At 59.8% G+C, this 55,259-nt stretch carries 56 protein-coding genes, 1 tRNA gene and 1 pseudogene (2 of these 58 cut by a window edge); 37 read left to right on the forward strand and 21 right to left on the reverse strand.

Going from position 1 to position 55,259, the window contains the following annotated elements; translation table 11 throughout:
- The 17 genes from OH705_RS15355 to OH705_RS15435 form a co-directional block, all read left to right on the forward strand.
- Positions 1-407: the 3' end of a nucleotidyltransferase family protein gene (locus tag OH705_RS15355; RefSeq protein WP_267302471.1), read on the forward strand. It extends 640 nt beyond the left edge of the window; 407 of the gene's 1,047 nt are visible here — the last part of the coding sequence; the start codon falls outside the window, past its left edge; it ends in the stop codon at positions 405-407.
- Positions 404-1,417 (forward strand): Gfo/Idh/MocA family protein, encoded by a 1,014-nt coding sequence (locus OH705_RS15360; RefSeq protein WP_267302472.1) that lies wholly within the window; start codon positions 404-406, stop codon positions 1,415-1,417. Before OH705_RS15355 ends, OH705_RS15360 begins: the two co-directional genes overlap by 4 nt.
- Positions 1,414-2,115, forward strand: coding sequence for a cytidylyltransferase domain-containing protein (locus tag OH705_RS15365; RefSeq protein ID WP_139672831.1), 702 nt, complete (start codon positions 1,414-1,416; stop codon positions 2,113-2,115). Before OH705_RS15360 ends, OH705_RS15365 begins: the two co-directional genes overlap by 4 nt.
- The gene (locus OH705_RS15370) at positions 2,105-2,863 is read left to right on the forward strand and encodes an oxidoreductase (RefSeq protein WP_267302473.1); all 759 of its coding nucleotides are present in this window, start codon (positions 2,105-2,107) and stop codon (positions 2,861-2,863) included. Before OH705_RS15365 ends, OH705_RS15370 begins: the two co-directional genes overlap by 11 nt.
- 255 nt (positions 2,864-3,118) lie before the next feature.
- Positions 3,119-4,192, forward strand: coding sequence for a hypothetical protein (locus OH705_RS15375; protein WP_267302474.1), 1,074 nt, complete (start codon positions 3,119-3,121; stop codon positions 4,190-4,192).
- Positions 4,193-4,373: 181 nt separating this feature from the next.
- Positions 4,374-5,600, forward strand: a complete 1,227-nt coding sequence (locus tag OH705_RS15380) for a lipopolysaccharide biosynthesis protein (RefSeq protein WP_267302475.1) — start codon at positions 4,374-4,376, stop codon at positions 5,598-5,600.
- A gap of 50 nt (positions 5,601-5,650) precedes the next feature.
- A complete protein-coding gene (locus tag OH705_RS15385) occupies positions 5,651-6,910 on the forward strand; it encodes a hypothetical protein (protein ID WP_267302476.1) in 1,260 nt (419 codons plus the stop codon).
- Positions 6,911-6,949: 39 nt separating this feature from the next.
- On the forward strand, positions 6,950-8,089 hold the full coding sequence (locus OH705_RS15390) for an N-acetyl sugar amidotransferase (protein WP_267302477.1): 1,140 nt from the start codon (positions 6,950-6,952) through the stop codon (positions 8,087-8,089).
- The gene (gene hisH / locus OH705_RS15395) at positions 8,086-8,700 is read left to right on the forward strand and encodes an imidazole glycerol phosphate synthase subunit HisH (protein ID WP_267302478.1); all 615 of its coding nucleotides are present in this window, start codon (positions 8,086-8,088) and stop codon (positions 8,698-8,700) included. Before OH705_RS15390 ends, hisH begins: the two co-directional genes overlap by 4 nt.
- Before the next feature lies 1 nt (position 8,701).
- A complete protein-coding gene (locus OH705_RS15400; protein ID WP_139672813.1) occupies positions 8,702-9,484 on the forward strand; it encodes an AglZ/HisF2 family acetamidino modification protein in 783 nt (260 codons plus the stop codon).
- Between the two features lie 35 nt (positions 9,485-9,519).
- Positions 9,520-10,554, forward strand: coding sequence for a polysaccharide biosynthesis protein (locus OH705_RS15405; protein WP_139672811.1), 1,035 nt, complete (start codon positions 9,520-9,522; stop codon positions 10,552-10,554).
- 3 nt (positions 10,555-10,557) lie between these two features.
- Positions 10,558-11,664, forward strand: coding sequence for a UDP-2-acetamido-2,6-beta-L-arabino-hexul-4-ose reductase (gene wbjC / locus OH705_RS15410; protein ID WP_267302479.1), 1,107 nt, complete (start codon positions 10,558-10,560; stop codon positions 11,662-11,664).
- A 28-nt stretch (positions 11,665-11,692) separates the two neighbouring features.
- Complete coding sequence (gene wecB / locus OH705_RS15415; RefSeq protein WP_139672805.1) at positions 11,693-12,823, forward strand: non-hydrolyzing UDP-N-acetylglucosamine 2-epimerase; 1,131 nt, start codon at positions 11,693-11,695, stop codon at positions 12,821-12,823.
- A gap of 14 nt (positions 12,824-12,837) precedes the next feature.
- Positions 12,838-14,091 carry a glycosyltransferase family 4 protein gene (locus OH705_RS15420; RefSeq protein WP_267302480.1) on the forward strand — a complete coding sequence of 418 codons (1,254 nt, stop codon included), beginning with the start codon at positions 12,838-12,840 and terminating at the stop codon, positions 14,089-14,091.
- Positions 14,091-15,056 (forward strand): UDP-glucose 4-epimerase family protein, encoded by a 966-nt coding sequence (locus OH705_RS15425; protein ID WP_267302536.1) that lies wholly within the window; start codon positions 14,091-14,093, stop codon positions 15,054-15,056. The genes OH705_RS15420 and OH705_RS15425 overlap by 1 nt, the downstream gene beginning before the upstream one ends.
- Positions 15,053-16,063, forward strand: a complete 1,011-nt coding sequence (locus OH705_RS15430) for an MraY family glycosyltransferase (RefSeq protein ID WP_267302481.1) — start codon at positions 15,053-15,055, stop codon at positions 16,061-16,063. Before OH705_RS15425 ends, OH705_RS15430 begins: the two co-directional genes overlap by 4 nt.
- A gap of 57 nt (positions 16,064-16,120) precedes the next feature.
- Positions 16,121-18,145, forward strand: coding sequence for a polysaccharide biosynthesis protein (locus tag OH705_RS15435; RefSeq protein WP_267302482.1), 2,025 nt, complete (start codon positions 16,121-16,123; stop codon positions 18,143-18,145).
- A 43-nt stretch (positions 18,146-18,188) separates the two neighbouring features.
- Here the strand turns inward: OH705_RS15435 and OH705_RS15440 are convergent, their stop codons facing one another.
- Both OH705_RS15440 and OH705_RS15445 read right to left on the reverse strand, forming a co-directional pair.
- A complete protein-coding gene (locus tag OH705_RS15440; protein WP_267302483.1) occupies positions 18,189-19,235 on the reverse strand; it encodes an acyltransferase family protein in 1,047 nt (348 codons plus the stop codon).
- Positions 19,236-19,287: 52 nt separating this feature from the next.
- A complete protein-coding gene (locus OH705_RS15445; RefSeq protein ID WP_139672791.1) occupies positions 19,288-20,028 on the reverse strand; it encodes a metallophosphoesterase in 741 nt (246 codons plus the stop codon).
- Between the two features lie 228 nt (positions 20,029-20,256).
- Here OH705_RS15445 and OH705_RS15450 point away from each other — a divergent pair, with 228 nt between their 5' ends.
- Positions 20,257-20,583: a ComEA family DNA-binding protein gene (locus tag OH705_RS15450; RefSeq protein WP_267302484.1), complete on the forward strand. Its 327-nt coding sequence runs from the start codon at positions 20,257-20,259 to the stop codon at positions 20,581-20,583.
- A 187-nt stretch (positions 20,584-20,770) separates the two neighbouring features.
- Here the strand turns inward: OH705_RS15450 and OH705_RS15455 are convergent, their stop codons facing one another.
- Positions 20,771-20,938, reverse strand: coding sequence for a DUF2897 family protein (locus OH705_RS15455; RefSeq protein WP_267302485.1), 168 nt, complete (start codon positions 20,936-20,938; stop codon positions 20,771-20,773).
- A 182-nt stretch (positions 20,939-21,120) separates the two neighbouring features.
- Between OH705_RS15455 and pyrF the strand changes: the two genes are divergently transcribed.
- On the forward strand, positions 21,121-21,822 hold the full coding sequence (gene pyrF / locus OH705_RS15460) for an orotidine-5'-phosphate decarboxylase (RefSeq protein WP_094010694.1): 702 nt from the start codon (positions 21,121-21,123) through the stop codon (positions 21,820-21,822).
- Between the two features lie 48 nt (positions 21,823-21,870).
- Here pyrF and OH705_RS15465 read toward each other — a convergent pair whose 3' ends face one another.
- A complete protein-coding gene (locus OH705_RS15465; RefSeq protein WP_104444273.1) occupies positions 21,871-22,872 on the reverse strand; it encodes an NADP-dependent oxidoreductase in 1,002 nt (333 codons plus the stop codon).
- A 175-nt stretch (positions 22,873-23,047) separates the two neighbouring features.
- On the opposite strand from OH705_RS15465, the gene OH705_RS15470 reads away from it, so the two are divergent.
- A complete protein-coding gene (locus OH705_RS15470; RefSeq protein WP_094010692.1) occupies positions 23,048-23,809 on the forward strand; it encodes an SDR family oxidoreductase in 762 nt (253 codons plus the stop codon).
- On the opposite strand, the gene OH705_RS15475 is transcribed toward OH705_RS15470, so the two are convergent.
- A complete protein-coding gene (locus OH705_RS15475; protein ID WP_267302486.1) occupies positions 23,760-24,941 on the reverse strand; it encodes an MFS transporter in 1,182 nt (393 codons plus the stop codon). The genes OH705_RS15470 and OH705_RS15475 overlap by 50 nt on opposite strands.
- A 115-nt stretch (positions 24,942-25,056) precedes the next feature.
- Between OH705_RS15475 and OH705_RS15480 the strand changes: the two genes are divergently transcribed.
- From OH705_RS15480 to OH705_RS29325, 3 genes and pseudogenes are all read left to right on the forward strand, one after another.
- Positions 25,057-26,454 carry a PLP-dependent aminotransferase family protein gene (locus OH705_RS15480; protein ID WP_267302487.1) on the forward strand — a complete coding sequence of 466 codons (1,398 nt, stop codon included), beginning with the start codon at positions 25,057-25,059 and terminating at the stop codon, positions 26,452-26,454.
- Between the two features lie 969 nt (positions 26,455-27,423).
- Positions 27,424-27,651, forward strand: a pseudogene (locus OH705_RS29320) (HAMP domain-containing protein); the annotation flags it as partial.
- Positions 27,646-28,509, forward strand: a complete 864-nt coding sequence (locus OH705_RS29325) for a methyl-accepting chemotaxis protein (protein ID WP_371041576.1) — start codon at positions 27,646-27,648, stop codon at positions 28,507-28,509. The pseudogene OH705_RS29320 and the gene OH705_RS29325, both read left to right, overlap by 6 nt.
- Before the next feature lie 15 nt (positions 28,510-28,524).
- Here the strand turns inward: OH705_RS29325 and OH705_RS15490 are convergent, their stop codons facing one another.
- Positions 28,525-29,715 carry a benzoate/H(+) symporter BenE family transporter gene (locus OH705_RS15490; protein ID WP_267302489.1) on the reverse strand — a complete coding sequence of 397 codons (1,191 nt, stop codon included), beginning with the start codon at positions 29,713-29,715 and terminating at the stop codon, positions 28,525-28,527.
- 144 nt (positions 29,716-29,859) lie between these two features.
- Here OH705_RS15490 and OH705_RS15495 point away from each other — a divergent pair, with 144 nt between their 5' ends.
- The gene (locus OH705_RS15495) at positions 29,860-30,462 is read left to right on the forward strand and encodes a glutathione S-transferase family protein (RefSeq protein WP_094010689.1); all 603 of its coding nucleotides are present in this window, start codon (positions 29,860-29,862) and stop codon (positions 30,460-30,462) included.
- Positions 30,463-30,541: 79 nt separating this feature from the next.
- On the opposite strand, the gene OH705_RS15500 is transcribed toward OH705_RS15495, so the two are convergent.
- The 5 genes from OH705_RS15500 to OH705_RS15520 all read right to left on the reverse strand — a co-directional run bounded on the left by OH705_RS15500 (position 30,542) and on the right by OH705_RS15520 (position 33,219).
- On the reverse strand, positions 30,542-30,913 hold the full coding sequence (locus tag OH705_RS15500) for a glutaredoxin family protein (RefSeq protein WP_023631545.1): 372 nt from the start codon (positions 30,911-30,913) through the stop codon (positions 30,542-30,544).
- A gap of 58 nt (positions 30,914-30,971) precedes the next feature.
- A complete protein-coding gene (gene folE, locus OH705_RS15505; protein WP_023631546.1) occupies positions 30,972-31,517 on the reverse strand; it encodes a GTP cyclohydrolase I FolE in 546 nt (181 codons plus the stop codon).
- 69 nt (positions 31,518-31,586) lie between these two features.
- Positions 31,587-32,147 carry a Smr/MutS family protein gene (locus OH705_RS15510; protein ID WP_094010688.1) on the reverse strand — a complete coding sequence of 187 codons (561 nt, stop codon included), beginning with the start codon at positions 32,145-32,147 and terminating at the stop codon, positions 31,587-31,589.
- Positions 32,148-32,219: 72 nt separating this feature from the next.
- The gene (locus OH705_RS15515) at positions 32,220-32,540 is read right to left on the reverse strand and encodes a hypothetical protein (protein WP_023631548.1); all 321 of its coding nucleotides are present in this window, start codon (positions 32,538-32,540) and stop codon (positions 32,220-32,222) included.
- 88 nt (positions 32,541-32,628) lie between these two features.
- Complete coding sequence (locus OH705_RS15520; protein ID WP_031315653.1) at positions 32,629-33,219, reverse strand: cysteine hydrolase family protein; 591 nt, start codon at positions 33,217-33,219, stop codon at positions 32,629-32,631.
- Between the two features lie 179 nt (positions 33,220-33,398).
- Between OH705_RS15520 and prmB the strand changes: the two genes are divergently transcribed.
- Complete coding sequence (gene prmB, locus OH705_RS15525) at positions 33,399-34,307, forward strand: 50S ribosomal protein L3 N(5)-glutamine methyltransferase (protein ID WP_023631550.1); 909 nt, start codon at positions 33,399-33,401, stop codon at positions 34,305-34,307.
- 67 nt (positions 34,308-34,374) lie between these two features.
- Here prmB and OH705_RS15530 read toward each other — a convergent pair whose 3' ends face one another.
- The gene (locus OH705_RS15530) at positions 34,375-35,157 is read right to left on the reverse strand and encodes a hypothetical protein (RefSeq protein WP_267302490.1); all 783 of its coding nucleotides are present in this window, start codon (positions 35,155-35,157) and stop codon (positions 34,375-34,377) included.
- Between the two features lie 151 nt (positions 35,158-35,308).
- On the reverse strand, positions 35,309-36,268 hold the full coding sequence (locus OH705_RS15535; RefSeq protein ID WP_267302491.1) for an alpha/beta hydrolase: 960 nt from the start codon (positions 36,266-36,268) through the stop codon (positions 35,309-35,311).
- A 143-nt stretch (positions 36,269-36,411) separates the two neighbouring features.
- Here OH705_RS15535 and aroC point away from each other — a divergent pair, with 143 nt between their 5' ends.
- From aroC to OH705_RS15550, 3 genes are all read left to right on the forward strand, one after another.
- The gene (gene aroC / locus OH705_RS15540; RefSeq protein ID WP_110604947.1) at positions 36,412-37,503 is read left to right on the forward strand and encodes a chorismate synthase; all 1,092 of its coding nucleotides are present in this window, start codon (positions 36,412-36,414) and stop codon (positions 37,501-37,503) included.
- Between the two features lie 133 nt (positions 37,504-37,636).
- On the forward strand, positions 37,637-38,791 hold the full coding sequence (locus OH705_RS15545; RefSeq protein WP_094010683.1) for an MFS transporter: 1,155 nt from the start codon (positions 37,637-37,639) through the stop codon (positions 38,789-38,791).
- Positions 38,791-39,327 carry an oxidase gene (locus OH705_RS15550; protein WP_104444269.1) on the forward strand — a complete coding sequence of 179 codons (537 nt, stop codon included), beginning with the start codon at positions 38,791-38,793 and terminating at the stop codon, positions 39,325-39,327. Before OH705_RS15545 ends, OH705_RS15550 begins: the two co-directional genes overlap by 1 nt.
- A gap of 74 nt (positions 39,328-39,401) precedes the next feature.
- Here the strand turns inward: OH705_RS15550 and OH705_RS15555 are convergent, their stop codons facing one another.
- Entirely contained in the window at positions 39,402-39,674 is a 273-nt protein-coding gene (locus OH705_RS15555) for a DUF3509 domain-containing protein (RefSeq protein ID WP_023632146.1), read from the reverse strand.
- A gap of 269 nt (positions 39,675-39,943) precedes the next feature.
- Here OH705_RS15555 and OH705_RS15560 point away from each other — a divergent pair, with 269 nt between their 5' ends.
- Together OH705_RS15560 and OH705_RS15565 are read left to right on the forward strand one after the other, a co-directional pair.
- Positions 39,944-40,465, forward strand: coding sequence for an ankyrin repeat domain-containing protein (locus tag OH705_RS15560; RefSeq protein WP_023632147.1), 522 nt, complete (start codon positions 39,944-39,946; stop codon positions 40,463-40,465).
- A 59-nt stretch (positions 40,466-40,524) separates the two neighbouring features.
- Entirely contained in the window at positions 40,525-41,055 is a 531-nt protein-coding gene (locus OH705_RS15565; protein WP_267302493.1) for a hypothetical protein, read from the forward strand.
- Positions 41,056-41,103: 48 nt separating this feature from the next.
- Here OH705_RS15565 and OH705_RS15570 read toward each other — a convergent pair whose 3' ends face one another.
- Entirely contained in the window at positions 41,104-42,042 is a 939-nt protein-coding gene (locus tag OH705_RS15570; RefSeq protein ID WP_094010680.1) for a ZIP family metal transporter, read from the reverse strand.
- A gap of 127 nt (positions 42,043-42,169) precedes the next feature.
- Between OH705_RS15570 and OH705_RS15575 the strand changes: the two genes are divergently transcribed.
- The 4 genes from OH705_RS15575 to OH705_RS15590 all read left to right on the forward strand — a co-directional run bounded on the left by OH705_RS15575 (position 42,170) and on the right by OH705_RS15590 (position 45,524).
- Positions 42,170-42,361, forward strand: a complete 192-nt coding sequence (locus tag OH705_RS15575) for a PLDc N-terminal domain-containing protein (RefSeq protein WP_023629733.1) — start codon at positions 42,170-42,172, stop codon at positions 42,359-42,361.
- A 186-nt stretch (positions 42,362-42,547) separates the two neighbouring features.
- Positions 42,548-44,623, forward strand: a complete 2,076-nt coding sequence (locus OH705_RS15580; protein ID WP_267302494.1) for an LTA synthase family protein — start codon at positions 42,548-42,550, stop codon at positions 44,621-44,623.
- 146 nt (positions 44,624-44,769) lie between these two features.
- Positions 44,770-45,006 (forward strand): hypothetical protein, encoded by a 237-nt coding sequence (locus OH705_RS15585; RefSeq protein ID WP_023629732.1) that lies wholly within the window; start codon positions 44,770-44,772, stop codon positions 45,004-45,006.
- A 185-nt stretch (positions 45,007-45,191) separates the two neighbouring features.
- Positions 45,192-45,524 carry a ribonuclease E inhibitor RraB gene (locus OH705_RS15590; RefSeq protein ID WP_038705647.1) on the forward strand — a complete coding sequence of 111 codons (333 nt, stop codon included), beginning with the start codon at positions 45,192-45,194 and terminating at the stop codon, positions 45,522-45,524.
- Between the two features lie 20 nt (positions 45,525-45,544).
- On the opposite strand, the gene OH705_RS15595 is transcribed toward OH705_RS15590, so the two are convergent.
- The gene (locus tag OH705_RS15595) at positions 45,545-46,348 is read right to left on the reverse strand and encodes a c-type cytochrome (protein WP_104444268.1); all 804 of its coding nucleotides are present in this window, start codon (positions 46,346-46,348) and stop codon (positions 45,545-45,547) included.
- Between the two features lie 527 nt (positions 46,349-46,875).
- On the opposite strand from OH705_RS15595, the gene OH705_RS15600 reads away from it, so the two are divergent.
- Positions 46,876-47,601: an amidotransferase gene (locus OH705_RS15600; RefSeq protein ID WP_094010677.1), complete on the forward strand. Its 726-nt coding sequence runs from the start codon at positions 46,876-46,878 to the stop codon at positions 47,599-47,601.
- 99 nt (positions 47,602-47,700) lie between these two features.
- Here OH705_RS15600 and OH705_RS15605 read toward each other — a convergent pair whose 3' ends face one another.
- The 3 genes from OH705_RS15605 to OH705_RS15615 all read right to left on the reverse strand — a co-directional run bounded on the left by OH705_RS15605 (position 47,701) and on the right by OH705_RS15615 (position 50,347).
- Positions 47,701-48,672, reverse strand: coding sequence for a magnesium and cobalt transport protein CorA (locus tag OH705_RS15605; RefSeq protein ID WP_023629727.1), 972 nt, complete (start codon positions 48,670-48,672; stop codon positions 47,701-47,703).
- Positions 48,673-48,754: 82 nt separating this feature from the next.
- Positions 48,755-49,474, reverse strand: a complete 720-nt coding sequence (locus OH705_RS15610) for a lysophospholipid acyltransferase family protein (RefSeq protein ID WP_267302495.1) — start codon at positions 49,472-49,474, stop codon at positions 48,755-48,757.
- 183 nt (positions 49,475-49,657) lie between these two features.
- Complete coding sequence (locus OH705_RS15615) at positions 49,658-50,347, reverse strand: crotonase/enoyl-CoA hydratase family protein (protein ID WP_038705649.1); 690 nt, start codon at positions 50,345-50,347, stop codon at positions 49,658-49,660.
- Positions 50,348-50,636: 289 nt separating this feature from the next.
- Between OH705_RS15615 and OH705_RS15620 the strand changes: the two genes are divergently transcribed.
- Positions 50,637-50,726 (forward strand) — tRNA-Ser (locus tag OH705_RS15620).
- Between the two features lie 159 nt (positions 50,727-50,885).
- On the opposite strand, the gene OH705_RS15625 is transcribed toward OH705_RS15620, so the two are convergent.
- The gene (locus OH705_RS15625; protein ID WP_267302496.1) at positions 50,886-53,015 is read right to left on the reverse strand and encodes a TonB-dependent siderophore receptor; all 2,130 of its coding nucleotides are present in this window, start codon (positions 53,013-53,015) and stop codon (positions 50,886-50,888) included.
- A 229-nt stretch (positions 53,016-53,244) separates the two neighbouring features.
- Positions 53,245-53,622, reverse strand: coding sequence for a hypothetical protein (locus tag OH705_RS15630; protein WP_038705650.1), 378 nt, complete (start codon positions 53,620-53,622; stop codon positions 53,245-53,247).
- A 440-nt stretch (positions 53,623-54,062) separates the two neighbouring features.
- On the opposite strand from OH705_RS15630, the gene OH705_RS15635 reads away from it, so the two are divergent.
- Positions 54,063-55,259, forward strand: the 5' portion of a protein-coding gene (locus OH705_RS15635) for a serralysin family metalloprotease (protein ID WP_023630981.1). 261 nt of this gene lie beyond the right edge of the window; 1,197 of the gene's 1,458 nt are visible here — the first part of the coding sequence; its start codon is at positions 54,063-54,065; its stop codon lies off the right edge, out of view.

Here is a 55,259-nt window from a genome sequence, read left to right on the forward strand (position 1 = left end):
ACGAAATCGACATGCCTCTGTTCCTGATGAATGGCGATTTGTTGACAACCCTAAATTTCCTGAATTTATTGGATTTCCATGAGGGCAATGGTGCCGTAGCGACCATGTGCGTTCGAGAGTATGAATACACTGTACCCTACGGTGTAGTTGAGAGTGAAGGGCACCGGATTCGATCAATGGTTGAGAAACCGGTTCACAAGTTTTTCATTAATGCGGGGATCTATTTGTTGTCTCCTGAGCTTGTGAAGAGCGTAAGGCCAGGCACGCATATTGACATGCCAACATTGCTTGAACAGCAGATTGCGCAGCAACATCATGTGAATATGTTCCCTGTCCACGAATATTGGTTGGATATTGGTCGTATGGAAGATTTTCAGCGTGCCCAGCAGGAATTTTCGAGCTTATGACCATTCCTGAGCGTTTTGTCGTCGTGGGCAGTGGGAGTATTGCTCGCCGCCATATGAGCAACATTCGCGCCACCTATCCCGAGGCCTCGATACAGTGTGTTTCCGCGTCGGGTCGTGAGCTGAATATCTCCGAACTTCCGGAGAGTGTCATGGCTTGCCCGTCCCTGGCTCATACCATTGAAGGTGGGCCGGGTTATGCCATTATCGCATCTCCCGCGCCACTTCACGTTACACAAGCGGCGCTACTATTGTCTGCGGGTTTCACGGTACTAGTGGAAAAGCCTCTGAGTGATTCCCTGATCAACTTCAGAACCCACGCGGAAACTTTGCGTCTTTATAATGACAAACTCGCAGTGGCCTACAACTTGAGATTCATGCCGTCTGCGGCTGTGGTCAAGGCTGTTGTAGAAAGCACAAGCTTAGGCTCTATTCTCTCTGTCTCGAGCGAGGTGGGCCAGTACCTTCCTGATTGGCGTCCAGATAGTGATTATCGGAAGAATGTTTCTGCGCAGCGAGCGCTGGGCGGGGGCGCACTGTTGGAACTGAGTCATGAGCTCGATTATATACAGTGGTTATTTGGACGGATTGAGTCTGTTTATTGTCATGCGCGGACATCCGGTCGTTTACAGCTTGATGTCGAGGACACTGTAGATGCACTGATGAGAACCCAAGAGGGTTACATCGTGAATTTACACATGGACTTCCTGCAGCGAGCGCCCGTTCGGCGGTGTAAGATCGTAGCGGAAAATGCGACGCTGGAGTGGGATATCCTCGAAAATCGAGTTGTATTGAGAAACCGTGGTGGAGTAGATAGCGTTCTTCATGATGATCCGGAGTATGACCGGAATCAAATGTATGTTGACGAACTGAATGCGTTCGTTGATATGGCACATGGCAGGCGGGCACCGTGGGTTACCTTGGAGCAAGGCATTGAAACTCTCAGGCTCGTAGAGGCGCTAAAACAGTCCTCTACAACAAGTTCTGTCATCGTCATGAGGGAGTTTCAATGACTAGGGTATACGCATTCGTTTTTGCACGGGGAAACTCCAAAGGGTTGCCCGGAAAAAACATCAAGCTCCTTGGCGGCAAACCGCTGCTGGCAAGATCTATTGAGGTTGCCAAAGCGCTGCCTCAAATAAGCAAGGTATTTGTATCCACTGACTGTGAAGCGATCGCCTCTGTCGCCAGGCAGTATGGTGCAGAAGTCATTGAGCGCCCTGACGAACTGGCAACCGATCATGCCTCTGAGTGGCACGCCTGGCAGCACGCAATACGCTACTTAGAAAGTAGAGGTGAACACTTCGACCTTTTTGTGAGCTTGCCGGCTACCAGCCCGCTGCGTAGCAAGGAGGACGTGTTGCGTTGTCTTGAGGCTGTAAAAGCTGAGGTTGATGTGGTGGTTACCGTTACCGAGGCGGCACGGAGCCCATATTTTAATATGGTGGTGCGTGATGATGAGGGACTCAGCTCTCTCGTGTGCGCTGATAGGACATTTCATCGTCGTCAAGATGCACCAAAAGTCTATGACATGACCACGGTTGCTTATGTCGTCCGGCCTGAATTTGTTCTTCAGCAAGAAAAACTTTTCGCAGGTACTGTCAGTTCAGTTATCGTTCCGCGAGAGCGGGCTGTCGATATAGACGACATCTATGATTTTAAATTGGCCGAGATATTTCTCGCGGAAGCGGAACTGAAGAATGTTGAATAATAAGAAAATACTGGTAGCAGGCGCTGCTGGATTGTTGGGAAGTAGCTTGGTATGTCGGTTACTGGACGAAGGTGCCCAGGTTGTGGCTGTCGATCTGGAGGAAGCGCGACTGCTTGATCGTTTGAGCGCGTCCGGCTATTCAACCAATCCGGGATTGACAGTATGCGCCATGGACATTGGCAGGAAAGCCGATGTTGTTGATTTTTTCAGCAATACCCGTGGGCTGGATGGCGCAGTAAACTGTGCCTACCCGCGCAACAAGCAGTACGGTCGAGGCTTCTTCGAGGTGGAGCTAGAGGACTTTAATGATAATGTTTCGATGCACCTTGGTTCGTCATTCTTATTTATTCAGGAATGTGCGCGCTACTTCAAGCGGAGTCAGCGGGAGTTTTCGCTTGTAAATATTTCATCCGTATATGGTGTCATTCCGCCGAAGTTTGAAGTATATGAAGGGACGCCAATGACCATGCCGGTGGAGTACGCCGCGATAAAGTCGGCATTGATCCATCTGAGCAAATACGTGACCACATTTGTTTCTGATAGCCGTTTCCGCTCTAATTGTGTAAGTCCGGGTGGTATTCGCGATAAGCAACCTGAGGCGTTTCTGAGTCGATATAAAAGTTCTTGTCTGGGCAAAGGGATGCTGGATATCGAAGATGTGCTTGGAACTATTGTGTTCTTGCTCTCCGAACAGTCGCGCTATGTGAATGGACAAAATATTGTAGTAGATGACGGCTTTACATTGTGACCGTCCAAGGTTGAGCCTAATGAGTCGCATAAATAACACGCCTGAGCTTGTGATATTGCGCAAGGACGTTCTGCGTAAATGATACTAGTTGCCATACTGTTTATATTGTTTTCCTTTGTTCTTTTCAGGAACAAGAGGATCATATGTCCGTCTAATGTCGTTTTTGGTAATTATTTTTTATATCTGGTATTTCCCGCGACACTCTTTTATGTCCTGGAGTGGTTGTCTTGGGATTACGTATTGCCATGGGGGAAGATGAACGATTGGAGCAAGGTTTCGCAGGAGGCGATACTTTCCTATTTATACGTGTTTACCTTGTTTTTCTATTTTGTTCGGTTATTGGAAGTGTTGCTGGACAGTGTCGAAAAAGTGGATGTTGTCTACAGTTATCGGGCGAGGCCTTATGCAATATTTGTTTGCGCGCTTGCTTTGCTGTTGGGCTGTTTCTATTTTCTCCAGGTGACAGGAGGGGTGGAAGCCTGGGTGGGTGACTATAGCGAAACTTACCTTTCGAAGAAAAAGGGATATGGGGTAGTTAATTATCTACTTATCATGTGGTCCAATTTTCTGGCTTTTTGGCTTGGGTTCTATTGCCGTACTACGGGGCGCCGCAGTGTGGTGCTTTTTGTGTTTGTGGTAATGGTGCTTGCCTTCTGTGCCTACTTGCAGGGTGTCAAGAGCAGAATATTTCTATTTGGAATCTTCTTTAGCCTCCCTTGGTTGGCTGTTGCCAGGCTTAACCTTCGGCAAGGTGCGTTTTTGTTCTTCGGTTTTGTTTTTTTGTTTTCTGGGGCCATGTATGTGCGATCCAATGGCTTTTATAGTACGCCGGAGATGTTGCTTGAGTACTTCTTGACTTACTTCAATACTATATTTCTGCATGATAGTATTTTGAGGGATATGTCACCCGAGTACTTCATGACCATGGAGTATCCTGTTAACAAGTGGCTGACGTTTGTCGGTGTTCCTTCGCCTGACTATCTTCATGACATTAGTCGGTGGCTGACTTCTATTTATTTCCCATCGCAATGGTTTGACGAGTCTGCGACTCAGCAGTGGCCGATTGAGACTGAGTTGTATCTAAACTACGGTGCATACATATTCTGGTTTATTCCGATTTTCGTCTACTCGGTCTTCATCTGTACTCTGTACGCCCTTAGGTTTAAAGGTGGTCCGGTTTTCTTGTTTATCTTCATGTCTGAGATTTTCTTGTTTTTGAGTATGTTCAGAGGCAGTATGCTGCAGTGGATTGCGTTGTTTAATTTTGGCTTTTATTTATTTATCATGTTAGCCCAGCGTGTGATGTTCACCAGGTCTGCTACCGCCTAGGGTCTGTACGAAATCTGTCTGCGCGAAGGCCAGACAAGGCGAAACGGGGGAGGAAGTGGAGTGTACTGGAGTACATGAGCATTCCGAGCCCCGTTTCAACGTAGTATGGACGAGTGCAGATAAGTTTCGTACAGAGCCTAGCTGACTGAGGGCGTGATCAAGATTAGGGTGGGGTGTGAGCGTGTATAGGTTTGTCAATATTGGGTTGCGCGCTGTTACATTGCTGAGTAAGTTTTTGTTGGTGTTTTTTTTGGCGCGATATCTAGCAGCTGACGCTGTCGGAATGTATGGGTTGTTGGCTGCAACGATTGGCTACGGTATATATGTAGTTGGTTTTGAATTTTATACCTATGCCAACCGTGAGTTGATAGGGTTGCAGCCGAGTCAATTATTATGTGTGGTTCGCGATCAGTTTGTGCTTTATGCCATTATCTATCTGTTTTTTTTACCAGTCCTAGGATTTGTTTTCCTTCAGGGCTGGCTTCCGTTCCAGTATTTTTTCGTTTTTATCATTCTTCTGTTGTTTGAGCACGTCGCTCAAGAGGCCAATCGGATTCTCGTGGCCATTTCCAGGCCGTTGCTGGCTAGCGTAGTTTTGTTTGTTCGAAGCGGTATTTGGTGTTTTATCGTTATCGCCTGTATGGCATGGGATTCGGCTTTTCGCAATCTAGGCTTTGTACTTTTAAGTTGGCTTCTGTGTTGTGTTGTTGCTTGCCTCATTGCGGCTGTATCAGTTTTTCGAGTGTGTGGGGTAATACAGTGGAGGCCTATCAGATGGGCATGGGTGAGGCGAGGTGTATATGTCGCAATCCCATTCCTGCTTGCGAGTCTGGCGATTAGAGGTATATATACATTTGATCGTTATTGGGTTGAGCATCTGGCCGGTTTGGAGGTCTTGGGTGCTTATACTTTGTACGTTGGCATATCAACTGCAATCCTTTCGTTTCTGGACGCTGGGGTTGTAGTTTTCTTCATGCCGCGGTTGGTGCACGCGGTCAAGATGCGTGATTTTCCAGCGTTTCGAAGCGGAATGCGCTCATTGGCATCGAACGTCGTGATCGTCGTGCTTGTGCTGGCAGGGCTATGCTGGGGCGGGAGTTTTTTTGTCGTCAACTGGTTGTCTTCACCTGTCTACAGTCAGCAACTCAATATCTTGTATTGGTTGCTGCTGGCAAGTGTCTTCTATGGGTTGAGCACTGTTCCGCATCTCGGGTTGTATGCATTGGGGAAAGATCGGCATTTGATGTACTCTCAGTTGGTTGGTTTGGCGGTCTTTGTAGGTGTTTCCTATGCGTTTGGTACTACGTTTGGTGCTGTCTCGGTGGCCTGGGCGATGGCATCGGCATTTTTTGTTGTATTGCTTTGGAAGAGCGTGGTGTACTTCAGTCAACTTAATAAGGTGATCTGATTTCGTGTTGTGTATATTTATAGTTAATCGTGCGGGGCGGGTGAATAGGTGTGGCTAGAATAGAAAAAAAACTGCTCATCGAATATCTGTTAGCTACTAAAAACGAAATTGCAGTTGATCGTAGTGTTTACGCGCTTGCTGGTATTTTACCTGAGCAGCTGGGTTGCGCGCCTCGACCCAGTAAATTGCTGAGTATTAGTCGTCGGAGCTTGCTGCTGAGCACTGCCATGAAAGCGATTCGTGTCCTGTGGAGTAATGGGGGCGCTGTTTTATTTTTTATGCTGCAATGGCGGGCTCTACGTTCGAAAGTTGCCAAGGAAATAGTGGCTGAGCCGCCTCGGTGTGATTGCTATGCCGTCTGTTATTCATCCCGTGCTATCGATTTAATAACGCCTCAGCTGCTTGGTCAGGAAGTCCATAAAATTACCTTGCCCTGGGTAGAGTCAAGGCATGATGGTGGCAGCACGTTGAGCGTTCTGAAATTGCTCAATCAAAGTGATTTGAGAAATGCTTTTATCCATTCTGTGGTGGCCTCGCGAAAGTTAAGGGCATCTAAAAAATATTCCTGCTGGTCATTACAGAGCTATACAGCCTTCCGCTGGTTTTGTGTCAGGTTGGCCTTGAGACGGCTCAGCGCAAAAAAACTAATAATTGCTGAGCACTATGATCGATGGGCAGTTCTGTCTGATCGCGTGGTCTTGGAGGCCTGTAGAAATAATTTTAGTGATGACTCTGGCCTGGTAATGGTTCAACACGGTGCGTTGGTCTCCTTAGGGAGTAACAAGCTATCTGCCTCCAATGAGTTTTCGGTGAAGCTGGCTTATCGCTTGCGAAGTGTTACTAGGCTCTATACGTTCAATGAAGATGCTGTTGCTACGTTCGAGACGTCTATTCTGTCAGCTCTTTCCCCACGTCGTGCGGTCGGTGCGTGCTTTTATTCACCCGCATTAAAGTTGGCCAAAGTCGCGCCTACAAGCTTGCCGTCACTCTTGTTTGTAGGGCATCCGTTGTGTGAAGAACTGCATATTCAGATCCTTCAGGCGATAGGACCTGAGGTCCAGAGTTTTTATAAGCCACACCCCGCCAACCCAGCAACGAAGCGTATTAGCTCGATGGGGTGGAATGTGATCACGCAAAAAGATGTTTTTCCTGATGTCGACCTTCTCATATCATACCCCTCCACGTTGGTGGCAGAGTACGAAGGAATGCACATTCCTGCTATCATCCATCCCCTCAACATGCCTCCCGCAGAGGCTGGCGAACTGATTGCATCGATCAGGCGAAGCATCGCCTTGGCAGCTAAGCGCTAGGAGGCGCACACGGATGACTGTTTTTCGGGGATACGAGCAGTGACTAGTAGCTACAAGATTTGCACACGTTGCATCATGGACACGTCCGATCCCAATATTCGTTTTGATGATCGTGGTGTTTGCGAGTACTGTCAAAATTTTGACGATCAAATTCTGCCGAACTGGCATACCGACCAGCGCGGCGAGGCAGAGCTCCAGCGCCTCGCCCAGCTGATCAAGAAAGACGGCCAAGGCAAGGAGTTTGATTGCATCATTGGACTCAGCGGTGGTCTGGACAGCTCCTATGTCAGTTACGTTGCGAAAGAAAAGATGGGCTTGCGGCCGCTGCTTTTCCATGTCGATGCGGGTTGGAATACCGACCAAGCTGTGGGGAATATTGAAAAGCTGGTTGATGGTCTTGGTCTGGAGCTCTATACCGAGGTGATCAATTGGGAAGAAATGAAAGATTTGCAAACAGCATTTCTTAAATCTCAGATTCCTGATCAGGATCTCCCGCAGGATGCGGCGTTCTTCTCGGCGCTCTATAAATTCGCACGCGCGCACAAGATTAAATATGTGCTCACGGGTGGTAACTTCTCGACTGAATGCTGCCGAGAGCCCGAAGAGTGGGGCGGCTACCCAGGTATCGACAAGCGTTTGTTCAATAGTATTCACGGGCTATTCGGTGGGCGGGCAATGAGGTCGTTCCCACTTGTCGATATTTTGATGTATAAGATTTTTTATCGGTACGTACTTGGGATGCAAGTTGTCAGGCCACTAAACTTGGTGCCTTACATTAAGAAGGAAGCGGAGGAAACGCTTGAGCAGCTTTATGGTTGGCAGCCTTTCCAGCACAAGCATCATGAGTCACGGTTTACTCGTTTTTATGAAGATTACTGGATGCCCAGGAAGTTCGGCTATGAGAAGCGTCGTGCGCATTTTTCCAGCCTGATCATGACAGGGCAGATGACGCGTGAAAATGCGCTTGAGCGAATTGCCAGGCCAGAGATGGATCAGCAATTTCTGGCGAGCGAATTCGAGTATGTCGCCAACAAGCTGGATCTGTCTGTTGAGGAGTTGCAGACTATTTTCGAAGGCGAGAACAAGACATTCCGAGATTACAAGAATAAGCACTTTTTGATCGGGATGGGCGCCCGGGTAATGAATATGCTGGGGCTTGAAAGAAGGCTGTTCAGATGATAACCATCATTGATTACGGGCTGGGCAACATTCAAGCATTCGTCAATGTCTATCGGCGCTTGCATATCCCGGTGCGGGTAGCGAGTGATCTAGATGCGCTAGCCGGGGCGAAGAAGCTGATTCTTCCTGGCGTTGGCGCCTTCGATCATGCGATGCAGCGCTTCAATGATTCGGGTATGCGAACTCAGGTGGAGGCGTTGGTTCATCGCGATAAGGTGCCGGTGCTGGGCATTTGCGTTGGGATGCAGATGCTTGCCGATAGTAGTGAGGAGGGCACATTGCCGGGCCTTGGCTGGGTGCCTGGGAAGGTTCGTTCATTTCGTTCCGTCGCCGGGCTGGAGCGCATGGCCTTGCCGCATATGGGATGGAATGATGTCAATCCCGTTGGTACGTGCCCGCTATTTGACGATCTCGAGGATCACATTCGCTATTATTTCCTGCACTCCTTCTATTTCGAATGCCAGGATCCCGCGCATATTATCGCACAGTCTCAGTATGGATTGGGCTTTAGTTGTGCGGTGGCGGCAGATAATGTCTACGGTGTCCAATTCCATCCTGAAAAAAGTCATCACTTTGGGGTTGGTCTTCTGAAAAATTTTGCGGAACTCTGACATGCTGAGGCCTCGTATAATTCCCTGCCTGTTGATGCAGGACGGCGGGTTAGTCAAAACAGTACGTTTTAAAGACCCAAAGTACGTAGGGGATCCAATCAATGCCGTAAAGATTTTCAACGAAAAAGAAGCGGATGAGCTGATCGTTCTTGATATTGACGCTACTGTTAATGGCCGTGCTCCCGATCACCGAAAGATCGCTAATCTGGCAGCAGAGTGCAGAATGCCGCTGTGCTACGGTGGTGGTATCCATACTCCAGAGCAGGCGCGCGCTATTATCGCGTTGGGTGTCGAGAAAGTGGCCATCAGTGCGGCGGCTATTGAAGATACGAGCCTGGTTACTCGCATCGCCGAAGAGATCGGAAGTCAAAGTGTCGTGGTGGTCCTTGATCACAAGCAGCGTATGTTGAGCAAGCAACACGATGTCTGGACACACAATGGTACACGGAACTCCAAGCGGAGCCTCCTTGATGTGGCCAGAGAAATGGAGGCAGCTGGAGCGGGGGAGATTGTAATAAACTCCATTGATCTTGATGGCCGGATGAAGGGTTATGACGTTACGCTTGCTACCCAGCTGAGAAGTCATGTAAATATCCCTGTCACCATTTTGGGCGGATGCGGATCCTTGCAAGACATGCATAGCCTCGTTGCTGCCTGTGGAGTTGTCGGGGTCGCGGCTGGTAGCTTTTTTGTGTTTAAGGGGAACTACCGAGCTGTGTTGATCAGTTATCCGAGCGCAAGGCAAAAAGACGAAATGATTTTTTCAGCCCTTGATCAACGGTAGTGCTGGGATCGTCTGCATTCAATTCGGGAATAATTATGTTTAGCGGAAAGAAACTTCTCATCTCTGGCGGTACCGGTTCCTTTGGCAACGCGGTGCTCAAGCGCTTCCTCGATACGGATATTGCTGAAATCCGCATTTTCAGCCGTGATGAGAAGAAGCAGGATGACATGCGTAAGCGCTACGCTAATAGCAAATTAAAGTTCTATATCGGCGATGTGCGAGATTATCAAAGCATCCTTAATGCTACCCGTGGTGTCGATTATATATTCCATGCCGCTGCACTGAAACAGGTGCCCTCGTGCGAATTTCATCCAATGGAAGCGGTCAAGACCAACGTGATTGGCACCGAGAACTTGCTGGAGGCCTCGATCCAGAACGAGGTGCGCCGCGTTGTTTGCCTCAGTACCGACAAAGCGGTCTATCCGATCAATGCGATGGGCATCTCCAAGGCCATGATGGAAAAGGTCATGGTTGCCAAGTCGCGAAACGTTGACGAAAGCAAAACAGTTATTTGCGGTACCCGCTATGGCAATGTAATGGCCTCGCGCGGCTCTGTCATCCCGTTGTTTGTCGATCAGATCAGGCAGGGGCAGGCGCTTTCGATCACCGATCCGAATATGACCCGCTTCATGATGACGCTTGCCGATGCGGTCGACCTGGTGCTGTATGCTTTTGAGCACGGTAACAACGGTGACCTGTTCGTCCAGAAGGCCCCGGCAGCGACTGTGCAAGTGTTGGCTAAGGCGTTGGCCGAATTGATAGGCCAACCGGATCACCCTATCCAGGTAATTGGTACTCGCCACGGCGAGAAACTATACGAAGCGCTACTGAGCCGTGAAGAAATGGCGTGCGCCGAAGACATGGGCAATTACTTCCGGATTCCACCTGATCTGCGCGATCTGAATTACAGCAAATTTGTCGAGCACGGTGAAGAAAAAATTTCTCATACCGAAGACTATAATTCGCATAACACCGAACGCCTTGATATCGCAGGCATGCAAAAGCTGCTGTTAAAGCTGGACTTTATTCGTGCCATTCAGCGTGGTGAGCACGCCACGCCGGAGGAGTGATTGATGAAGGTCCTGATCACGGGTGTCAATGGTTTTATTGGCAAGAACCTGGAAAGTCATCTACGAGAGCGTCAGGATGTTGAAGTGCTGCGCTGCGTGCGTGATGACCTGTGCGGTCTGAGAGCCCAGGTGGCTGAGGCAGACTGTATTTTCCACTTCGCGGGGGTTAACCGTCCTCAGGATCCCGCCGAGTTTACGCGTGGTAATAGCGATTTTACCCAAGTGCTCTGTGATGCGCTCCGCGATTGTGGAAAATGTATACCCGTAGTCTATAGCTCTTCGATACAAGCCGACCGTGATAACGCTTACGGTAACAGTAAGCGTGCTGCCGAAGATGCGTTGCAGGTACTCGCTTCTCAGCAGGCAATACAGTTGCACGTCTTGCGTTTGCCTAATGTGTTTGGTAAGTGGGCGCGGCCGAACTACAATTCTGCGGTCGCTACCTTCTGTCACAATATCGCCCGAGATCTGCCGATTCAGATCAATGATAAACAGGCCCCTCTGGAGTTGGTCTACATTGACGATGTCGTACGTCATTGCCTGGCGATTCTCGATGGTGCAGTCATTGACGGAAATACCCAGGTTCAGCCTGTCTACTCGACGACGGTGGGTGCGCTTGCCGAGCAGTTGCTGGCCTTTCGCGATAGCCGTACCACGCTGGTGACCGAGCGCGTGGGTACAGGCCTCGTACGCGCGCTGTATTCCACCTACCTGAGCTACTTGCCCGAGCAGTCCTTTACTTACGAAGTGCCCGCGCACAGTGACCCTCGCGGTGTGTTTGTGGAAATGTTGAAGACACCAGATTCGGGGCAGTTCTCTTATTTCACAGCGCATCCTGGGGTCACCCGAGGTGGCCACTATCATCACTCGAAAACCGAAAAATTTCTTGTGATCAAGGGGCATGCCAGTTTCCGCTTCCGGAATATTATTTCCGGCGATTTTTATGAGTTGCAAACAACGGGTGAGAAACCCGTAATCGTCGAGACAGTTCCAGGATGGACGCATGACATCACGAACATTGGCGATGACGAAATGATCGTAATGTTGTGGGCCAATGAAATTTTTGACCGTGAACAACCGGATACGTACGCATTGCCTGTGTGTTCGTGATGTCGATTGATCAGGAGGTTGAGGTTGTATGAAAAAGCTGAAGGTTGTTACCGTCGTCGGGACCCGTCCTGAGATCATTCGTCTGTCCCGAGTGATGAGTGCACTGGATCAACATTGTGATCATGTTCTTATTCATACCGGACAGAATTATGATTACGAATTGAACGAGATATTTTTCCAGGATTTGGGTATCCGCAAACCCGATCATTTCCTCAATGCTGCTGGCAGCAGCGGCTGCGAGACCATTGGTAATGTGATAATTGCGGTTGATCGAGTGTTGGCCGAGGTGAATCCCGAGGCTTTGTTGGTTTTAGGTGATACCAATAGCTGCATGGCTGTCATTCCTGCCAAGCGCCGTAAAATTCCTACTTTCCACATGGAGGCAGGAAATCGCTGCTTCGATATGCGGGTGCCGGAAGAAATCAATCGGCGTATCGTAGACCACACGGCCGATATCAACCTTACCTACAGCGCCATCGCCCGTGATTATCTTTTGCGCGAAGGTTTGCCGCCAGACCGCGTGATAAAGACTGGCAGCCCGATGTTCGAGGTGCTTGATCATTACCGTCAGGGGATCGATGCATCGGACGTATTGGCTCGCCTTGGCTTGGAACCGGGTAAGTTTTTTGTTGTTAGCGCCCATCGTGAAGAAAATATCGATTCTGATAAAAACTTCTTGAAGCTGGTTGAGGTGCTGAATACAGTTGCCCTGCAGTTTAATTTGCCGGTCATTGTGTCGACTCACCCACGTACGCAGAAGCGTGTTGACGCCATGGGCGTTACGTTCCACTCCAATGTTCGCTTGTTGAAGCCTCTGGGTTTTAAAGATTACAACAAGCTGCAACTTGAGGCCAAAGCAGTGCTTTCGGACAGTGGCACGATCAGTGAGGAGGCTTCTATCCTGAACTTCCCAGCTCTGAACATTCGTGAGGCCCACGAGCGCCCCGAAGGCATGGAGGAAGGAGCTGTGATGATGGTCGGGCTCGAGGTGGAGCGGGTCCTGCAGGGCTTGAGCATTCTCGATAGCCAGGCGCGTGGGGATGAGCGGAGCCTGCGCCTGGTGGCTGACTACAGCATGCCAAATGTTTCGAGCAAAGTTGTTCGCATTCTTCATAGTTATACCGATTATGTGAACCGTACTGTATGGAAGCGTTACTGAACTGAGTGGTAGGCATGCCTGATAAGAAGCTGAGAGTGCTAGTCGTTACCCAGTATTTTTGGCCGGAGAACATGCGGATCAATGACTTGGTCCGCGACCTGAGGGAAAAAGGTCACGAGGTGACCGTACTCACCGGTTTGCCGAACTATCCGGAAGGCGATGTATTTGCCAGTTATCGGGCATCGCCTGGCGATTTTGCGTCCTACCACGGGGCCGATGTCGTCAGGGTCCCGATGCTGTCGCGTGGTAAACGCAGTCTTCGGTTGATCATGAACTACGCCTCGTTTTTCCTAAGTGCCTCCACGGTAGGCGCGTGCAAGTTGCGTGGTCGAAAGTTCGACGTCCTGTTCGTCTACGCCGTATCGCCGATCATGGCGGCAATACCTGCCATTGTGATCGGGCGTCTGAAGCAAGCCCCAGTATTTGTCTGGGTACTGGATCTGTGGCCTGAAACTCTCAGGGCGGTCGGCGTTCTCCGCAACCCGCGTTTGTTGTCACTGGTTGGACGAATGGTTTCATGGATTTATAACCGCACCGATTATTTGCTTTTGCAGTCCCATGGGTTTCTGGAGAACGTCAAGCAATACTGCACACGTCATATTGCTGATGAGCGTCTGGTGTACTTTCCCAGTTGGGCCGAGGACGATTTCTCTGTGCCAGGGACTGTTACCAGTAGTTTGCTGGAGTCAGATCCGTCGGTATTTACTGTGGTTTTTGCCGGTAACCTGGGGGAGGCTCAGGATTTCCCGGCAGTTCTGGATGCCGCCGAGGCACTGCGCGGTGAAGCTTCGGTCCGTTGGGCCATCGTTGGTGATGGGCGCATGAGTACCTGGCTGGCTGAGCAAGTGCAGGCGCGTGGCTTGGACAACGTGAGATTGCTTGGCCGTCACCCTCTGGAGGCCATGCCTGCGCTGTTCGCCCAGGCCGATGCCTTGCTGGTCACGTTGAAGACCAACGATGTATTCCAGAAGACTATCCCAGGCAAGGTTCAGGCATACCTGGCTTCCGGACGGCCGCTGCTGGGGATGATCAACGGTGAGGCAGCCCGGGTCATTCACGAGTCTGGTGCCGGCTTTGCCTGTGATTCCGGTGATGCCCAGGGGCTTGCCCGGATTGTCAGTGACCTTGCCGGCACTCCGAGTGCGCAGCGCAGGCAGATGGGCGAGGCCGGGCGGAAGTATTACCTGGAGCATTATTCCAAGCCTAAGTTGATGGCGCGCCTGGAAACTCTTTTTTGTGAAGCTACCCTACGCAAGGCAGGGAAATGATGTCGCATACCGTGTTGTTGACCGGGGCTTCCGGTTTTGTGGGCAGCGCAATTCTTGAGTTGCTTCTCGCCGAGGGGCAGTCCGTGGTTGCGGCATTTCGTCAGCCCCCAATGCAACTGGACCCTCGCGTGGTGCCGGTCTGCATTGAGTCTCTGGACGGTGTTACCGACTGGCATGCTGCGCTTGCCGGTGTGGACGTCGTCATTCACTCTGCTGCTCGTGTTCACGTAATGAACGATACAGAGAGCGACCCATTGGCAGCTTTTCGCAAGGTCAATGTCGAGGGGACGTTGAGGCTAGCACGGCAAGCTGCGACAGCTGGGGTCAGGCGATTTGTCTTCGTAAGTTCTATCAAGGTTAATGGTGAGGGTACGCCCAAGGGCAGTCCCTATACGGCTGATGACTTGCCAGCTCCTGTAGATCCCTATGGTGTTTCAAAAATGGAGGCGGAGGAGGGGCTGCGGGCTTTGGCTCGGGAAGTCGGGTTGGAGGTAGTGATTATCCGCCCGGTCTTGGTCTATGGGCCGGGGGTCAAAGCCAACTTCCTGGCCATGATGCGTTGGCTGGACAAAGGGGTACCTCTGCCTTTCGGCGCGATCGATAACCGTCGCAGCTTGGTGGCGTTGGGTAATCTGGCCGATCTTGTGGTTACTTGCGTGGATCACCCTGCGGCTGCGAATCAGACGTTTTTGGTCAGTGACGCAGAGGATCTTTCGACCTCCGCGCTGCTTCGCCGCATGGCCAAGGCACTGGGGCGACGTGCTCGACTGCTGCCTGTCCCCAGTCGTCTCCTGGAGGTGGGCGCGGTTGTGCTGGGCAAGCATTCCCTGTCGCAGCGCTTGTGTGGCTCACTTCAAGTCGATATTGAAAAAACGTGTTCGCTGCTGGGCTGGAAGCCGCCGCTTAGTGTTGATGAAGCACTCGCTCTGACTGCTCGTGACTATCAGGAAAAAACAAAAAAATGACTTTAGGATGGCTGATTCCACTGGTCGCGGTGCTGTCTTTGGCGTTGACTGCTGTTTTACGACGCTACGCACTGGCCAGAAGTATCATTGATATTCCAAATGCGCGCAGTTCACATGCCGTTCCGACGCCGCGAGGTGGCGGTGTTGCGATCGTGGTTGCCTTTCTTGTTGCGCTGGTGGTGTTGGCCGCGGGAGGCAGCGCGCAGATGAGCGTGCTGGGTGCTTTGGGCGGGTCTGGTGCACTGATCGCAGTCATTGGATTCATGGATGACCACGGCCATATCGCTGCCCGTTGGCGATTGCTCGGGCATTTCCTGGCGGCAGTTTGGGCGCTGGTCTGGTTGGGGGGCTTTCCAGCTGTCCATGTGTTTGGGGTGCAAGTCGACCTTGGCTGGTTCGGGGTGGGTATTGCTGCCTTCTACTTGGTTTGGATATTGAACCTCTACAACTTCATGGACGGTATCGACGGCATCGCCAGTGTCGAGGCTATTTGTGCCTGCCTGGGGGCGTGCCTGCTTTACTGGCTCGCAGGGTTCGAGCAGTTGGTGATGTTGCCGTTGCTGCTGGCCATGGCGGTTGTCGGTTTCCTATACTGGAACTTCCCGCCTGCACGCATTTTCATGGGCGATGCGGGGAGCGGGTTTCTCGGGATTGCCCTGGGCGTGCTGTCGTTGCAGGCGGCTTGGACGTCCTCACAACTGTTTTGGTGCTGGCTGATTTTACTTGGTGTATTCATCGTCGATGCCACTTATACACTTATACGTCGCCTGTCCCGAGGCGATAGGGTCTATGAGGCGCATCGCAGTCACGCCTACCAGTTTGCCTCGCGGCTGTACGGTAAGCATCTCCCTGTCACACTGGCGGTGGGGGGGCTGAATCTGTTCTGGTTGTTGCCAATCGCCATGTGCGTCATCCTGCTGGACTTGGATGGTGCGCTGGGCGTGGTGATCGCTTATGTACCGCTGGTTGTGATAGCTGTCCGCTATCGAGCCGGTGCGCTGGAGTGAGACAGATTCACGTGGTGCCAGTGTGCAGCCCGTATCTGGTTACAGCTGTAGATAATTATGGGAGCAGCAAAGGTGTTCGAGGGGGTTATGGATAGGTTGCGGGCATTTCTAGTGGGCTTGCCACGTCGTCAAAAGCGCCTGTTGCAGGTGTCGACTGACGTCGTATTGGTCTGGGTTGCGTTGTGGCTGGCGTTTGTCGTGCGTCTAGGTATCGACGAAATGGCCAACCCCATCAAGGACCACTTCTGGCTGTTCACCAGTGCGCCAATCGTCGCTGTCCCTTTGTTTATCCGTTTTGGTATGTACCGCGCGGTCATGCGTTATTTCGGGAATGATGCCCTCATTGCCATCATCAAGGCTGTCAGCCTTTCCTCACTGATTCTGGGGGTTGTAGTCTATTGGTACAGCAATCACCAGAACGTGGTGCCGCGCTCGATCATTTTCAACTACTGGTGGTTGAGCCTGGTGATGGTAGGTGGTTTGCGGCTGGCTATGCGGCAATACTTTCTGGGTGACTGGTTCACTGCGGCGCAGCACGTACCCTTCACCAGTCGTGATGATGGCCTGCCCAAAGTGGCGATTTATGGTGCTGGTGCGGCGGGCAACCAGTTAGTAGCCGCATTGCGCCTTGGCAAGGTAATGCGCCCAGTGGCTTTCATAGATGACGACAGTAGCATTGCGGATCGCGTGATTTCAGGGTTGCAGGTTTACAAACCACGTCATTTACAGCGGATGATCGATCACACTGGGGCGCAGGAAATTCTCCTGGCCATTCCCTCGGCAACACGGGGGCGGCGTCGGGAAATTCTCGGCTTTCTCGAGGGTTTTCCCTTGCATGTTCGTAGCATCCCAGGGTTCATGGATCTTGCCAGCGGTCGGGTAAAGCTTGACGACATCCAGGAGGTCGACATCGCCGACTTGCTGGGGCGCGATGCGGTCCCTGCACAGGCTGACCTGCTGGAACGTTGTATTGCTGGTCAGTCGGTCATGGTGACTGGAGCCGGCGGTTCGATCGGATCAGAGTTGTGCAGACAGATTATTGGCCTGAAACCTCGTGTGTTGTTGTTGTTCGAACACAGCGAATTCAACCTCTATAGTATTCTCTCCGAGCTGGAGCAACGCATCGCAAGAGAGTCGCTGGCGATCAAGCTGCTGCCATTTCTCGGTTCGGTGCGCAATCAGGCTCAGATGCTTGACATCATGAAAGCCTGGCGTGTCGACACGGTGTATCACGCCGCAGCCTACAAGCATGTACCAATGGTCGAGCACAACATCGCTGAAGGCGTGCTAAACAATGTCATTGGCACCTTGAATACTGCGCAGGCTGCTTTGCAGGCCGGAGTCTCGAACTTCGTGCTCATCTCCACCGACAAGGCTGTACGCCCGACCAATGTCATGGGGAGTACCAAGCGCTTGGCGGAAATGACGCTACAGGCGCTTAGCCGTGAGCTGGCTCCGGTGTTGTTTGGCGATACCGCTAATGTATCGCACGTCAACAAGACCCGTTTCACGATGGTTCGCTTCGGCAATGTCCTGGGCTCTTCTGGGTCGGTTATTCCGCTGTTTCACAAGCAGATCAAAGCGGGTGGCCCATTGACGGTCACCCATCCGAAGATTACTCGCTATTTCATGACCATTCCGGAAGCTGCACAGCTGGTCATTCAGGCCGGCTCCATGGGGCAGGGTGGGGACGTCTTTGTGTTGGATATGGGGGAGCCGGTACGGATCGTCGAACTCGCGGAAAAGATGATCCATCTGTCCGGCTTCAGCACGCGCTCTGAGCGCAACCCTCATGGTGATATTGCCATTGAGTTTACGGGGCTGCGTCCTGGGGAAAAACTCTACGAGGAGTTGCTGATCGGTGACAACGTTGTGGCCACGCGCCATCCCATGATCATGAGTGCTCATGAGGACTATCTGTCCTGGGAAGTCTTGAAAGAGCGGCTCGACGAGTTGCAGAGTGCGGTCAAGGGCGATGACTATGCCCACGTTCGGCAGCTGTTGCGTGAAACGGTCAGTGGCTATACCCCGGATGGAGAGATTGTTGACTGGATCTATCAGCAGCGGCGACTGGACCCCTGACTTGAAAATTCCCGGCATTTGCCGGGAATTTTTTGCTTGGGTGTCAGTTGGACGGTTGGCTCAAGCGCCAGCGACGCCGGCGAACGAGCTCAAGCAAAAGTACGGCAACTGTCTTGTGGTGTCGCTCGGTACAGTAGGCAAGGGCAAATGCCAGAAGGTTGGCCAGCAATATGGACGATAGGAAGCCGATCGTGGTGCTACCGAGCGCTTGTTGGATCCAGTAAAGGACAGTGTAATGGGTCATGAACAGGGTGAAGCTGAAACCTGCCAGCGCTGCGTAGCGCTGCTTCTTTACCTGGCTTACGGCTTTTTCATCGCTATTTAGCCTGGCTGCCAGCAGAACCAACCCGAGCGTCATCAGCAGGCCGGCGACCAAGTGGTAGCTGTTTTTGGTATATAGGTAAATGGCGACGGCGCCGATGAACGCGGGCCAGCTCAAGCGTGCGATTTCCGTGCGTTGGGTCAGGCGGTCGAAATAGAAGGCCCCTAGAGCACCGGCAAACCATATCACCTCAAGGTGCCCGGCCTCACCCTGAGCATTGACCGTGAAGGTGTATTTGGCGCCCATCCAGATGCATATGAGGCAAAGGAACCAACGCTTGCGGAAGAACACCAGGCCGCCGAACAGTATATATATCCACCACTCGAACATCAGGCTCCAAATGGGTCGCAAAGTACCAAGTGGCATTGAAGGTATCAAACCCAGGTTGTATATGAAGTTCTTCGCACTGACGTAGGTCAGCAGTGCAGCCTCAGGGTAGGCGCAGGAGAACAGAAGGTCGGCCACCAGTACAAACAGCAAGGATGGGATCAGTGTCGTGTAGATGCGCGCAAAACGATCTACAAAATAGTGTGTGGCATCGCCTCCTTTGTATTTGAAGTTCGTCATGACACTACGGCAGATCAGAAAGCCGGAGACGAAGAAAAATCCGACCACGGCGATCTGCTGCAGGTACGGAATACGCTCTGGGAAGAAACCGCCCCAGTAGTTGTAGAACATTCCGATGCCGTGCCCGATCAGGACAACTTGAGCGAGACCAAATCTCAAAAAATCGAAAAACGTTACACATTTCTCGCTCAGGGGTCTCATTGTTTGGTGGGCTCCAAGCAGCACGAGGTGGACTCCGTCAGGCATAGATTGATTAGATTGGGGGGAAGGGACAGGACCACGCCTTGCCATTCAACAGGTTAATTGCAGTCAGCCTCCCGTCGGCAAAGGAGCATCCGGTGTCAATGTAGATCACGTTACCTAGGTGCAGGACATCAGGGGTAGTCGAATGTCCGACATACAAGCGATCCACGCCCCTTACGGGTTGTTCGTCATGTGAACTGATCCGGCCTCTGGCATACAGTGCTTGGGTCAGGGCTGCGCGCTGGATTTCGTGATCGGGGGAGCTCAGCGATGCGACGGCATCGAGCCAACTCAGGTCGTCTTTCCAGCACGGAGATTCGGCATGGATAATCCCGACGTTTTCTCCCGAAGGCAGAGAAACCTGCATGGCAATGGGCAGCTCAAGCAGCCGTTCGGCAATTTGCTGCTGTTCCAGCGACGCAAGCTCATAGAACCACGCTCCGCCGTTGCGTGCGTGACGTGGAGGGTCCCCCACGCCAGCCACGTAATCGAGCACCATCTGCTCGTGATTGCCCCTGACCGAGTGGAACCACGGTTTGTCCAGCCATGTCAGGACGTCATGTGACCGAGGTCCACGATCTATTACATCGCCAGTAACAAATAGGCGGTCTGCCGCGGGCTGGAAGTGAATCTGCGTCAGCAGCTCCTCCAGCAACTCGAAATGCCCATGGACGTCACCAACGACGAAATCCCGCCCTTTGGTATTGGCCGCAAAGGAGCGAAAGAACGTACTGTGAGTCGGTGTATACAAGGCGGTACTCTGAGGGGCGCCTGGTCCAATGGCGTTGGCGTGGGGCACAATTTTACCAGTATCCAAGTGTCGCAGGAAGGTGTCCTGGGCGGTGCGACAACTCGTTGAATTATTTGGAAAGCAATTCCAGCCTGTCCCAGTTTGCTAGTCGAAATTCTGGCGTCTAGCGTTGAGAAGCAGCTAAGGAAAAGCTGCTTCTCGAACCCAAGAAACCATGGAGAAACTCCTATGCGCCACAATATTTTCACCGCCTTGCTGACGGCTATCGCTGCTTCTTTCACCCTGGGTGCCGGTGCTGTACAAAGCACGCCGGTGGCCGAACTGCCGTCGGCAGCGGTCACTGCGGAGCAGGGTGTTGGCAAACTCAATATCAATACCGCCGATGCCTCGACCTTGCAGCGTGAGTTGTCAGGGGTCGGCCAATCCAAGTCCGAAGCCATTGTCGCCTATCGCGACAATAATGGGGATTTCGCTACGGTGGAGGAGTTGCTTGAGGTCGAAGGCATCGGAAAGGCTATCTTGGAGCGTAATCGTGACAAGTTAACGGTCAATTGAGACTGGTTGGGGCAGGTGTGCAAGTCTGCCCCACGAATTAGGGGCTGTACGAAATGTTTCTGCGCGAAGGCCAGACAAGGCAAACCGGGGGAGGAAGCGGAGAGTACTGGAGTACATGAGCATTCCGAGCTCCGTTTCAGCGCAGTATGGGCGAGTGCAGATACATTTCGTACAGAGCCTAGCGGACTTAATGGTCCTTCGCTTCCTTGGCATCCATTTCAGCATTTCGCTCATGAATCTTTTTGAGTTGCTCCTCCGTCAATGGCAACTTCTTCGCCGTATCCCGCAGCAGCATCAACCCGCCGACAATCGACCCAAGCGCAACAAGCAGTATCAACCAGGCATACCAAGGCATCGAGATTCTCCTGAAAGCGTACAGGGCACCGCTTACATGGCATTCGAGCCATTGCCGCAGCCGTTGGTTCCATTATAGGAGCCACCCCCACCCAGGCCAATTCTCATGACCCACGGCCCCCAAACCCCGCCTCACTTCGTTTACAATGCGCGCCGTTTACGACTTGCCAAGAGACCCTGCCCATGTCCGCCTGCCAGACGCCCCTGATCGTCGCCCTGGATTTCCCCACCCGTGACGCCGCCCTGAAGCTGGCCGACCAGCTCGACCCCGCCCTGTGCCGGGTCAAGGTGGGCAAGGAACTGTTCACCAGCAGCGCCGCGGGCATCGTCGAAACCCTGTGCAGCAAGGGCTTCGAAGTGTTCCTCGACCTCAAGTTCCACGATATCCCCAACACCACCGCCATGGCGGTCAAGGCCGCGGCCGAGATGGGCGTGTGGATGGTCAATGTGCACTGCTCCGGTGGCCTGCGCATGATGTCGGCCTGCCGCGAAGAGCTAGCCAAGCGCAGCGGTCCACAGCCGCTGCTGATCGGCGTGACCGTGCTGACCAGCATGGAGCGTGAGGATCTGGCCGGTATCGGCCTGGATGTCGACCCGCAGGAGCAGGTGCTGCGCCTGGCGGCGCTGGCGCAGAAGGCCGGCATGGACGGCCTGGTGTGCTCGGCGCTGGAGGCTCCGGCACTGAAGGCGGCGCATCCGTCGCTGCAACTGGTGACCCCGGGTATCCGCCCGGCAGGCAGTGCCCAGGACGACCAGCGCCGGATCCTGACCCCCCGCCAGGCACTGGACGCCGGTTCCGACTACCTGGTGATCGGGCGTCCGATCAGCCAGGCGGCGGACCCAGCCCAGGCGTTGGCTGCTGTGGTGGCTGAGATTCGCGGTTGATTCGAGAGGCCGCGAGTGTGGGCTGCGCGTGAGCGCAGCCCGCAATGATCAGACTTTCAGCACCAGCTTGCCGAAGTTCTCCCCGCTGAACAGCTTGAGCAGCGTCTCGGGGAAGGTTTCCAGCCCTTCCACCACATCTTCCTTGCTCTTCACCTTGCCACTGGCCAACCAGCCGGCCATTTCCTGCGCGGCCTTGCCGTACTCCTTGACGTAGTCCATCACCACGAAGCCTTCCATGCGCGCGCGGTTGACCAGCAGCGCCAGGTAGTTGGCCGGGCCCTTGACCGCTTCCTTGTTGTTGTATTGGCTGATGGCGCCGCAGATCACCACCCGGGCCTTGAAGTTCAGGCGCGACAGCACCGCGTCGAGGATGTCGCCGCCGACGTTGTCGAAGTACACATCCACGCCCTTGGGACATTCGCGCTTGAGCCCGGCGAGCACGTCTTCGGCCTTGTAGTCGATGACCCCGTCGAAGCCCAGTTCATCCAGCAGGTACTGACACTTCTGCGCGCCACCGGCAATGCCGACCACGCGGCAACCCTTGAGCTTGGCGATCTGCCCGGCAATGCTGCCGACCGCGCCGGCGGCGCCGGAGATCACCACGGTTTCGCCGGCTTTGGGCTGGCCGACATCGAGCAGGGCGAAGTAGGCGGTCATGCCGGTCATGCCCAGTGCCGACAGGTAGCGCGGCAAGGGGGCCAGGCGCGGGTCGATCTTGTGCAGGCCCTGGGGTTCTCCGGTGAAGTAGTCCTGCACGCCGAGGGCGCCGCTGACATGGTCGCCGGGCTTGTAGTCCGGGTGCTTGGAGCTGACCACTTCGCCCACGCCGAGTGCGCGCATCACCTGGCCCAGGCCCACCGGGGGGATATACGACTTGCCTTCGTTCATCCAGCCGCGCATGGCGGGGTCCAGGGACAGGTAGAGGTTTTTCACCAGCACCTGGCCTTCGCCTGGCTCGTCGGCAGGGGCCTGCTCATAGGTGAAGTCGTCACGGCGCACGGCGCCGACCGGGCGCTTGGTCAGCAGGAAACGGCGGTTGGTGTGGGGCATGGCGAGTTCTCCTGAACGAGTGTGAGGGGGGATGATCGGCGGGTTGAATGGGCCGCGTCACGCAAGATCACCGCGAACGATAGTAGTCCAACCGTGCCCTTGATGATGCTGCCCAGCCCTGCATTGCCGTGACTAGACTCGGCCACGACTTCCCATCCTTTTGCAGGAGCCAGTGATGAGCATGACTTTCTCCGGCCAGGTTGCCCTGGTCACCGGTGGCGCAGCGGGTATCGGCCGGGCGACGGCCCAGGCGTTTGCCGCCGAGGGGCTCAAGGTGGTGGTGGCCGACCTTGATGCGAATGGTGGCGAAGCCACCGTTGCGCTGATCCGCCAGAGTGGTGGTGAAGCGTTGTTCATCGCCTGCGACGTTACCCGTGATAAAGATGTGCGGCAATTGCACGAGCAGGTCATCAAGGCCTATGGCCGGCTCGACTACGCCTTCAACAATGCCGGCATCGAAATCGAGAAGGGGCGGTTGGCGGAGGGCAGCGAGGCGGAGTTCGACGCGATCATGGGCGTCAACGTCAAGGGCGTCTGGCTGTGCATGAAGTATCAACTGCCCCTGCTGCTGGCCCAAGGCGGTGGCGCTATCGTCAACACGGCCTCGGTGGCCGGCCTGTCGGCGGCGCCAAAGATGAGCATCTATGCGGCGTCCAAGCATGCGGTGATTGGCCTGACCAAGTCGGCGGCCATCGAGTACGCGAAGAAGGGCGTCCGGGTTAACGCGGTGTGCCCGGCGGTGATCGATACCGACATGTTTCGCCGCGCCTACGAGGCCGACCCGCGCAAGGCCGAGTTCGCTGCGGCGATGCACCCGGTCGGGCGCATCGGCAAGGTCGAGGAGATCGCCAGCGCGGTGCTGTACCTGTGCAGCGATGGCGCGGCCTTCACGACGGGGCACAGCCTGACGGTCGACGGTGGCGCGCTGGCGATCTGACCGAGGCCAGCCACAGGGCCAGCGCCACCGCCGCGCAGCCCAGCAGCAACACACCACCAAATACGATCAAGGCCAGCTGCGGCCCCAACCAATCACTGAGCAGCCCGGTAAAGATCACCGGCAGGCTGAACCCCAGGTAGGCCAGCAGGAAGAACCCGGCACTGGCCCGGGTTTTTTCTTGGCCGGCCAACTTGTTCACCGCCGCCAGCCCGCCCAGGTAGATAAAGCCATAACAGGCGCTGCTGGCGGCCACGGCGCCCAGCAAAACGCCCGCCAGGTTGCCGCTGTCGGCGCCCCAGGCCAGCAGCGCGTAGCTGCACGGCAGGATCAGCAGCCCGAGCAAGGTCGCCCGGGCACTGGCCATGCGCCGGGCCAGCGGCTGGAACAGCAGGCCGCAGCTGATCACGCAGAAGGTCGAGAACCCCGACCAGGCGCTCAGACCGTGCTGGCGCAGGATTCCCGGCAGCAAGGCGATGACCAGCCCGACACAGGCCCAGGCCAGCAGGATCGCCAGGCCATAGGCCAGGCTGCCGCTGGGATAGCAGGGCAGGCGCAGCATGGCGCTGCTTTGCGTCGGGTGTGGGTCTGGCAAGCGCCAGACCAGCACCAGGGCCGCGGCGGCCAGTATCAGCTGCAAATGGAAACTGCCCGGAGTGAGTGTCGGCCCGCGCAGCAGGCACAGGCTGGTCAGCGCCGCGCCCAGGCCAAAACCCAGGGAGGTGCTGGCGGTGACCCAGGTCGCGGCGCGGTCACTTTCACCGGGTGCCATCAGCTCGCTCATGTAGGCGGTGGCCGTGGCCGAGGCCAGGCCGGTGCCCAGGCCCAGGAACAAGCGCGCCACGCCCAGGGAGGCCAGGCTGGGGGACAGCAGCATGATCAAGGTGGCGATCATCGACAGGGCGAGTGCGACCAGGATCAACGGGCGTCGCCCGACCCGGTCGGCCAGGGCGCCGAGGGCCAGCAGCACTGGCAATACACCGAGCACGTAGCCGGAGAAAGCCACGGCGGTCGCCGCGGCGCCTTGCCCGGAGAGGTCGGCGTAGGTGATGTACAGCGGGGCCTGGAGATTGACGGCGAGGGTGATCAGGCACAGGGCGAAGGCCAGCAGGGCCGGGGCGTGGCGAGTGGGCATGGATGGTTTCCGCAGGATCGATTGCGTCAGCATCGGCCCTGGGTGGCTGTTCGCCAAGGTACACCCAGGACGGATTTGTGTTTAACTGTTTGACTGAAATAAGCGAACACTTGCCATGCACTTCAATCTTGATCGCGCTCTCCCCACGCCCTTGGTCCAGCAGCTGACCGAGCAGTTGCAGGCCTGGATCACTCGGCAGCGCTTGCGCCCGGGTGCACGCCTGCCATCGATCCGCACATTGGCCAAGGCCCAGGCGGTCAGTGCTTCGTGCGTGATCGAAGCCTACGACCGGCTGGTGGCCAGCGGCTGGCTGGAGGCACGGCACGGTGCCGGGTTCTTCGTCGCCGAGCGCAAGCCGGGCCTGCGACCCGATCCCGGCGAGCCGTGGGGCGAGGCGATCGACGGCAGCTGGCGGCAGTTTCGCGAAGGGCACGAGCAACTGCTCAAGCTCGGCTGCGGCTGGCTGCCCGTGGCCTGGCGAGCCGAGGCTGAACTGGCCCAGGCCATCCGCCAGGTCAGCCGTGGCGCGCCCGAAGCACTGTTCGACTACTGCCCGCCCCAAGGCCTGGCGAGCCTGCGCCTGCAACTGCACAAAGGGCTGGCGCGGCTGGATATCGTCGCGGAACCTGAGCGTATCGTCACCACCCAGGGGGCCAGCCATGCCCTCGACCTGCTGGTGCGGACCTTGCTGGCGCCGGGCGACACGGTGTTGGTGGAACGGCCCGGTTACTACAACCTTTACAACCTGCTGCGCCTGCACGGCGTGCGCATGCTCGAGGTACCGCGCACTGCCAGTGGCCCAGATTTGGAAGTACTCGAGCAGTTGCTCGCCGAACACCGGCCGCGCTGCCTGTTCATCAACAGCCTGTACCAGAACCCGACCGGCACCAGCCTGACGCCCAAGGTCGCCTATCGCCTGCTGGAGCTGGCCCGCGGGCATGACCTGCGGATTGTCGAGGATGACCTCTATGCCGACTTCCAGGACGGGCCGGCGACACGGCTGGCTACCCTCGACAGCGAGCAACGGGTGATCTACCTGGGCAGCTTCTCCAAGACCCTCAGCAGTTCGCTGCGGGTCGGCTATGTGGTGGCCGATCCGCCCCTGGTGGCGCGTCTGGCCGAATTGAAGATGGTCGCGGGCATTGGCACCTCGCGCTTTGCCGAGCAGGTAGTCGGGCAGATGCTCGCCAACGGTAGTTACCGCAAGAGCGTGCAGCGCCTGCGGCTGCGCCTGGGCCAGTACCGGGCGAGGACGCTGGGGCTAATGGAGGCCTGCGGCTGGGAGGTATTTTGCGAACCCGTCGGCGGCATGTTCGTCTGGGGCCGGGTGCCGGGGCGCGACTTCGCCGAACTGGAGCGGCTGGCGCTGGAGCACGCGGTGCTGCTTACCCCGGGCAGTGCCTTCGATCCGCAGGGGCGGGCCAGTGAATGGCTGCGCATCAATGTCGCCTATGGGCAGGATTCGCGGGCCGAGGCGTTCTTCCGGCATGCGGGGCGACCTCTGGCAGTCTGAAAGCGACACGCTCATAGCTAAATGACACCATTGGTGCGTCTGGCTCTTGTGACGGGGTCGGCGCCATTGTCACTCTTGCTGTCGGTAAAGTCCGACAAGGCGAGGGGAATGGTGATGGCGGCGACCAAGCACGGTGTACTGGCCAACCTGGGCATGGCGCGCAAGCTCGGCCTGGGCTTCGCCCTGGTGTTGCTGCTCACCCTGGTGGTGGCCGCCATCGGCGTGTACGCCCTGGCCAATGTCGGCCAGCGCTTCGATGGGCTGCGGCAGATGGCTCAGTTCAATACCGACCTGTTGAAGCTGCGCCAGCACGAACAGGCCTTCGCCCTGCGCTCGGACATCAAGGAGGCCGAGGCCCTGCGCACGGGGCTGCTGGGGCTTGTGGAGCGGGCCCGGGCCGTGCCAGCACTGGCCTCGACCGAGGCCGATCTCAATGCCTATGGGCAAGCTTTCGACCAATTCGTCCAGGCGGTGCAGGCCAAGGAGCTGGCGCTGGACATGGCCAGCTGGTCGGTGTCGAGCGTGGCCAACAACCTCGATGTGCTGCAGGCCGGCCTGGCCGACGATGGCACCTATACCCTCAAGCAGTCCCAGGGTCAGCAGGGCGGTGGGTTCCTGGAACAGGCCGGGCAGGTGGCGCAGGTGTCGCGGCTGATGCTACAGGCCATGGACGAGGCCCGGGTGCGCCTGGAGCAGAGCCGCAAGGGTGGCGAAGCTAGCACCGGGGGGCGCATCGCCCAGACCGTCGAAGCGGCGACCCTGGTGGACCAGCTCAAGGTTTCGGTCGCCGATGCCGGCTACCAGAGCGTGCTGGGCGAAGTGGCCGGGCACATCGGCAGTTTCTCCGAAAAGCTCAATGAGTACACCGACCTGCTGGGCCAGGAGCGGGGCATCAAGGACCATTTGCAGGCGCGTGCCGAGCAGGTTACCGCGCGTGTCGACCAGGTGTATGCCGATCAGGAGCAGGCCATGCAGGCCGAACTGGCACGCAACGCCGTCGCCATTGTTGCGGCCACGGCGCTGGCGCTGCTGGTAGGCGTGCTGGCGGCCTGGCTGATCACCCGCGCCGTGGTCGCGCCGCTCAAGCGGGTGATCAGCCGGGCCCGGCGCATTGCCGCAGGCGAGCTGGGTATCGAGGCCGAGCCGCCGCGCGCCGACGAGGTCGGCCAGCTGTTGCAGGCCATGCAGCAGATGGCCGAGGGCTTGTCCGGTATCGTCAGTGGCTTGCAGCAAGGTATCGACCAGTTGGCCGGCAGTGCCCAGGCCTTGTCGGCGGTCACCGAGCAGACCAACCGCGAAGTCGGTAGCCAGAAGGACGAGACCGAGCAGGTGGCCACCGCCATGCAGCAGATGACCGCGACCGTGCACGATGTGGCGCGCAACGCCGAGCAGGCAGCCCAGGCGGCCCAGGCAGCCGACGACAAGGTCGGCTCGGGGCAGCAGGTGGTGCGTCAAAGCATGCAGCGCATCGAGCAACTGGCGCAGGCCGCCGAAACCGCCAGCAGCGGCATCGACAGCCTCAGTGCCGAGATCCATACGATCGGTGACGTGCTCGAGGTGATCAAGAGCGTGGCCGAGCAGACCAACCTGCTGGCGCTCAATGCCGCGATCGAGGCGGCGCGGGCCGGGGAGCAGGGGCGCGGATTCGCGGTGGTGGCCGACGAAGTGCGCGCCTTGGCGCGGCGCACCCGGCAGTCCACCGAGGAGATCGAGCGCCTGGTCGCCAGCCTGCGCGGCAATGCCCAGCAGTCGGTGATGCAGATCCGCGGCAGTACCGAACTGGTGCGCCTGGCGGTGGCCGACACGCTGCAGACCGAGAGCGCCCTGGGCAGCATTGCGGCGGCGGTGTCGTTGATCCAGCAGATGAACCAGCAGATCGCCGCGGCGGCCGAGCAGCAGAGCTCGGTGGCCGAGGAGATCAGCCGCAGCGTTACGCAGATTCGCGGTAGTGCCGACCAAGCGGCACTGGCGATGGAGGACAATGCCCGTTCAAGCGTCGAGCTGGCGCAGTTGGGCAATGACTTGAAGGGGATGGTGGGGCATTTCCGCTTGTGATTGCCTGTGCCTGTCTCAGCTCTTGCGCGGGCTGAGTATGAGCAAGGTCAGCACCCCCGCCACGATCCCCCAGAACGCCGAGCCGATCGAGAACAGGGTGAAGCCCGACGCTGTGACCATGAAGGTGATCAGGGCCGCCTCGCGCTCGCGCACCTCGCCCATGGCCACGCTCAAGCCGTTCATGATCGAACCGAACAGCGCCAGCGCCGCGATCGACAGCACCAGCTCCTTGGGCAGGGCACCGAACAGCGCCGCCAGGGTGGCGCCAAAGATGCCGGCGATGCCGTAGAAAATCCCGCACCAGACCGCCGCCGTGTAGCGCTTGGCCGGGTCTTCATGGGCATGCGGCCCGGTGCAGATCGCCGCGCTGATCGCCGCCAGGTTGACCCCGTGGGAGCCAAACGGCGCCAGTAGCAGCGAGGCGAAGCCGGTGGCCGAGATCAGCGGCGAAGCCGGCACCTGGTAGCCGTCAGCGCGCAGCACGGCGACGCCGGGCATGTTCTGCGAGGTCATGGCCACCACGAACAGCGGGATGCCGATGCTGATGGTCGCCGCCAGCGAGAAGCTCGGCGTGGTCCACACCGGGGTTGCGACTTCCAGCTGGAAGCCGCTGAAGTCCAGCAGACCCAGGGCGCCGGACAGCGCGGTGCCAACCAGCAGCGCGGCCAGCACGCAGTAACGCGGCGACAGGCGCTTGACCAGCAGGTAGCTGAAGAACATGCCCAGCACCAGCAGCGTGCGATGTTGAGCGGCAACGAAGATCTCGCTGCCGATCTTGAACAGGATGCCGGCCAGCAGGGCCGAGGCCAGGGAGGCGGGAATGCGCCGCACCAGGCGCTCGAAACTGCCGGTCAGGCCGCAGATCAATACCAGCACGGCGCAGGTGATGTAGGCGCCGATCGCTTCGCCGTAGCTCACCCCGCCAAGGCTGGTGATCAGTAGTGCCGCGCCGGGTGTCGACCAGGCCACGGTGATCGGCGTGCGGTAGCGCAGCGACAGGCCGATGCTGCACACTGCCATGCCGATCGACAGGGCCCAGATCCATGAGGAAATCTGCGCGCTGGTAAGACCGGCCGCCTGGCCAGCCTGGAACATCAGCACCAGCGAACTGGTGTAGCCGGTGAGCATGGCGATGAAGCCGGCGACGATCGCCGACGGCGAGCTGTCCGCCAGCGGCCGCAGGCGCGCTGAGGTGGTATCGGTCATAGGGCATTCCTTGTGCAGGTGTAAGCAGTTTTTTCAGGCTACCGTGCCATGGCGTGATCCTTGCCATACAGCAGGCATTGCATTTAGCCGTACAGTCGCCAACTATGGGCCATTACTACGCAACTGCGTGAGAGGGGAGGGGCGATGTACAAGGTGTATGGGGATTACCAGTCGGGCAACTGCTACAAGGTCAAGCTGATGCTCAGCCTGCTCGACCGCCCGTATGAGTGGCACCCGGTGGATATTCTCAAGGGTGAGACGGAAACGCCCGAGTTCCTGGCCATGAACCCCAACGGCAAGGTGCCGGTGCTCAAGCTCGAGGACGGCACCTGCCTGTGGGAGTCCAACGCGATTCTCAACTACCTGGCCGATGGCAGCGAGTTCCTGCCCAGCGCGCCGCGGCTGCGCACCCAGGTGCTGCAATGGCAGTTCTTCGAACAGTACAGCCATGAGCCCTACATCGCCGTGGCGCGGTTCATCCAGTTCTACCTGGGGCTGCCGCAAGAGCGGCTGGAGGAGTACAGGGGGCTGCACAAGGGCGGCTACAAGGCGCTCAAGGTAATGAACAGGCAGCTGGAAATGACGCCTTACCTGGTCGGCGAGCAGTACTCGATCGCCGACGTGGCGTTGTACGCCTATACCCATGTGGCGCATCAGGGCGGTTTCGACCTGGCGCCTTACCCGGCGGTGCAGGCCTGGTTGGCGCGGGTGGCCAGTCATCCTCGGCATGTGCCGATGGTGGATTGACCGGCCCCATCGCGGGGCAAGCCCGCTCCCACGCCAGCCAGCACCCCTGGGAGCAGGCTGGCCCCGCGATGGTGATTTGTCAGACCGCGGCGAAACGCTTGTCCAGGTAAGCAATGATGTCCTTGGACTCGTACATCCAGGTCACCTCGCCTTGTTCCTCGATCCGCAGGCACGGCACTTTCACCCGGCCACCGCCTTCCAGCAGCGCCTGACGATGCTGCGCGTCGTTCTTCGCATCGCGCAGTGCCACCGGGACATTGAGGCGGTGCAGGGTGCGACGAGTCTTCACGCAGAAGGGGCAGGCGTGGAACTGGTACAGCACCAGGCCCTTGGCCTGCTGTTCGACCTGGGCCTGGGCCGCGGCATCGCGCTTCTTTTTTGCCGGGCGGCTGATCCAGTCGCCGAACACGATAAGCTGGCCGAGGCCGACCCGCAGGGCTTTGACGATCATGGGCAACTCCTGAAATGAAAAAGCCGACCCCAGGGGGTCGGCTCGGAACACAGGCCGATCACTTGATCAGGCTGAGGAACTCGCTGCGGGTGGCGGCGTTCTCGCGGAACTCGCCGAGCATCACCGAGGTGAGCATGGTCGAGTTCTGCTTTTCGACACCGCGCATCATCATGCACATGTGCTTGGCCTCGATCACCACCGCCACGCCTGCGGCGCCGGTCACCTGCTGCACGGCCTCGGCGATCTGGCGGCTAAGGTTTTCCTGGATCTGCAGGCGGCGGGCGTACATGTCGACGATCCGCGCCACCTTCGAAAGGCCCAGCACCTTGCCCTTGGGCAGGTAGGCCACATGGGCCTTGCCGATGAACGGCAGCATGTGGTGTTCGCACATCGAATACAGCTCGATATCCCGGACCAGCACCATTTCGCTGTTGTCGGAGGTGAACAACGCGCCGTTGGTCACTTCTTCCAGGGTTTGCTCATAACCGCGGCAAAGGTATTTCATGGCCTTCGCAGCCCGCTTGGGCGTGTCGAGCAGGCCTTCGCGGGAGACATCCTCGCCGATCTGGCTGAGGATCGCGGTGTAGTTCTGTTCCAGGGACATGGATCTACCTGTGGAAAATTTCGCAAAGGCGAAGGGTACGGCGGCGACGGCGGCGCTGCAAGCGCGATGTCACTCGTCGCGCCCTTCGAGCATGGTTCGCTTGAGCATCACGTAGACCGCGCCGGTGCCGCCGTGGCGAGCCTGACAAGAGGTGAAACCGAGCACCTGCGGGTGCTGGCGCAGCCAGGTGTTGACGTGGCTCTTGATCATCGGACGCTTGCCGTCCAGGCGCGCGGCCTTGCCGTGGGTGACCCGCACGCAGCGCACTTCCAGCTTGGTCGCTTCGGCGATGAAGGCCCACAGCGTCTCGCGGGCCTTCTCGACGCTCATGCCGTGCAGGTCGAGGCTGCCCTCGAAGGCGATCTGGCCGAGCTTGAGCTTGCGTAGCTGGCTTTCCTGCACGCCGTCACGCCGCCACATCAGCTCATCCTCGGCGCCGACGTCGATGACGAACTGGTCGGACAGGCCGTCGATCACCAGCGTCTGGTCGCTGCGGATGGTCGCCGCCTGGCGCAGGCCTGCCAGTTGCTTGCGGTCGGCCTTGGGTTTGCCGACTTCGGCGCGATCGTGCTTGATCGGCTTGACGCCCTGCACTTGGCTGCGGAAGAGGGAAAAGTCGTCGTCTTGCATGGTGCCTCCACGTGGGCGGCGTAGTTTACGCGACTGTCATCGCGGGGCAAGCCTGGCCCCGCTCTCGGCGCGTCAGTCGTGTTTCTTCATCAGGTGCGGCGACAGGTTCAGCTCGCGCCCGCGGCGCAGGCGGATACGGCTGCGCCGCCACAGGCGCACGCCGAAGTACAGCAGCGCCAGCCCGACGACGGTCAGTGTTGCCGACAATGGACGGTTGGCATTGAGTTCGGCCAGGGCGGCGTAGTTGCCCAGCAAACCGGCGAAGCCGGCCATGGCCAGCAGGATGCCCAAGGTGGCCAGCAGTACCGAGAGTGCTGCGGCGATGCGCGCGCCCCAGTTGCTCGGCTCACGCTGGCGCAGGCGCTTGGCATCGAAACTGCCTTTGAGCTTCATTCGAATTCCTCAGGATCGGGTGGTGCTGATCCGGATTTCGACCTGCGGGTCATCTTGAGGTTCCGCCCGTCCGCCGGGCGGTCGTGGTTCAGACCAGGCTGGTAGTGGGCGCGACGCAGGCGAAATTGTCGGCCATCACGGCCATCTCGCACTGGTGGATCTGCGCGGCGGGGATCACGGTGTCCTTCAGGGCCAGGTCACGGGTCGCAGAGGCATCTTCGACCAGGGTGCAGCGATAACCATAGTCCTTGGCGCGACGCACCGTGGTGCTGACGCTGGAGTGGCTCATGAAACCGCAGACGATCAGGTCCAGCGGGCCGAAGGCCTGCAGGGTCTCGTGCAGCTTGGTGTTCTTGAAGGCGTTGGGCATGCGTTTCTCGATCACCACCTCACCTTCGCGCGGCTCCAGCCCGGGAATGAACTCGCCCGCCGGGCCCTGCGGATCGAAACGGCCGCCAACGGTACCGAGGTGGCGGACATGGATGATCGGGCGACCGGCCTTGCGGGCGGCGTCGAGCAACCTGGCAATGTTCGCCACGGCCTCGTCCATGCCCGACAGCGCCAGCGGACCGCTCAGGTACTCCTTCTGCGCATCGATGACGATCAGGCTGGCTTGGCTCAGCTTGGCCGGCGGGTAGTCGCGGCCAGTGAGGCGGAACATCGTGGTTGGAACGGACATCAAGGGCTCCTTGGGTAGGGCTTTTGTGTACCTATTCTCCCTTGCCTTGGCACCAATGTGAATGGTTGACAGCGCAGGCGGCGTGGTTACTGGCTTGTGGCTATCCATTCGGCCATAGGAGCGAACATTTGTGTGGTGTGGGCTGTTAGACTTTCGTCCTGTCAGAAAAGGAGTACCCCGTGATCACATCCCGCCTGCGCACCCTGCGCGACCACATCCGCTGGGCGGTCAGCCGCTTCCATGAGCATGACCTGTTCTTCGGCCATGGCGCCGACAATGCCTGGGACGAAGCCCGCCTGCTGGTGCTCGGTGCGGTGCACCTGCCCTGGGAGGTGGCCGACAGCTATCTGGACTGCGCACTCGAGGATGACGAGCGGGTACGTCTACAGCACTTGCTCAAACGCCGTATCGACGAGCGGGTACCGACCGCCTACCTGCTGGGCGAGGCCTGGTTCTGCGGCATGTCGTTCATTGTCGACGAGCGCGTGCTGGTGCCGCGCTCGCCCATCGGCGAGTTGATCGAAAAGCGCTTCGAGCCCTGGCTGGCCGCCGAGCCTGCGCGCATTCTCGACCTGTGCACCGGTTCCGGCTGCATCGGCATCGTTGCCGCCGATGTGTTCCAGGACGCCGAAGTGGTGCTGGCCGACCTGTCCTTCGACGCATTGGCGGTGGCTAACCAGAACATTGAGCGCCATGGCCTTGAGGAGCGTGTGTACACCGTGCAGGGCGATGGCTTCGCCGGGCTGCCGGGGCAGCGCTTCGACCTGATCCTGTCCAACCCACCGTACGTTGATGCCGAAGACTTCGGCGACATGCCGGCCGAATACCACCATGAACCCGAATTGGGCCTGGCCTGTGGCAACGATGGCCTGGACCTGGTGCGGCGCATGCTGGCCGAGGCGGCCGACCATCTGACCGACAAAGGCCTGATGATCGTGGAAGTGGGCAACAGCCAGGTGCACGTCGAGTCGCTCTACCCCGAGGTGGACTTCGTCTGGCTGGAGTTCGAGCGCGGTGGGCACGGCGTGTTCATGCTGACGGCCGAACAGTGCCGGCAGCATCAGGAGTTGTTCAAGGCGCGGGTCTGACTGCGCGCCCGTTCCCACAGGATGAATGCAATCTCCGTGGGAGCGGGCTTGCCCCGCGATGGCGATATCAGCGGGTGGCGATCCAGATCAGCAACCCGGCCTGGAACACCGCGAAGGCCACCAGGCAGGTGATGGTAAAGCGCAGGCCGCTGTCTTCGCGGCGGTACTTGGCCACCCGTTCGTCACGCTCGCGCAGCTGCGCTTCCTTCTCCATCAGGTTCTGCTCGGCCTGCTGCAACATCCCGGCGGCCTCGAGGTTGTCCACGCGCTGCACCTTCTCGGTGTTCCAGCCACTCTTGAGCTGGCCCACCGGCGTTTCCACCAGGCGCCCCTTGAGCAGTTGTCCGTCGGTGTATTCCACCTCCAGGCCGACGCCGCGCAGCACGTGGTCGCGGCGCAGGCGAGTGTCTTCGTTCAGCGCGTCCTTGTTGGGCAAGCTCATGCCCTCGACCCGATAGTGCGAGCAGCGCTGCTGCAGCCATTGCACCGCCTGCGCCAGCAAGTAGCGGCCCAGGCCGCGGTTGAGCGGTTCGAGCTGCAGGCCGGCCGGGTCGCCGATGCGCACCGTGCGCGTTTCGTGGTCGACGCGGATGTCCAGATGGTTCTGTTCCTTGCGCACCTTCTGCCCAGGCAGGCGGATTTCCATGCGCAACAGGCTATGGGCCTTGTCGTGGCGCTCGGCGTAGCCGAACTGAACGAAGCGCAGCGGACGCGCGCCGATGTTGCGGTCAGTTGGCAGCGGGGCCAGGCGTAGCAGTTGGAAGTGCTCGGCAGCAAGGTCCGCCCAGGGCAGCGGGGCGCTTTCCGGCGCTTGTTCTTCGGTCGCCTCGGCGGCGGGGGCATCGGTCATCAGGGATTCCTCAGGTGCACGGCGGCCGGGTGCCGGTACCTACAAGGCCCTTGTAGGTATGGGCTTGCCCGCGATCAGGGCGCGTGGGCCCCGAATCACTGCCTTCTCAGCCGCGTTATCGGCAGGCCTGGTCAATACCTGAGGACAGGTATCAGGCCTGTGGCAACCCACGGATGAACAGAACGATGCGCTCCCCCAGCTCACGCGCCAGCGGCAGCTCGGGGTTGCGGTAGCTGTCACGCTGCTGGCTCATGCCCCGGGGACTGATGCGCAGCACATGGTTCATGCCGTCGATCAGCGCCAGTTGCGCGTCGGGTTTGGCTGCCTTGAGGCGCTCGGCATCGGCTACCTCTACTTGGATGTCGTTACGCCCCTGGACGATCAGCGCGGGCACCTTGAGGCGGGCGAAGGCCGCCGCCGGGTCCTGATGCAGCAAGGTGATCAAGTACGGCTGCACGCTGGGGCGGAACACCTGGCGCAGCGGCGCGGGCACGTCGAGGCTGGTCTGCCCGGCCTGCAGCCGGTCGATCAGCGCCACGCCAGCGGGCAATTGCGCCGGCGGCAGGCGCTGGGCCAGCTGCTCGCGCAGCACTTCAGCCACCGGCCGACCGCTGCCGGCCAGGGTGATCACCGCGCTGGCGCCGGCCTGCTCCGCGGCGAGGCTGGCGATCAGCGCGCCTTCACTGTGGCCGACCAGGATCAGCGGGCCGAAGCGTGGGTCCTGCCTGAGTGCGCGACCCCAGGCCACCACGTCGGCGACATAGCGCTCGACGCTGAGGTCACGTTCGTCGGGGGTGGCCGGCTGGCTGGCGGCCACGCCGCGCTTGTCGAAGCGCACGCTGGCAATGTGTTCGCCGGCTAGCAGCAGGGCCAGGCGCTTGAGGTTGTCGATGCGCCCGGCGGCAGGGTTGTTGCCATCGCGGTCGGTAGGGCCGGAGCCGGCGATGATCAGCACCACCGGGGGCGGCGTGGCCTGCTGCGGCAACAGCAGGCTGCCATGCAGCACGCCCTGGCCGGTGTCCAGATCGATGGGGCGTTGCAGCACGGTGGGGGCGGCCTGGGCGAGGCAGGTGCAGAACAGCAGGAGCAGGGCGGCGAGGCGCGACTTCATGGGCGGGGTACTACGTGGGACGTTGCTGATTCGACCGTGGGTCATCCTGAAGGTTCGCGGGCCCCATCGCGGGGCAACCACAGCCACGCGGTTTTCCGTATACTGCCGCTTTCGTTCACTTCAGGCTGATTCGCGGAGCGTCCATGTCCGGCAATACCTACGGCAAGCTGTTCACTGTCACCACCGCTGGCGAAAGCCATGGCCCGGCGTTGGTCGCCATTGTCGACGGCTGCCCGCCTGGCCTGGAAATCTCCCTTGCCGACCTGCAGCACGACCTCGACCGGCGCAAGCCCGGCACCAGCCGGCACACCACCCAGCGCCAGGAGCCGGACGAAGTGGAGATCCTCTCCGGCGTGTTCGAAGGCCGTACCACCGGTTGCTCGATCGGCCTGCTGATTCGCAACACCGACCAGAAGTCCAAGGACTATTCGGCGATCAAGGACCTGTTCCGCCCGGCCCACGCCGATTACACCTACCACCACAAGTACGGCACCCGCGACTACCGTGGCGGTGGCCGCAGCTCGGCGCGCGAAACCGCCATGCGCGTGGCGGCCGGCGCCATCGCCAAGAAGTACCTGGCCACCCAGGGCATCCGCGTGCGCGGCTACATGAGCCAGCTCGGGCCGATCGAGATCCCGTTCAAGACCTGGGAGTCGGTGGAGCAAAACGCCTTCTTCAGCCCCGACCCGGACAAGGTGCCGGAGCTCGAGGCCTACATGGACCAGCTGCGCCGCGACCAGGATTCGGTGGGGGCGAAGATCACCGTGGTCGCCGAAGGCGTGATGCCGGGCCTGGGCGAGCCAATCTTCGACCGCCTCGACGCCGAGTTGGCCCATGCCTTGATGAGCATCAACGCGGTCAAGGGCGTGGAGATCGGCGCCGGTTTCGCCAGTGTCGCCCAGCGCGGCACCGAACACCGTGACGAGATGACGCCCGAGGGCTTCCTCAGCAACAACGCCGGCGGCATCCTCGGCGGCATTTCCTCGGGCCAGCCGATCGTCGCCCACCTGGCGCTCAAGCCGACCTCGAGCATCACCACCCCGGGCCGTTCCATCGACGTCGATGGCAACCCGGTGGAGGTGATCACCAAAGGCCGCCACGACCCTTGCGTCGGCATCCGCGCCACGCCGATCGCCGAGGCGATGATGGCCATCGCCTTGATGGATCACCTGCTGCGCCACCGGGCGCAGAATGCCGAAGTGAGGGTGGGCACCCCGGTACTGGGCCAGCTCTGATCCGCCTGCGCTGGCCCTATCGCCGGCAAGCCGGCTCCCACATGAATACCGCAGGCTTGAGTCCTGCAGCGGACCTGTGGGAGCCGGCTTGCCGGCGATAGGGCAGGAACAGGTCATCACCAAGGGCCGAACGATGTCCTCCATCCCCTACTGGCGTCTCTCCAGCTTCTACCTCTTCTACTTCGCCCTGCTCGGCTCCACCGCGCCGTTCCTGGCCCTGTACTTCGACCACCTGGGCTTCTCCCCGGCGCGCATCGGCGAACTGGTGGCCATCCCCATGCTCATGCGCTGCGTTGCTCCCAACCTGTGGGGCTGGCTCGGTGACCGCAGCGGCCAACGCCTGTTGATCGTGCGCCTGGGCGCGCTGTCGACCCTGGCGACCTTCTCGCTGATCTTCTTCGGCAAGAGCTACGCCTGGCTGGCGCTGGTCATGGCGTTGCACGCCTTCTTCTGGCACGCGGTGCTGCCGCAGTTCGAAGTGATCACCCTGGCCCACCTGCATGGCCAGACCTCGCGTTACAGCCAGGTACGGCTATGGGGCTCGATCGGCTTCATCCTCGCCGTTGTGGGCCTCGGGCGCCTGTTTGAATGGCTGAGCCTGGACATCTACCCGCTGGCGCTGGTGGCGATCATGGCCGGTATCGTCGTCGCCAGCCTCTGGGTGCCCAATGCGCAACCCGTCGAGCAGGCCGAGCAGCGCGGGGCAGGGGGCTTTCTCAGGCAGGTGCGGGCGCCTGGGGTACTGGCCTTCTATGTGTGCGTGGCCCTCATGCAGCTCAGCCATGGGCCGTACTACACCTTCCTTACCCTGCACCTGGAGCACCTGGGCTACAGCCGCGGTGCCATCGGCTTGCTGTGGGCGCTTGGCGTGGTGGCCGAAGTGTTGGTGTTCATGGTCATGAGCCGGATCTTCGCCCGCTGCTCGGTGCGCAAGGTGCTGTTGGCCAGCTTCCTGCTGGCGGCGCTGCGCTGGTTGTTGCTTGGCAACCTGGCGGATATCCCGGCGGTGCTGGTGTTCGCCCAGGTACTGCACGCGGCCACGTTCGGTTGTTTCCATGCCGCGGCCATCGCCTTTGTCCAGGCCAGCTTCGGCGCTCGCCAACAGGGCCAGGGCCAGGCGCTGTATGCGGCGCTGTCAGGCACCGGCGGTGCCCTGGGCGCACTGTACTCGGGCTACAGCTGGAAACTGCTGGGCCCACACTTCACCTTTGGTATGGCTAGCGTCGCGGCGCTCGCGGCAGCCGTTATCATTGCCTTCCGACTCAAAGAAAGCAGGAACCACCCCTGATGAGCATCCTCAGCGTATTCGACCTGTCCAGTCCGGACCTGCCGCACAAGGTGCTGACCCACCACGACGACATCGCCGCGACCCTGGCCGAGCAGGGCGTGCGCTTCGGCCGCTGGCAGTCCGGCGCGCGCCTGCGCCCGGGCAGCAGCCAGGATGAAGTGGTCGCGGCGTGCCGTGGGCCGCTCGACCAACTGATGACCGAGCACGGCAGCGTGGTAGTTGGCGTGGTCAGCCGCGATGGCGCCGACCTGAGCCAGGCCGACCTGCGTGATGAACATGTGCATGACAGCGATGAAGTGTTCGCGATGATCAGCGGGCGTGCACAGGTCAGCCTGCGCCTGGGCGGTGCGGTGTATGCCGTGCTGTGCGAGAAGGATGACGTGCTGCTGGTGCCGGCCGGCACGCATCGCTGGCTGGACCTGGGGGCCAGCCCATTCTGCCTGGCCCTGCGCCTGTTCGGCAGCGAGCAGGGTGTGCAGCCACGCTTCACCGGGGATGCCATGGCGCGGCAATTTGTAGGTTTCGACGAACTCTGAATGAACTCGCGGGGCAGCTTCTGCTCACACCGTCCAAGGTTGAGCAGAAGCCGCCCCGCGAACAGGCCACGCGCTTAGCGGTAGGTCGGCAGGGCGAAGCGTTGCTGGCTCTGCAGCATGGAAATCACCGGCAGCTCGCTCGCTTGTTCGGCAAGGTCGCGGCGGATGGCGCTGATCGCCCACGACAGTTGCTCGGCGCTGTGCAGTTGCGCATAGGACAGCACCCGGCGAGTCACCACGCCATCGCTGGCGCGCAGGGTCAGCAACACGCCGCCGTCGGGTCGCGGCTGAGTAGCAACCTGATAGGCGGTGAAGAGCGAGGCGAATTTTTGCTGGATGAGGTCCATATCAACTCCTGACTGTTGTACTGGCAGACTTGAGTTGATGATTGCAGTGACCGTGCCAGCCTTTTGTTAAAATAAAGTCTTTTAAAATCAACATGTTATGTTTGATTTTGCAGATGCCTGCATTGCATTCTGCACGCCCGTGCATTTTGCACAGTGCATTTTGCACGGTCATAGCCTGGCTCTTTGTCGCCGATAGAATCTGAACCTTGGACCTGTCGTTGCTGCCTGATGGACACTTGGGCCCATTGCCAGATGCCAGGAGGTTCTCGATGTTCGATCACCAGCCCGCCACCATGACCACAGAAGAAGCCGCAGCCTTCGCCGAGGAGGTTTTCGAGCGCGCCCGCCGCGGCGACGCGACAATGCTCGGCCGCCTGCTCGATAACGGCCTGCCCGCCAACCTGCGCAACCACAAGGGCGACACCTTGCTGATGCTGGCCAGCTACCACGGTCACCATGACGCCGTGCAGGTGCTGCTGGCCCATGGTGCCGACCCGCTGATCGCCAATGACAACGGCCAGTTGCCCATAGCCGGCGCCGCCTTCAAGGGTGATCTCGCGATGATCCGCCTGCTGCTGGAACACGGCGTGCCGGTGGATGCCGCCGCCGCTGACGGTCGTAGCGCATTGATGCTGGCGGCAATGTTCAACCGCCTGGAGATCATCGACTATCTGTTGGCCCAGGGTGCCGACCCCGCGCACCGCGATGCCGCCGGCGCCACTGCGCTGATGGCGGCCCGCACCATGGGGGCGATGGATAGCGCGGCACGTCTCGAAGCATTGGCCGGCTAACTCCCTGGGGGCTTTTGCGGCTATCCTTGGCGCCTTTCACGCCAACCCGCAGGCCCCCCATGAAAGACCAGTTGCTCGAATTCATCAGTCTCATCTGCGCCGGCTGCATGCGCGATGAAGATATCGAGCGCATCGCCGCCGAGGCCGCCGAGGCCTACGCCGACCCCGCCGCCTTCCTCGCCGCCAATCCGGACATCAACTACGACGACACCTTTCCCTTCCCGCTGGGTGAATGGGTGGTGGTCGGCAGCCTGCCCGATACCGTGCTGTTCCAGGCCGACAACTACCAGGACCTGTTCCAGCAGATCAGCGACTCGTTCGACAAGAGCGTGCCCTTCACCCTCAAGCCCAAGCAGCTGGCGCGCACCGAGGCGCTCACCGCGCTCAACCGCATCCAGGTGCAGATGGGTGCGCTGAACAAGGAAGCCGGTGGCTACGTGCTGCTGAACTTCAGCCAATTACTCGACGATGAGCTGCAGATGATCATGGTCGGGCAGCACGACCTGGCCCGTGTGCTGGAGCTGGGCGAGGCCGTTGGTATCAAGGTGGAGCCGGCGCTGGAAGCGCTGAAGGTGGCAGTGCATATCTGAGCCGTAGCCGCCGCGCAGCCCCTGGGAGCGGGCTCCGCGACCGGCCTGTCAACCCAGCGCGGTATCGAGGAACATCATCACCGCGAAACCGCCCATCAACCCCAGTGTTGCCGCGGTCTGGTGCCCATTGCGGTGGGTTTCCGGGATCACCTCGTGGGACACCACGAAGATCATTGCCCCGGCTGCCAGGCCCATGCTGATCGGGTAGGCCAGGGCGAAGCCGGTGGAGATGCCCAGGCCGATCACCGCGCCCAGCGGTTCCATCAGCCCGGAGCCAATCGCCACCAGCGCAGCCTTGAAGTTCGACAGCCCCGTGGCGCGCAGTGCCAGGGCCACGGCCAGGCCTTCGGGGATGTCCTGGATGGCGATGGCGCTGGTCAGCGGCAGGCCGATGGCCATGTCGCCGTTGGCGAAACTCACACCGATGGCCATGCCCTCGGGCAGGTTGTGCAGGGTGATTGCCAACACGAACAGCCAAACCCGGCTCACCCGCTCGGCCTGCGGGCCGCAGGGGCCGGTGCTTTCATGCTCATGTGGGGTGAAGCGGTCCAGGCCCAGCATCAGCAGCACCCCAAGGCCCATGCCCAGCACCACGGTGAAGGCCGCCGCCGGGCCGTTGCCGGTGATCTCGCGGGCAGCATCCAGCCCCGGCAGGATCAGCGAGAACGAACTGGCGGCGAGCATCATGCCAGCGGCAAAACCGAGCATGACGTCCTGCGTGCGCGCGCTGACGTCGCGCAGGATCACCGCCAGCACCGCGCCCAGGGCGGTGGCGCCGAAGCCGGACAGGCCGCCGAGCAGTGCCAGGTGCAGGTGGTCGGCATGATCGCCGTTGACCGCGTTCCAGATGCTCGCCAGCAGCAATGCGCCGATGGCCAGCAGGCTCAGCACCAGGCCGGCGCTGAGCCAGGGAGCCTGCACGGCCTGGTGCCGCCAGGCGCTGAGGATGGAGTCAGAGCTGGCGCTTTGAGTGTGGGCAGGGGGCATGCGAACCTCGAGAGCAGTGGATATCAGCAGTCTATCCACTGACCGGCATTCCCGACCAAGGATTCCCTTCTATCGGGGCCATAGCCAGCTATGCTCTGCAGCACACACACCGTGCGGGAGCAGCATCATGGGTTCCACCTTCAACAGCCTGGTTGGCTTGATCATCCTGGCCCTGGACATCTGGGCCATTCTCAATGTGCTCAAGAGCGGCGCCGAGGTGGGGATCAAGGTGCTCTGGATCCTGCTGATCCTGCTGCTGCCGGTGCTGGGGCTGATCATCTGGGCGATCGCCGGGCCACGGGGCAATGTGCGGATCTGAGGCCTCACCTCGCAACTGTGTAACTTTGTAAGGACAGGCTGCTCTCGACAAAATTTTCACACTCGATTTTTGAAAATCCGCGCCGCACAATGCGGCCTTGGTCTCACCTTGCCCACAAGGGCCAGACCACCAGGCTATTGGCGCTTTCGCCTTCCCGCAAACCGCAATCCTAGGACCTCTCCATTCATGGCTAACACGGACGCCTTGAAGCAACAGGGTGTGCGAGGCTCGTTCTCGCCGACCCTGAAATCCCACCTGGCCTACACGTTGCTCAGTGGCCTGGTGATCATGCTGATGCTCAGCCTGGTGCGCCTGGCGCTGCTGGTCTACAACAGCGACATGATCGGCGACACGCCATACTCGACCGTTGCCGAGGGCTTCTTCAACGGCCTGCGCTTCGACCTGCGCGTGGTGGTGTACATCAGCATCCCGTTGCTGCTGGCGCTGCTCAGCCCCTGGCTGATGGCCCGCCGTGGCCTGTTCCGCTTCTGGCTGACCATTGCATCTAGCGTGGTGATGTTCCTCGGCCTGATGGAGATGGACTTCTACCGCGAGTTCCACCAGCGCCTGAACGGCCTGGTGTTCCAGTACATCAAGGAAGACCCCAAGACCGTCATGAGCATGCTCTGGTACGGCTTCCCGGTGGTCCGCTACCTGTTGGCCTGGCTGGTCGGCACCTGGCTGCTGAGCCTGCTGTTCAAGGGCATCGATCGCTTGACCCGCGGCAACGGCAGTGCCCAGGCTTTGGGCAGCGCCAAGCTGGCGCCCTGGTACGGGCGCCTGGCGGTGTTCATGGTGGTCCTGCTGGTGGCCGTGGTCGCCGCCCGTGGCACCCTGCGCCAGGGACCGCCGATGCGCTGGGGTGATGCCTTCACCACCGACTCCAACTTCGTCAACCAGTTGGGCCTGAACGGCACCCTGACCCTGATCGATGCCGCAAAGAGCCGCTTTGGCGAAGACCGCGGCAATATCTGGAAGCCCGTGCTGGACCAGCCGCTGGCCACACAGACCGTGCGCGAGCAGCTGCTGACCGCCAACGACACCCTGGTCGATGCCGACGAGGCCGCGATCCGCCGTGACTTCGTGCCGCCTGCGGCGAACACGCTGGGGGTCAAGAACGTCGTGGTGATCCTCATGGAAAGCTTCGCCGCTCACTCGGTCGGCGCCCTGGGCAGCCCGAACAACATCACCCCGTACTTCGACAAGCTGGCCAAGGAGGGTTTGCTGTTCGACCGCTTCTTCTCCAACGGCACCCATACCCACCAGGGCATGTTCGCCACCATGGCCTGCTTCCCCAACCTGCCGGGCTTCGAATACCTGATGCAGACCCCGGAAGGCGGCCACAAGCTGTCCGGCCTGCCAGCGCTGCTCAGCGCCCGCGACTATGACGACGTCTACGTCTACAACGGTGACTTCGCCTGGGACAACCAGTCCGGTTTCTTCGGCAACCAGGGCATGACCACCTTCATTGGCCGCAACGACTTCGTCAATCCGGTGTTCTCCGACCCGACCTGGGGCGTGTCCGACCAGGACATGTTCGACCGTGGCAACGAAGAGCTGGCCAAGCATGACGGCAAGAAGCCGATCTACGCGCTGCTGCAGACCCTCTCCAACCACACCCCGTATGCCTTGCCCAAGGACCTGCCGGTGGAGAAGGTCACCGGGCAGGGCCGCCTGGACGAGCACCTGACCGCCATGCGCTACTCCGACTGGGCGCTGGGCCAGTTCTTCGAGAAGGCACGCAAGGAGCCGTATTTCAAGGACACGCTGTTCGTCATCGTCGGCGACCACGGCTTTGGCAACCACCAGCAGGTCACCGAGTTGGACCTTGGCCGCTTCAACGTGCCGCTGCTGCTGATCGCCCCAGGTATCCAGGAGAAGTTTGGCGCTGTCAACCATACCGTGGGTACCCAGGTCGACATCGTGCCGACCATCATGGGCCGTCTCGGTGGCCAGGCCCGCCACCAGTGCTGGGGCCGCGATCTGCTCAACCTGCCTGAGGGCGACCAGGGCGTGGGCATGATCAAGCCGTCTGGCAGCGAGCAGATCGTTGGCCTGGTGCAGGGCGACCGCATCCTCATCGAGTCCAAGGACATGACCCCGCGGATGTATCGCTACCAGTTGGGCCGGGAGTTCAAGGCCGAGCTGATCGAAAGCCCCGACCAGCCGGAGATGCTCCAGAAGCTCGAGGCCTACATCCAGACGGCTACCAAGAGCCTGCTGGACAACACCGCCGGCGTCGTCCACGGCACGCCGAAGTAGTAGCGCCTAGTGGCCTCAGGAAGCCCGCCGTTGACCGGCGGGCTTTTTTCATGTGGTTGTCATGCACGCGGCTGAACATTTGCCGCTGTGTCATGGTCAAGCTAGTACGCAGTTCCATTCACTGTTGTGCCAGCGAGGGCTGATCGATGAAAGCATGGGAAGTCAGCTTTGCCGACCAGAAGGGCGAGCCGCAGACACTGCTGCTCAATGCCGAGCAATGCCCCAGCGAGGAGGACGCCGCACGCGCCATCCGTTCGCGTTTGTTCCCGCTAATGGATGAACTTGACCTCAATGACTTCCAGGATCGCAGCTTTTCCCCCACGGCACGCTGGCTCAAGGAGCAGAGCGGCGTGACCATCACCACCATTCGCCAGCTACCCTGAGCCGCTACGCTCTGGCGCAGTGCCTGCACAGGCACTACGCTGGAGACAGGCGCCGGCCAAATCTGCGGGTCCGCGTCGATTCCACTCGCGTCTTGCATCAGCTCGAATTGCCAGGCATGGCACGCTTGCCAGGCAGGTGCTTTGTGCACTGAAAGTCTATCCATTGCTTTGCAGGAGGACGTTTCATGAGCAGCCAATACGACGACATCAGCAGCAGTGTCCTGCGCCAGATGAAAGCTGGCGGTTTCGATTTCACCCGTATTCATCCCATCGAGTTCTATGCCGTGTTTCCCGACGAGGCCGCCGCGCGCCGGGCGGCCGTGCAGTTCCGTGGCGAGTCGCTCAGCGCCCAGGTGAGCGAGCGCGACGACGGTGCCTGGCATCTGGAACTGAGCAAGGTGATGTACGCCACCCATGGCGGCATCGGCGCTTTCGAGCAGGCCTTCGAACGGCTCGTGTCGCCCCATGGCGGCGAGGTCGAGGGTTGGGGCGTCAAGCAGGAACGGCCGATTGCCTAGGTAACGCGGCCCCGTGCGTTCTACCGTGGTTTGCGCCCGGCCATATGCTTCAGGTATGCCAGCAATCCATCGAGTTCCTGGTCGCTCAGCACCTGGGTGGAGAACCCGGGCATCTTGGCCTGCGGCCAGTGCCTCAGGCTCTGCGGATCGCGAATGTATTGGCGCAGGAATGCCGGCTGAAAGTATTCGGTAGGGTTGTGCGGCAGGTTCAGGTCAGGGCCCAGGTGCGCATCGCCAGCGCCATTGAGGCGGTGGCAGGCCAGGCAATTCTGCTGGAACAGGGCAAAGCCCTGGCGCACTGGATCCGCGTCAGGCAGCGCTGGGTCTGGCAACAGGGCGGGGAAGCGCACCTCGACCGCTGCCAGGCTGCGAATGCTGGCGATCTGGAACGGCCATTGTTCCGGGCGGATGCCGCTCGCCTGGGGCTGGGTCCATACCAGATAGAACGGCCCGGCTCCCGCCTTGCCCTGGCCGAGTGGCGGCCAAGGCCGGGCGTTGTCCTCGATGGCCAGCCAGGCTTGTGCCGGGCCTGGCTGCAACAGCGGGCCGGCGGGCATTTCTGCAGCGAAACCGTCGAGGGCCACCGCCTGCAGGTGGTCGCTCGGTTTCACACCCTCGAGCAGTGCTGCCAGCGGTACGGCGCGGTAATGCATGGTGCGCTTGTAGGCAACGTCCTGTTCAATAGTGACGTCCCGCGCCAGGGGATGGGTGAGCAGTTGCTCGCTCTGCCAGTGCCGGCTGCCGTCACCCAGATCGAGGGTCAGTTGCGCGGCCAGCGCTGGCAGGGGAATCAGCAAGCAGAGCAGGGTAAGGCACAGGCGCATGGGAAATCTCCAACCTTCAAGGTCGGCAGGTTACCCACGCACGCTTGGAAAAGGCCAGTGCTGGGTCAACCGAACAACCGGGTAAGGTTGGGCAGGATCAGCAGCAGGGTCGTGGCGAAGAGTATGAGCCCGGCTTGGCGTACTTTGGATTGTCTGAACATGGCGGACCGCCTTCTTGTTGTTATTCCTGAATAACCCTTGGCTTCCTTGTCTGGCTTCGGGTCGATCGCAGTGGCGTGATCGAACGTCCTCACTGCTTGCCGCGTGTTTCTGGATATACAACCAACACTAGGGCCCGCGTCATCCCTGTTTCAGAACCCTTTGCTCTAAAAAAAATCATTTCGCTTCCTTATGGCTTTAAGGCCACTGGCCACCCCGCTGGCACGCTGACGCTAGACGAGTGCGCGGCAAGGGTTACCAAGGGTTACAGGGCCTACCGTTCGTCTGGACATCCTACTTGCTTGTACGCCCCTTTCACGTCAGTCTTTACAGCAAATCCCACCCACATGTCGTTCAGGACTACCGCTATGTCGTTACGCATCTGCATCCTTGAAACCGATGTCCTGCGGCCGGAGTTGATCGCGCAGTACCAGGGCTACGGAAGGATGTTCGAGCAGCTGTTTTCACGCCAGCCGATCGCCGCCGAGTTTGATGTGTACAACGTGATGAATGGCGATTATCCGCCGGCCGAGCGAACCTTCGATGCCTACCTGGTGACCGGCAGCAAGGCCGACTCGTTCGGCGACGATCCGTGGATCCAGACGCTCAAGGCCTACCTGCTCAAGTTGTATGAGCGGGGCGAGAAGCTGCTGGGGGTGTGTTTCGGTCACCAATTGTTGGCGTTGACTCTCGGCGGCAAGGCCGAGCGCGCCGACAAGGGCTGGGGCGTGGGCATCCACCGCTACAGCTTGGCGGCCCATGCGCCGTGGATGGACCCGCAGGTATCCGAGCTGACCTTGCTGATCAGTCACCAGGACCAGGTCACCAAGCTGCCCGAAGGGGCCACGGTGATCGCCTCGAGCGATTTCTGCCCCAACGCCGCCTACCATATCCGTGACCAGGTGCTGTGCTTCCAGGGTCACCCGGAGTTCGTCCACGACTATTCCCGGGCGCTGCTCGACGCGCGCCAGGCCTCGTTGGGCGACGAAGTCTATGCCAAGGCGGTGGCCAGCCTTGCCACCGAGCACCAGGGGGATCTGGTGGGCGAGTGGATGCTGCGCTTCGTCCAGCAGCCCGGTAGTCGCGTGATCTGAGATCCATGTTGACTGGGGTCGCGTGGGAGATGGCACCGGCTTCGCCGGTAATCGCGGGCCAAGTCGCAGCGGCGAACCGCCGCTCCCACGCTCTTGGCGTTACAACCAGCCCGACCGCTTGAAACTGAAGTACAGCCCCGAACACCCAAGGCCGATCACCCCCAGCACGGTAAAGTAGCCGTAGTGCCAGCCCAGCTCAGGCATGTTCTGGAAATTCATCCCGTAGATCCCGGCAATTGCCGTGGGAAACGCCAGGATCGCCGCCCAGGCCGCGAACTTGCGCTGGGTGATGCTTTGCCGTGATGACTCCAGCAGCATGCCGATCTCGATGGTCTGGCTGGCGATGTCGCGGATGCCGGCCAAATCTTCCATCTGCCGCGTCACGTGGATCTGCACGTCGCGAAAATACGGGCGCATGTTCTTGTCGATGAACGGGAAGCTCAAGCGCTGCAGCTCTTCGCTGACTTCCACCATCGGAGCCACGTAGCGGCGCAGGCGCAGGATGTCGCGGCGCAGGCTGTGCAGGCGCTGAATGTCTTCTTCCTTGAGTGAATTGCTGAGCACGCTGTGCTCCAGCTCTTCGATTTCACCGTGAATGGCCTCGCTGACCGGCTGGTAGTTCTCGGTGACGAAGTCCAGCAGAGCGTAGAGCACGAAGTCTTCGCCGTGCTCGAGCAGCAACGGCCGCGCCTCGCAGCGTTGGCGCACCAGGGCGTAGGACTTCGAGTGGCCGTTGCGGCAGGTGATGATGTAGCCATTGCCGGCGAAAATGTGGGTCTCGATGAACTCAAGCTTCCCTTCGTGGCGCACTGGGGAGTAAGTGACGATGAACAGCGCGTCGCCGAAGGTTTCCAGCTTTGGCCGGCTGTGTTTCTCCAGGGCATCCTCAATGGCCAGTTCGTGCAGGCCAAACTGGCGCTGCAGGTTGGCCAATTCCTCGGCATTGGGCTCTTCCAGGCCTATCCACACGAAGTGTCCGGGCTTGCTGGCCCATACGGCGCCTTCGTCGAGGCTGATATTGGTGACCTTCCTGCCGGCGCTGTACACCGCTGCCGCGACGACTCGACCCATGGTTGTCCGCTTATTCGATTGAACACGCGATACAGCTTGGGCCGTGTCGCGGCACGGAGCAAGTCCGGCGAGAGGTGGCGGGTCAGGGCGCGATAAGCTCGCTTTCCATATGGTCGATGCAATGCTGCATCTGGATTCGGCATTGCTCGATCAGCGTTGGCAGGTCCTGTTGGGTCAGGCCAGCAGTGGCGATGGGGGCCAGCGAGCGAATTATCACCGTGCGCTGGCGCCAGCTGTTCAGGCTCAGGCGCCTGGTGTAGCGGCTGACGCATACCGGCACGATCGGCACGCCGGCCTCGATCGCCATGTGGAAAGCGCCTTTCTTGAACGCCAGCAACTGTTCGCCGGGGTTGCGCGTGCCCTCGGGGAAGATCCAGATCGAAGTATCGTCGCGCAGGGTTCGGGTGGTGGTCTGCATGGCCTTGCGTGCCTGATAGGCGTTCTTGCGGTCGATCAGCACATTGCCGCCCAGCCAGAACAACTGCCCGAACAGCGGGATCCAGCCCAGGCTCTTTTTGCCGATGGCCACGGTACGCCGGGGCACCACCTGGCCGAGGATGAACAGGTCATAGTTGGACTGGTGGTTGGCGATGATCACGCAACCGGGGGGCTGGTCCCACAGCGGGGCGACCTCGGCCTTGACCTTGATCCGCAGCAACCAGGCGGCCGGCACGCTGTACAGGCGGGCGAACAGGCGGCTGTTGTCGGGGTTGAACGGGCGCAGCAGGCCAATCACCAGGCCGACGACACCCACGAGCAGAAAGTGCAGCGCCAACAGGAGCATGCGGAGCATATAAAGCATGGTACGACTCACACCGGACAGTCGCGGCGCAGTGTACGGGTGTGCACTGGTGGGGGCAAACGTTGCTGAGCGCTGGAGATCATGCGGGAGCGGGCTTTCCCGGCGATGGCCTCACCCTGGGTGATCGCATCGCCGGGCAATCCCGCTCCCACGAAGTCCTGTGAGGAAAATCCCTGGACGGACTCAGCCCAGGTGGTTCTGGTCCGCCAGGATCGCCTCGTCCAGCGCCTCCAGCAGGGCCTTGCGCACCTTCAGCTTGGTGTTCTTGTGCGCCAGCATGTTCAGCTTCTTCATTTCGCGCGCGGCGGCCAGGGCGGTCTCGTGCAGCTGCTCGGCGGGCACCACCTTGTCGAGGAAGCCGGCTTCCCGGGCACCCTGCGGGTCGAACACCTCGGCATTGTTCACCGAGCGCTGGAATGCCGCACGGCCCAGGCGATCACGGGCCAGCTCGATACCGGCGTGGTGCATGGTCATGCCGATCTGCACTTCGTTCAGGCAGATCTTGTAAGGGCCTTCGACACCGATGCGGTAGTCGCCCGACAGCAGCAGGAAGGCGCCCTTGGCCACGGCATTGCCGGGGCAGGCGACGATCACCGGGAAGGGGTGCGACAGCAGGCGCCGGGCCAGGGTGGAGCCGGCGGTTACCAGGCCAACGGCCTCCTTGGGGCCGGCGGTCATCACTTTGAGGTCGTAGCCGCCGGAGAGGATGCCCGGCTGGCCGGTGATGATCACCACCGCGCGTTCCTCGACGGCGCGATCGAGCGCGGCGTTGAAGGCCTTGATGACATCCGGGGAGATGGCGTTAACCTTACCGTTGTTCAGGGTCAGGGTGGCGATGCCGTCTTCGGCGTGGTAGGTAATCAGCTCGCTCATGGCAGAGTCCTTTGGATGGCGTGGCGACGACGTTACCCAGCGGCGCCGGCCAGGTAAAGTGCCAAGACTGACTGATCAGTCAGTGTCGCGCCGCTGTGCCTTGCGCCCTCTGGGCAGCGCTTGGCGGGCAGGAAAAAGCGCTGGGCACATTGGCAGCATTGCCCTGATCGGCCGGAGTTTTCGGCCAATTGCCTTAAGCACATGAAAATTCTGAAAAAATGCTTGCCAAGTAAAAGCTCTTCTACTAAATTAGCGCGCCTCGACAGGCTGAATAGCTTGAAGAGAAAACGGTGAAGTGTCCGAGTGGTCGAAGGAGCACGCCTGGAAAGTGTGTATACGAGAAATCGTATCAAGGGTTCAAATCCCTTCTTCACCGCCACATTCTACGAGAAGCCCCCGAATCGAAAGGTTCGGGGGCTTTTTGTTTGTCGGTTTGTTTTTACCTGTGCGATCGCATCGCCGGCAAGCCGGCTCCCACAAGGTAATGCGATCTCCTGTGGGAGCCGGCTTGCCGGCGATGGGCTGCGAAGCAGCCCCTTTAGAAACTTACTGAGGCCGACAGTCGTGCCGTGCGCGGCGCGCCCTGGAACAGGTAGTTGTCGCCCAGGTAGTCGCCCACGTCGCGCCAGTAGCGCTTGTCCAAGACGTTGTCCACGGTCAGGCGCAGCACGGTGTCGTAGCCGCCGATGTTCGTGCGATAGCGGCTGCCGATGTCGAATACGGTGTAGCCGCCGACTTCGACATTGCCTGCTGAGCTTGCGTACTTGCTGGCGCTGTAGCGTGCACCGCCGAGCAGGGCCAGGCCGGGGACGGGCAGGGCGTAGTCGGCCTGCAGCGCGGCGCGCAGGCGCGGCACGTTGATTGCCTGGTGGCCTTCGTAGGCGGCGGTGTCGCTGTGTTGCACCCGGGCGCGGATCACTGCGGCGCTGGCCTGGATCTGCAGGTTGGAGGTTGCCCAGCCGCTGGCGCCGAGTTCCAGGCCGGTGTTTTTCTGCTGGCCCGACTGCACGTAGGTCGGCGCCGGAGTTCCGTCGGGGCGGGCATACTGGTACGCCTGGCGGATCTGGAACAGGGCCGCGCTGAAACTCATGCCCTGCCAGTCACGCTTGATGCCGACTTCGAGCTGGCGCGACAGGGTCGGGGCGAGGATTTCGAACGCGTTGCTGGCATACCAGGGGGCGGTGCCACCCGAGGACAAGCCTTTCGCATAGCTGGCGTACAAGGTGGTGTCCGGCTGCGGCTTGTAGATCAAAGCTGCGTTGGGCAGCAGTTGGTACTGTCGGGTGTGGCGCCCGGCGACGCCATTCTGGTCCCAGGTCTTTTCATCCAGGCGCACTTCCCGGGCACCGATCACGGTCTGCCAATTGTCGTTGAAGGTGATGCGGTCGCTGAAGAACAGGCCGTACTGGCGGCTGTCCAGGCGGCGTTCACTACTGCCAATGGGCTTGTCCGACGGCTCCACCGCTGGCGCACCGGTATGGATGTTGCCCGTGCCTCGCCACTCGTTGTAGCCCGGTCGCTGGTCGAGCGTGCGGCGTTGCGCACTGGTGCCGACGGTCAGCTCATGGCTCACGCCCAAGGCATCGAAGCGCCCGTCGAGCATGGCCTGGGCTTCGTCGATGCGGCGGGTATCGTCAGGGCTGCGGAAATCGTAGATGTCGTAGTCGCCATTGCTGCCGAAGTAGGACCCTTCGCTCGAACCCCAGGCGAATGCGCTGTAGTCATCAATTACTACCTTGCTGCGCGAGGCGCTGAGGGTACCGTTCCAGTTGTCGTTGAACTGGTATTTGAAGCGCCCGCCCAGGTTCAGCGAGTCGTTCTGCACGGGCTTGGCCCAGGACTGCCAGGCCAGGTGATCCTTGGGGTCGACGCCATGGGGCAGCTGGTTGCCGCCAAGCAGTTGATAGCCGGGTACCGAATACTGCTCGCGGTGCTGGTACTCGGCATCCAGCTCCAGGACGGCATTCGGGTTGATCTGCCAGTCAAGCGCCACGGAGGCGAAGTCGCGCTTGCCGTCGGCATGATCGACATAGGAGCGAATGTCCTCGTGGGCGAGGTTGGCCCGCAGGCCCAGCTGGCGCTCGGCGCCGAACCAGCCGCCCAGGTCGGTGGCCAGGTAGCGCTCGCCCTGTTCGTTGCTCGACACGCTCATGCTGCGCACATCCTCCGGGCGCTTGGTCACGTAGTTGACCAGCCCGCCGGGCTCTGACACGCCGCTCTGCAACCCGGACAGTCCCTTGAGCAGCTCCACCTGCTGTTTGTTCTCCAGCGCCACGTTCTGCTCGCCGGCGATGGTCTGGCCGTTGACCCGGTAGCTGCTGGCGGCGTTGAGCTCGAAGCCGCGCACGTTGAAGTTCTCGTAATAGCCGATCGGCGCATAGCTTTCGCCCACCGAGGCATCGCTCTGCAGCACCTCGCTTAGCTTGCGCACCTGGCGGTCGTCCAGCAGCTGGCGGCTGAACACGCTGACCGCTGCCGGGGTGTCGAGCAGCGACGCGCTGTGCAGGCCGCCGACCTGGGCTTCGCGTGCCTGGTAGCCGCTGTCCTGAACATCCGAAATGCGCACGGGGGCCAGGGCCACACTGTCGTCGGCAAGGCCATGGCCACTGTGCAGGGCAAGGCCCAGGCCGAGCAGGCCCAAGGGCAGGCGGGGGCGAAGCGGGGTCATGCAAGGCTCCTTGAAAAGCAGACGCGCCGTTATCGCTTGGCAGCTGTCGGGCAGGCAAAAGGGCGCCATGGTAGCAGGCTGCCGAGGCTTTCAGGGATGCCGACGTGGGATCCGGCGCGCCTGTGCTCCCACCGATACCGCACAAGGCTTAGGCATGCGCGTTTCCTGCGGGAGCCGGCTTGCCGGCGATGACGCCAGTACAGTCAATACGAACGAAGCGGGGCGCGATTCAGGCCGCCGCCGGGCGCTGGTAACGGCGCCAGTTGTCGTCGATCTTCGACCAGGTCTTGCCGTCGGTGATGGCCAGCAGCTTGCGGCCATCCTTGAAGGTGGCAAGGAAGGTGACTTCCTCTTCCTTGCCGCCCAGCAGCAGGCCGGCGAGCAGGCCGACCGGGCCGGCCACCAGGGCGCCGGCCACTCCCCAGCCCAGGGCGGTGCCCAAGCTGCGGGTCGATTCGAGGTTGGCCAGTTTCAGATCCGTAATCCGCGCCAGCGAAATGCGCTCGCCGGGCGAAGGGCTGCGCGGGGTCTTGAGTGTGAGCGCTCCATTGCGATACTCGCCTTCACCTTGCAAGAAATCGCCGGATTGCACCGTGAGCCTTGTCATTGTGTCGTCCTGTCAGGAAGGGGTCTTCGACCAACGCCTACTGAGCGCTCCACACGCTGGCAAGTCAACGCCGAGGCGACGGAGGGTCGTGCGGCAGGTTGTCGCGTAGTAAAGCGCCTAAACGAAGCGTTGAGGGCAAACAACAGGCACTCGTCGCATTTTCGAAAGTAAACTTCGAATCGTTGTCTATAAAGTCCTGGAGACATGATTGGAACTAATGCTTGTCGCTGCCGACATTGATCCATCGCAGTTTGCGCAAATTAGGACGACACAGTTGAGTTTTCGAAAACGAAAAAATGGCGTCAAAAAACGCTGGACATCAAGTTTCATTGTGTGTCAGTTTTTTTGCGCCTCATAAAGGCGAGTGACAGGAAGTTCTCGCCAGGTGGGAAATCCTGTCTGACATCAACTGCTTTTTTGTAAACAAGGAAGTAACCTGCATGTCGAAAGTCAAAGAAAACGCTATTGTTTCGGCCGTTTCCGCACTGCAGCCGAAGGGACCTAGTTCGTCCTTTGGCCTGATCGATAGCTTTGCCCACCAGTACGATCGCGGCGGCGCGAACATCAATGGCAAAAAGTCCTTCACGGTCGACCAGGCCGCCGACCACCTCCTGCGTGATGGCGCAGCCTGGAAGGACCTGAACAAGGACGGCACGATCAGCCTTACTTATACCTTCCTGACCAAGGCACCGTCTGACTTCTACAGCCGCGGACTGGGCTCGTTCAGCCAGTTCAGCGACCTGCAGAAACAACAGGCCAAGCTCTCCATGCAGTCCTGGGCGGACGTGGCCAAGGTCACCTTCACCGAGGCAGGCTCGGGCGGTGACGGCCACATGACCTTCGGCAACTTCAGCGCCAGCAACGGCGGCGCGGCGTTCGCCTACCTGCCGTTCGACGGCCCGGGTTCGCACAAGGGCGAGTCCTGGTACCTGATCAACAGCGGCTATCAGGTCAACATCACCCCGGGCACCGGCAACTATGGTCGCCAGACCCTGACCCACGAGATCGGCCACGTGCTCGGCCTGTCCCACCCCGGCGACTACAACGCCGGCGAAGGCAACCCGACCTACCGTGACGCCGACTACGCCCAGGACACTCGTGGCTACAGCGTCATGAGCTACTGGAGCGAAAGCAACAACGGGCAGAACTTCATCAAGGGCGGCGGGCAGTACTACGCCTCGGCCCCGCTGATGGACGACATCCTGGCGATCCAGAAGCTCTACGGCGCCAACTACGCCACCCGTGCCGGCGACACCACCTACGGCTTCAACTCCACCGCTGATCGCGACTTCTACTCGGCCACCTCGGCCTCGTCGAAACTGGTGTTCTCGGTGTGGGACGGTGGCGGCAACGACACCTTCGACTTCTCGGGCTTCACCCAGAACCAGAAGATCAACCTCAACGAAGCGTCGTTCTCCGATGTCGGCGGCATGGTTGGCAACGTGTCCATCGCCAAGGGCGTGACCATCGAGAACGCCATCGGCGGCTCGGGCAACGACCTGCTGATCGGCAATGCGCTGGCCAACGTGCTCAAGGGTGGTGCCGGCAACGACATCATCTACGGCGGCGGCGGCGCCGACCAGCTGTGGGGCGGCAGCGGCTCGGACACCTTCGTGTTCGCGGCTGTCAGCGACTCC

It is taken from the genome of Pseudomonas sp. BJa3 (genome assembly GCF_026343815.1).
Classification (GTDB): Bacteria; Pseudomonadota; Gammaproteobacteria; order Pseudomonadales; family Pseudomonadaceae; genus Aquipseudomonas; species Aquipseudomonas soli.

Coding starts and splice junctions, on each gene's coding strand:
- OH705_RS15545 (WP_094010683.1), top strand. CDS start 37,637: ATGTCCTCCATCCCCTACTGGCGTCTCTCCAGCTTCTACCTCTTCTAC.
- OH705_RS15590 (WP_038705647.1), top strand. CDS start 45,192: ATGAGCAGCCAATACGACGACATCAGCAGCAGTGTCCTGCGCCAGATG.
- OH705_RS15430 (WP_267302481.1), top strand. CDS start 15,053: ATGACTTTAGGATGGCTGATTCCACTGGTCGCGGTGCTGTCTTTGGCG.
- folE (WP_023631546.1), bottom strand. CDS start 31,517: ATGTCCCTGGAACAGAACTACACCGCGATCCTCAGCCAGATCGGCGAG.
- OH705_RS15600 (WP_094010677.1), top strand. CDS start 46,876: ATGTCGTTACGCATCTGCATCCTTGAAACCGATGTCCTGCGGCCGGAG.
- pyrF (WP_094010694.1), top strand. CDS start 21,121: ATGTCCGCCTGCCAGACGCCCCTGATCGTCGCCCTGGATTTCCCCACC.
- OH705_RS15435 (WP_267302482.1), top strand. CDS start 16,121: ATGGGAGCAGCAAAGGTGTTCGAGGGGGTTATGGATAGGTTGCGGGCA.
- OH705_RS15580 (WP_267302494.1), top strand. CDS start 42,548: ATGGCTAACACGGACGCCTTGAAGCAACAGGGTGTGCGAGGCTCGTTC.
- OH705_RS15475 (WP_267302486.1), bottom strand. CDS start 24,941: ATGCCCACTCGCCACGCCCCGGCCCTGCTGGCCTTCGCCCTGTGCCTG.
- OH705_RS15360 (WP_267302472.1), top strand. CDS start 404: ATGACCATTCCTGAGCGTTTTGTCGTCGTGGGCAGTGGGAGTATTGCT.
- OH705_RS15375 (WP_267302474.1), top strand. CDS start 3,119: ATGAACGATTGGAGCAAGGTTTCGCAGGAGGCGATACTTTCCTATTTA.
- OH705_RS15570 (WP_094010680.1), bottom strand. CDS start 42,042: ATGCCCCCTGCCCACACTCAAAGCGCCAGCTCTGACTCCATCCTCAGC.
- OH705_RS15450 (WP_267302484.1), top strand. CDS start 20,257: ATGCGCCACAATATTTTCACCGCCTTGCTGACGGCTATCGCTGCTTCT.
- OH705_RS15370 (WP_267302473.1), top strand. CDS start 2,105: ATGTTGAATAATAAGAAAATACTGGTAGCAGGCGCTGCTGGATTGTTG.
- OH705_RS15615 (WP_038705649.1), bottom strand. CDS start 50,347: ATGAGCGAGCTGATTACCTACCACGCCGAAGACGGCATCGCCACCCTG.
- OH705_RS15520 (WP_031315653.1), bottom strand. CDS start 33,219: ATGTCCGTTCCAACCACGATGTTCCGCCTCACTGGCCGCGACTACCCG.
- wbjC (WP_267302479.1), top strand. CDS start 10,558: ATGAAGGTCCTGATCACGGGTGTCAATGGTTTTATTGGCAAGAACCTG.
- OH705_RS15480 (WP_267302487.1), top strand. CDS start 25,057: ATGCACTTCAATCTTGATCGCGCTCTCCCCACGCCCTTGGTCCAGCAG.
- wecB (WP_139672805.1), top strand. CDS start 11,693: ATGAAAAAGCTGAAGGTTGTTACCGTCGTCGGGACCCGTCCTGAGATC.
- OH705_RS15610 (WP_267302495.1), bottom strand. CDS start 49,474: ATGCTTTATATGCTCCGCATGCTCCTGTTGGCGCTGCACTTTCTGCTC.
- OH705_RS15440 (WP_267302483.1), bottom strand. CDS start 19,235: ATGAGACCCCTGAGCGAGAAATGTGTAACGTTTTTCGATTTTTTGAGA.
- OH705_RS15625 (WP_267302496.1), bottom strand. CDS start 53,015: ATGACCCCGCTTCGCCCCCGCCTGCCCTTGGGCCTGCTCGGCCTGGGC.
- hisH (WP_267302478.1), top strand. CDS start 8,086: ATGATAACCATCATTGATTACGGGCTGGGCAACATTCAAGCATTCGTC.
- OH705_RS15595 (WP_104444268.1), bottom strand. CDS start 46,348: ATGCGCCTGTGCCTTACCCTGCTCTGCTTGCTGATTCCCCTGCCAGCG.
- OH705_RS15365 (WP_139672831.1), top strand. CDS start 1,414: ATGACTAGGGTATACGCATTCGTTTTTGCACGGGGAAACTCCAAAGGG.
- OH705_RS29325 (WP_371041576.1), top strand. CDS start 27,646: ATGGCCGAGGGCTTGTCCGGTATCGTCAGTGGCTTGCAGCAAGGTATC.
- OH705_RS15605 (WP_023629727.1), bottom strand. CDS start 48,672: ATGGGTCGAGTCGTCGCGGCAGCGGTGTACAGCGCCGGCAGGAAGGTC.
- OH705_RS15535 (WP_267302491.1), bottom strand. CDS start 36,268: ATGAAGTCGCGCCTCGCCGCCCTGCTCCTGCTGTTCTGCACCTGCCTC.
- OH705_RS15575 (WP_023629733.1), top strand. CDS start 42,170: ATGGGTTCCACCTTCAACAGCCTGGTTGGCTTGATCATCCTGGCCCTG.
- OH705_RS15565 (WP_267302493.1), top strand. CDS start 40,525: ATGAAAGACCAGTTGCTCGAATTCATCAGTCTCATCTGCGCCGGCTGC.
- OH705_RS15425 (WP_267302536.1), top strand. CDS start 14,091: ATGTCGCATACCGTGTTGTTGACCGGGGCTTCCGGTTTTGTGGGCAGC.
- OH705_RS15465 (WP_104444273.1), bottom strand. CDS start 22,872: ATGCCCCACACCAACCGCCGTTTCCTGCTGACCAAGCGCCCGGTCGGC.
- OH705_RS15550 (WP_104444269.1), top strand. CDS start 38,791: ATGAGCATCCTCAGCGTATTCGACCTGTCCAGTCCGGACCTGCCGCAC.
- OH705_RS15515 (WP_023631548.1), bottom strand. CDS start 32,540: ATGAAGCTCAAAGGCAGTTTCGATGCCAAGCGCCTGCGCCAGCGTGAG.
- OH705_RS15490 (WP_267302489.1), bottom strand. CDS start 29,715: ATGACCGATACCACCTCAGCGCGCCTGCGGCCGCTGGCGGACAGCTCG.
- OH705_RS15560 (WP_023632147.1), top strand. CDS start 39,944: ATGTTCGATCACCAGCCCGCCACCATGACCACAGAAGAAGCCGCAGCC.
- OH705_RS15455 (WP_267302485.1), bottom strand. CDS start 20,938: ATGCCTTGGTATGCCTGGTTGATACTGCTTGTTGCGCTTGGGTCGATT.
- OH705_RS15510 (WP_094010688.1), bottom strand. CDS start 32,147: ATGCAAGACGACGACTTTTCCCTCTTCCGCAGCCAAGTGCAGGGCGTC.
- OH705_RS15400 (WP_139672813.1), top strand. CDS start 8,702: ATGCTGAGGCCTCGTATAATTCCCTGCCTGTTGATGCAGGACGGCGGG.
- OH705_RS15630 (WP_038705650.1), bottom strand. CDS start 53,622: ATGACAAGGCTCACGGTGCAATCCGGCGATTTCTTGCAAGGTGAAGGC.
- OH705_RS15405 (WP_139672811.1), top strand. CDS start 9,520: ATGTTTAGCGGAAAGAAACTTCTCATCTCTGGCGGTACCGGTTCCTTT.
- OH705_RS15420 (WP_267302480.1), top strand. CDS start 12,838: ATGCCTGATAAGAAGCTGAGAGTGCTAGTCGTTACCCAGTATTTTTGG.
- OH705_RS15470 (WP_094010692.1), top strand. CDS start 23,048: ATGAGCATGACTTTCTCCGGCCAGGTTGCCCTGGTCACCGGTGGCGCA.
- OH705_RS15585 (WP_023629732.1), top strand. CDS start 44,770: ATGAAAGCATGGGAAGTCAGCTTTGCCGACCAGAAGGGCGAGCCGCAG.
- OH705_RS15530 (WP_267302490.1), bottom strand. CDS start 35,157: ATGACCGATGCCCCCGCCGCCGAGGCGACCGAAGAACAAGCGCCGGAA.
- OH705_RS15555 (WP_023632146.1), bottom strand. CDS start 39,674: ATGGACCTCATCCAGCAAAAATTCGCCTCGCTCTTCACCGCCTATCAG.
- OH705_RS15500 (WP_023631545.1), bottom strand. CDS start 30,913: ATGATCGTCAAAGCCCTGCGGGTCGGCCTCGGCCAGCTTATCGTGTTC.
- aroC (WP_110604947.1), top strand. CDS start 36,412: ATGTCCGGCAATACCTACGGCAAGCTGTTCACTGTCACCACCGCTGGC.
- OH705_RS15495 (WP_094010689.1), top strand. CDS start 29,860: ATGTACAAGGTGTATGGGGATTACCAGTCGGGCAACTGCTACAAGGTC.